Raw genomic sequence first — 57,671 nt, 5'->3', positions numbered from 1 at the left:
AGTCTTCCCTTCCATTCCCCATTCCCACTCGGTGAAATCTCCGGTTTAAAGCTAGTAGACCCGCTAACTTGACGTTTTTTATATTAAGCGATCGCCAGTAATGGCGTTAAGATAAAATGGTTTGTTGCATCTGTATAATACATGGCACAGATGCAGATTGAGGGAGGCGCGGTCAATGACAACTGTTAGCATTTCCAACCGGGATATTTCTGCTGTAACGGCAACTGAAGTGGAACATCTGGCTGTACGGCTAGAGCAAGATAATTACACCAATCCTTTTGAAGGATTGGATGATTGGCATTTGCTCAGAGCGATCGCTTTTCAACGTCCAGATTTAGTTGAACCCTACCTCTACCTACTGGATTTTCAACCCTTCGATGAAGCTTAAATGCAAAGTGGCAGACGAGTTCTCATAGGGATAGGCGGCGGTATCGCCGCCTATAAAGTTTGTGAGGTAATTTCGGCGCTTGCAAAGACTGGGGTGGAAGTTCGGGCGATTCTCACGGATTCGGCTCAAGCATTTATCACTCCGCTAACCGTAGCAACGCTGTCCCGTCATCCTGCTTATACAGACGAAAATTTCTGGCAGCCGACACGCGGACGCCCTTTGCATATTGAGTTGGGAGAATGGGCAGAGGTTTTTGTTATTGCTCCTCTCACTGCGAATACCTTAGGCAAGTTAGCTTATGGTTTCGCTGACAATCTGCTCACGAATACCGTCCTCGCTTCAACTTGTCCAGTGCTGTTAGCACCGGCAATGAATACGGATATGTGGGAACAGGTGGCAGTGCAACGCAATTGGCAACAGGTATTCGCAGATAAACGCTATCACAGTGTTGGTCCCGGTGCTGGACTGTTAGCTTGCGATCGCGTCGGTGCTGGACGTATGGCAGAACCTGCTGAAATTTTGCCGCAAATTACATCTCTATTGCACACTGGCGGTAAGCGAGATTTAGCCGGGAAACGAGTTTTAATTAGTGCTGGAGGAACGCGAGAACATCTCGATCCGGTGCGCTTCATCGGTAATCCTTCGACTGGCAAAATGGGATTCGCATTAGCACAAGCTGCACTGCATCGCGGTGCATCTGTGACCCTGGTGCATGGGCCAATGGAGACACCATTAATCGCCTCTCTACAAAAGGCGAAATCGATTGGTGTGATGAGCGCCCAGCAGATGCAGCAGGCGATGTTAGAGTGTTTTCCCGATGCGGATTTGATTGTAATGTCGGCGGCGGTGGCAGATGTGAAACCCGCCGAGTATAGTACCCAGAAATTGCCGAAGCGATCGCTTCCCGCTTCCTTACCTCTAGAATCTGTACCCGATATCGTGGCAGAATTGGCGAGTCTCAAACAGCCGCATCAAACATTAATTGGATTTGCCGCCCAGACTGGGGATATTGTTACGCCAGCCTTGGAGAAGTTGCAGAAGAAAAATTTGGATGCCATTGTTGCCAATCCCATCGATCAAGCCGATGCTGGTTTTGGCAGCGACAACAACCAAGCCGTATTTCTTGACAATCAAGGGCGCAAAGTAGAGATTGAACCCTGTAGTAAATTGCAGATGGCTCACGCTTTATTTGACTTTGTTCAAGGTGCTGGCTAAAAGGACAAGCGGTGCTTAGATCCCATCATTTTTCAGCGATTCTCATCGCTTCTCCATCTATTTTTGATTGGACAGAAGCCGATTTCTTAGATTCATTAAAAAGTGCGGCTCAAGATGCCCATCTAACTCCCGTTGGTCAGATTTCTTTTACTTTTCAACCACAGGGAGTATCAGCAGTTCTTTTACTGGAAGAATCTCACGTTGCCTTGCATTTTTGGCCTGAAGAAGGGAAAGTTACCGTTGATATCCATGTGTGTGATTATCAGCAGGATAATTACGAAAAAGCAAAAACTCTTGCTGAATTACTTACTTTGGAGATTGGCGACAATTCCAATAATGAGCAGTGGAAATATTTCTGCGTTACTGGTTAATTTAAACAGCCCAAGCGATTAAAAATGAAGCCGCAATATAAGCAAAAGCTTCAATTAGTCCAGCACCCAAGTTCGGGATTTGTTGACGTGCAATTTCGTCTGATATTTTTACTCCTGGCACTAAAATTAAATCTGCTACCCAGCGAATTACAATCAGTGAGGCTAAGCAAAATAGGAGTGTTAAACCATATTGAGTAAAACTAATTACCCAATTTTGAAACTCGGCGGCAAATGCTACGCGCACGATATTACCTGTGGCAATAAGTAAGCCCGCTAACGCCACACCAGCAGCAGGATTATTGCGCCTTTCAATCTCTCCAAATACATTGTATTTAGTGACACGAGGATAGAGAACGCTCACCAAAACGAGTACGCCTAAGCCAACGATCCAGCAGACAAACCCTACCAGCCAAGTGCCACTTTCCCCGCCGAGTGCGGCGCTGAGAATGAGTCCATTAGCGATGTGATTGCCAAATTCTACAGCAGCAGCGCCTGTGTTCCGTTCTTCAAGAATTTCGCGCTTACAATCAAAGCAACGCAAAATTAAGCGATCGCCTACCCAAGCGCCAGCCAACATGAATAAAATGACTGTTGCGCCATAGCTTACCAAATTGAGTAATTTGTCCTGCCAATTGTCTGAAGGTTGTCCTAAAACACCACCTAGTGCAATGACGATGCCGAGGTAGTATCCGACAAGAGCGATCGCTACGGCTGGATTATCTTTAACAAATAGTTCCAAGTTTAATTCCATGCGACGAAATAGTTTTTGGTAAGCGAGTTGTCCCAGCCAGAACAACCCAAAGCCTACAACTAGCTCTAGAAGAATAAATCCTAATTGACTAACTTGTTCCACTACTTAACTCCTTCTCAATATTTATTTATTATTCAATTAATTTTATATTTTTAAGTGTTTTAATAAGCCAATCATTGTATCTGCTAGTTGGTCATAAAAAAAGTAATCATGAGCACCAATAGTTTTTACTGGTACGCCACCAAACTGACTTTTAAAACGGGAAAATTTTGCATAGCTATGATTAGGATCGTGAGTAAAACCATAGAAATCATAGAAAGTGCAACCGCGTGATTTTGCCCGTTGCATTGCAGCCCAGTGTAAACTGTAAGTTGCCATGACTTCCGGATGTTCAAAACTACGTCCGCCGTAGAGATAAGTTGCGCGATCGCCCCAATAAACAACTAAGATAGCTGCTAATATTTTTCCTTGCCAGATTGCGAAACCTAGCTCTGCCATATTTGCCTTAAATAAGGTTTGGCAAAGATTAATGAAAAATTTGTAGGGTTCACCAAAAAACTGCTGGCGTTTTACCGTTTCCCAAAAAATATCGTAAAACACAGGAATTGCCTGTGAGTCTGTTCTAAATTCAGTTTCTACACCATGACGCCAACTCAAACGCAAATTATATCGTCCTTTTGGCTTCATAGTTGCTAACATTTCAGTTTCTGTTAATTGTAAATCAATTAACAGAGTTTCCGAGGGCAATAAATCAGCAGGTGCACGCATAAACCCGGAAAGGCAATCTAGTTTTTGCTGCCATAAAGGTTCAATTCGTAGGGCAACCACTCCTATTTTTTTAGCTAAAGATACCGCTTCTTTCACTAATATCTGCATTCCTTCTTTTTCCAATTTTTCAGGTAGCAGAGGGGCACCGGGAGCAACTAATAAATTGGCTTTATTAGGATGGGGATAAAAATAAAAAATGCATCCTCCCAATAATTCTTGCTTGTAAAATAAACCATAACGGAAGGTTTTGTATCCTTCCAATTCTTTGAAGTCTGCCCAAGCCCAAGACTGCATAAAGCATCCTGCGGGAGCAGTTTGCACAAGCAAGTCCCAATGATGGCGTTCTTCTGAATTTAGTAGTCTAAGGGTTAAAGATAATTCTTCTAATTGAATTTTGTGCCCATTATTTACATCTAAAATGTCAGTCATTATTCGAGCGATTTGTTAATAAGTTTATCAACCAAATACCACCAGCCGCCGTCAAAACAAATCCTATAGTTCTATTAAACCAACTCCAGTCTCCTTCGCTATAATAAGTATTTCCTCCCGAATAGCCGCTAGAGCCAGGAGAATGGCTACTTCCTGAATAGTATCCCTTGGCAAACACAGCATCTGGAGATGCTAAATTGGCCATTAATAAAGTTACTGAGAGCATCATAATAAATTCTGCTGCTCGTGGTGATAGCGTTAAAATTTGCTGTCCAGTGCGGATTTTATCAGACAATTGTTTTAGTTCAGCGGCAATCTGAGGCGGCAGTTCTTGAGCACGTTCTAAAATACTTCCCAATAAACGTGATAAATCGATTTCTGATAGTAATTTTTGAAGGTGGGCTAACCATTCTGCTGTCATCTTTGGGTTATGATAAGGATGTTGTACCGGCAATAGTTTGCTAGTATCTATCTCATTACCCTGAACTTCTTCTAACCACCTTTGGGCGGTTGATTCTAGCTGAAGGAGATCCCGCAACCCTATCAGTCCAGTTCCAGCTTCTTCAATGTCTAAAAAATTAATGGTTTTTTCATCAATTGCTTCGATAATTTGAGGCGATTGAATATGAGGATTTAGTAAGTAGTAAAATAGCTGCGGGCAATCCAGAGTGTGAATATTGACGCTGTGGCGGCTATGCGCGATCGCATTCTCAAACTCAAACACTTTTAGCAGATTTTTAAGCGCGATCGCCTGTAAATTTTCAGGTAGGGTAATTCCTTCTATTTCAGAACGCTGAATTGCAACTGGAGACGCTAAGAAGAACCCCCAATTGCCATAATCATGCCTTTGAAAGGATGGGATTGTTAATTGTAAAGGCTTTGCCATCAATCCAGCAGCTAACAAGGTTTGATATAAACACCAAAAACCTGTTGTCCGATTTTCTGGAGAAACACCATTCGTGCTAATAATCCCACCTGGATAAAGAACCCGGCTAATCGTTTTAAACCATTCTTGGCTGTATATCGCCGTATCTTCTGTACAACTAGGATAAGTAAAATCGCAAATAATGACGTGATAAGATTTTTCTTTAATTGTCGATAAAAACTCAAAAGCTTCTTGCGTGTAGATTGTCAAGCGATCGCTTTCTAAGCTGCCATCATTAAATTCCTTAAATACATTTTTACCGAGTTCTAAAACTTCTGGATTGTAATCTACTAAATCAACGTGACTCACTTCAGGAAATTGCAACACATCCCGCGCAGCTAATCCATCCCCACCGCCACAAATCAAGATTTGCAACTCTGTGTGAGGAAATCGTTTGACTGCTAGTGCTACCGATGGAATCACTAAATACTCGTGATAAATGGCTTCATCAACGGTATCAAACTGCAAATCACCATTGATATAAAAAGCCAATCCGTTATTATGTTGTTCAATAAATAAACATGTAGGCATTTTTTCACTATCCGAATATCATCAACAATATTCCGCAAGCCATCATGAAACTAGCTACTAATACTTGAAAAATCACGCTTTCCAAAAAACTCTTCTTCGCTCCTCGTTCAATGTGAGAAAAATCTTCTGGTTTTACTATTTTGGTAGAGTAAATATGTCGTTTGCCATCAGGCCAAGCTTCAATTGCTAAATTCCATTGATGATCCTTGTCCCAATAATCCCACGTAATTCGAGATGTCTCCTCTTCATCTCCTTCATAATTACCCTTGGTTGATGATTCAAAGTAATAGCGTTTACCCAAGGCTTGTAATTCTGGGTAAGGCATTTTTCCTCCTTGCATATCGTGCCAAAAACGAATAGCCAAATTATTCAGTGATTCTGGTTCAAATATCTTAGGGTCTGAAATTTCTTCGGCAAGATACCAATTGACTAAGGATTCAGGATTTTGCGGATCAATTTCTCGTAGCAAGTAGTATTCTTTTCCTGCCTGAGGTTTTAGCAACCACTCCGTTGTTTCATATCCATAGGAATCGTCATAAGTGCTGTATTCTTTAATCTGCCACTGAACGCCATAATATTTTATGCGATCGCCTGGACGTAAATTTTCAAGTTGAGTTTTCGTAGTAATGGGATACATAAAATTTTGCTCTGCTAAAATTTTGTTTGAATGTAGAAAAAATCTTGATTTTAAGTTTATTTTATTAAAATAATATCCGGCATTTTTGCTGGTTAATAGAGCGACTTAGCGTAGGCAGCATTTATTATATTCACACAGCTCTTAACTTCATAAAATAATCAATAAGACTTCATAAAAATATTAATTTTTTATAATCATCTACTCAAGGCGATAGAAGAGGTTCAATAACCCGACCCACCAACCAACTTCACAAAAAACATATCCGCTAGGGAGATGACCAGCGGGAGCGCGATCGCAATCAAAGATAAATTCTTCATAAGGAACCCAAGCGCCATCAATCCGCCATCCTACGCGATCGCCTAAAATACACAAAATCTCATAATTTGCGCTTCTCGTCCCTCCGATCCTTTCCCAGATATATTTTTGGACGCTAAAACCAAAGCGTCCTTTGCTGTGTTTTATCCAAAGTTGGTTAATGATCCGAAGGTCTGACATTGGAAAATTTTTGATATCTTCCACTCTCAGCCAACCTTCCGTTTCTCGACTAGAAATTTTCAGCATAACCGTCGTGGTTTCTTCATCCGCTTCTTGCCACTTTCCTAACGCTAAAAAAGTCTGTAGTTGCCGGTAATCTATTTTTGATGCTGAATTTTGCCGATTTGTTAAAAAATTCCGACTTGTAGCGATCGAACTGGCATTATAAGTTTTTGAAACCGGAATATTGCTAGATACTGGCTGCTTAAAACTGTAAGTAGAAATCTTATTAAGATTAAGCAATTCTAGCCACTCCTGCACCGATTGAGGGCGTTCCTCCGCTTGAAATTCCATCCCTTTAAGAATCGCCTGATTGGCTAAATTACTAATACTGGAATTGAGGCGTTGCGGTGAATTTAATCGAATCCCCGCAGCTCTCGCAGGCGCAGGTAGCGGGACTTCTCCAGTCAGCAAATAGTAGAGCGTCGCCGCGAGTGCATAAACATCCGTATACTCGCCCCGTCTTGCTTGCTGAGCATACTGTTCAATTGGAGCAAAGCCTGGAGTAAAGGTTTGCGTATGAGTCTGCGTTATATCGGGGATAAATTCCCTAGCAATGCCAAAATCAATCAGTACCGCCTGGAATTCTTCGGCACGCACCATGATATTAGATGGCTTCACATCCCGATGCAAAAAGCCCCTGTCGTGGATGAAAGTTAGTGCGTCACCAATCTGGCGGATGTAGTGTAATGCTTCGGTTTCCGACAAAACACCCAGATTAAGTACGCGCTGCTCTAAGTTTTCTCCTTCAACATACTCCATCGCCATGCAAGGTAACTGTCCTTCAGAGAAGGCATTGTCAATCTGCACAATATTAGGGTGTCGGCACACAGCGAGTCGCAGCGCTTCTTTCTGGAAATCTCGATTAAATTTGTCTCGGTACGCTGTAAATTCGCGTTTAGTCAGTACCCGTTCATTCAGCGTCTTGATGACGACAAAATTCCCTTTTTTGCCCCTAGCTAGAAAAGTGATGCCATAGCCTCCTTCTCCTAGCACCCTTTCAACGATGTATCTTCCACCATGCAACATCTGCCCAGCGGCCCAAACCATTCCTCACACTTTCCCTGACACTTAGGCTAATTTTGCCATACCCTTGGTACCAGTTTTGTTAAGTATTTGACCTATTCTAGAAGGCTCCATAATGGAAGGAAACAAAGGTGAGAGAAGAGCGATCGCTCTTATTTTTGAGTGCTATATTCGGCGTAGAAACGCCTAGATGAAGGCAATTGTTATGACTCAGGAACTCATGGATTTACGAAATAGCATCATTGAGGGACGCGACAAAGAAACTTTGACGATTTTAGGTGGGCTGGATTGGATGAAGAAAAGGTGGATAGAACTCAGATAATTCTGACAGCTCAACAATTACTTGCTTTGACGTATGCTCATTCAGCAAGTATTTTACCAGACATGATTGATGAGTATTTAACTCAGTTACCGGGTGGGCACGATTGGTTTAAAGACAAGCGCGAATAGAGAATGCGATCGCTTGCCCTTCTTTTGATTGCATTTATTCTCAGCAAGATAGGTGATCCCACCACCTTTACCCAAATGCCTCTCAATAATGTATCGTCCGCCCTGCAACTTCTGTCCAGGATGCCAAACCATTGCTAAAGCCGCCTGGACACTAGGGTTAATTTTGGCATAAGGGTAGCCGTTCGCTTACACTGACTTCTGGCACCCTCGCTACACCCCATTTCCAGCATGGGTCGCTTCTAGCGTAGGTTTGTATGCCAGTCAAAATGAGGAGAGCCAAGTCAGGGATGAAAAAAATATTGTTGTCCGGTTTGTTGTTGTTGCTACCGCTAGCAGCATGTTCGCCCAACCCCTCCGGGACTTCAGCGACGAACGGTGGAACTGAGGCAAAACCTCTGACAATCGGTGCCATTCCCGATCAAGATCCGCAAAAGTTACAGCGTCAGTATGAGAAGCTAGCTGCTTATCTGGAAAAGGAACTGGGTGTGCCAGTTGAGTATAAGCCGGTTACTGACTATACGGCGGCGGTTACTGTGTTCAAAGTAGGGGATTTGGATTTGGTTTGGTTTGGGGGATTGACGGGGGTGCAGGCACGGTTGCAGGTGCCCGGTGCAGAAGCGATCGCTCAACGCGACATAGACTCCCAATTTCACAGTCTCTTCATCGCTAACAAAAAGGCTGGACTGAAGCCATTTAAAGATATTTCTGGTTTGCAACAACTAAAAAAACATAGCTTCACTTTTGGCAGCGAATCTTCAACATCCGGGCGTTTAATGCCTCAATATTTCCTGCAACAAGCTGGACTCAAGCTTGAAGATTTGAAAGGTCAAGCCGGTTTTTCTGGCGATCACGATAAGACGATTAAATTGGTGGAAGCCGGCACCTACGATGTCGGTGCTGTCAACGAAAGCGTCTGGAAAAAGCGAGTCGAAGCCAAAGAAGTAGACTTGAACAAAGTCGAAGTCCTCTGGGAGACACCCGCCTACTACGACTATCACTGGGTCATTCATCCCGATGTCAAACAGCGCTACGGTGAAGATTTTGTTAAAAAAGTGCAAAACGCCTTTTTAAAACTAGACCCCAAAGTACCAGAGCAAAAAGAAATTCTCGACCTTTTACAAGCAACTAAATTTATTCCTACCCAAAACTCCAATTATGCTCAAATTGAGAAGATTGGTCGGGAAATTGGCAAAATAAAGTGATGTTAATGACCGAAGCTAACTTTAAACTTGCAGAAAAATCCGATAGTGAAACTCTGGTGGAGTTTATCCGGGAGTTCTACAAATTTGAACACCTAAATTTTGATGAATCCATTGTTCGCAAGGCGCTAGCAAAGATTTTGCATGATGATTCTCTAGGACGAATGTGGCTGATCCAGCATGGCGACAAAGCGATTGGCTATATCGTCCTTACCTTTGGCTACAGTTTGGAATTTCGAGGGCGGGATGCATTTATTGATGAACTCTACATCCGAGAGAGTTATCGGGGGCAAGGGGTAGGCATGAGCGTAATTCAGTTTATAGAAAGTCTTTGCCCTTCTTTGGGAATTCAAGCACTTCATTTAGAAGTCGAGCGGAAAAATACACCAGCACAAAACTTATATCGGAAGGTTGGTTTTAAGGATCGCGATCGCTATCTCATGACTAAATGGATAGCAAACTAAGCAGAGAAATGAACTCATCTGCGCCAATATTTGAACTGAAAAACGTCTCTAAGCAATTTGGACGCTTTGAATCTCTTGCTGATATTAACTTGCAGATTTGGGCAGGCGATCGCGTGGCGCTGGTTGGTTCTAGCGGCGCGGGAAAAAGTACGCTAATTAATTTACTCAATGGTACGCTGTTACCCACTCAAGGAGAAGTCTGGGTACTGGGTCGAAACCTCGCTCATCTGCGTCCAAAGTTGCTGCGTCAAGTCCAGCGCCAGATTGGTACGATTTATCAACAATTCCACTTAGTTGATAATTTGCGGGTGATTCACAATGTCAATGCTGGACATCTAGGGCGCTGGTCGTTTTTCAAAGCAGCAGTTTCGCTGATTTATCCTTTAGAAGTCGAAACTGCTCATCAAGCTTTGGCACAGGTGGGGATTCCAGAAAAACTTTATGAACGTACTGATAGCCTTTCTGGCGGTCAACAGCAACGGGTAGCGATCGCTCGCGTCCTCGTGCAAAATCCCACCGCCATCCTTGCCGACGAACCCATTTCCAGCCTCGACCCCGAACGCAGCCGCGAGATTATGGATTTATTGCGCCAGTTGAGTATAGAAACCGGGAAAACTTTAGTCACCAGTGTCCACACGATTGAATTTGCTCGGAGTCATTATCAGCGAATTATTGGTCTGCAACATGGGCGTATTTTGTTTGATATTCCCGCTGAAGACCTCTCGGATGCCATGATTGAAACTCTCTACAAAACCACGGGGTAATCCTAAATATTTCTATTTAAATTCCTCTGCATTTTTTGCATCTGTAGCGGTTTGATATCTGAAGTGTGCCACAAACAAGCGATCGCAAACTAACAAACCTTCCTCAGCGCCCCTCCCCGCTTAACTGGCGTACTGTATGGGGATTGCTGTTTGTCGCGTCCCTCATTTGGTCGTTGCACGTAGCAGGCGTATTCCAAGAAAATTTAATCAACTCAGGCGGCTGGAACCTTGTCTGGCGCTTTATCGTAGCTGCATTTTCACCCGATCTCAGCCCAGAATTTCTCCACCTCACTCTAGATTCCACCCTGAAAACCCTCGCTTACGCCGTGTGTGGCACTTTCTTCAGCGTGCTGATTGGGTTAGTGGGGGGTGTTTTTTCTTCTGAGATATGGTGGCAATCTGTCTCAAATTCAAAACTCAAAACTCAGACGCGATCGCTTGCGTCTCTACAACTCAAAATTCAGTCTCCTTGGGTAGTGGTACGAGGAGTTTTAGCAATCCCCAGAGCAATTCACGAGTTAATTTGGGGGTTATTTTTCCTCAATATTTTTGGACTCGATCCGCTAGTAGCCGTGTTAGCGATCGCAATTCCTTTTGGTGCGATTACTGCCAAAGTCTTCTCCGAGATTCTAGACGAAACCCCCCGCCAGCCACTGATGGCACTGCTCAATAGTGGCGTTCCCCCTCTGAATGCTTTTGCCTATAGCTTGATTCCCCAAGCCTTTCTAAATCTGCTGTCTTACGCTTTTTATCGGTTTGAGTGTTCGATTCGTTCCGCCGCCGTATTAGGAATTATCGGTGCAGGTGGACTGGGGTATCAAATTCTCCTCAGCCTCCAATCTCTGCGCTATGAGCAGGTGTGGACGTTTTTGATTGCCCTAATTGTATTAAATGGTGCTACGGATTTTTGGAGTGCTTTGCTACGCCACCGTTTAGGCGCGCCGAGTCGCCTGGATTTAAACGTACTGAATCTCCAAGGGCGCAAACAGCGGTTTTATCAAAAAGATCCAGTCGTGCAGGTGTCATTTCTCGGCGGTATTGTTTTAGTCATCTTCTCTTTCTGGTACGTCCAAGCTGATTTCTCGAAGCTTTGGGCACCACGAACCGCACAGCTATTGGCAGGAGTGTTTCAGGATATCTTCCCACCGGATGGGAGTCAGGTGAGTCAACTTTTTACCCTTTCGGCTCAAACCCTTGCTATGTCAATCCTGGCAATGGCTGGGGCTGGATTAGGCGGCATTTTATTATCTTTTCCAGCCGCAAATAATTTCCTGTTGCCAGGAGGGATTTTAGATACTGGCAGAAGATCCAGCAAACTCCCCTCATCAAAGGGGACAGCGACTCTAATACCCGCCTTTTTAAGGGGGGCTAGGGGGGATCTACGAGCAACTGCTGTACTGATTTTTACCCGCTTCCTACTGCTATTTGCTCGTGCCGTCCCCGAACCTATTTGGGCGTTAATCTTTCTATTTGTATTGTTTCCAGGTATCTTACCGGGAGCGCTCGCTCTCGGTTTACACAACTTAGGTATCCTAGGGCGTCTGATGGCGGAAGTAACGGAAAATCTAGATGAACGTCCTTTGCGATCGCTTAAAGCATTGGGCGCGAGTGGTTCCCAAGTCTTCCTCTACGGCGTCTTACCCCGCACTTTGCCCCGCTTTATCGCTTATATCCTCTACCGTTGGGAAGTCTGCATCCGCGCCACCGTCATCGTCGGATTAGTGGGTGCGGGTGGATTAGGTCGCTTGCTCGCGGAACAACTGAGTAGCTTTGACTACAAAGGTCTCCTGACAACTCTAATTGTGTTTCTCGCCCTCACTTTTATCGTAGATATGATTAGTGCCTCAGTACGACGGACATTAAGGTGATGCTGAGGAAAACTCAACCTTTACACCGTCAGACTGATGTAGACACCCGGTAAAAGTTCAACACTGATAATGTAACAAACAAAACATTTCCCAGTTACACCATCAATTCAGATTGATGGAAGAAATCGTTTTGTTGCGGAATTTTACATCATTTTTGAATGTATTTACAGCGCTTATCTAATTTTAACGAATCTCTAGAGCTAAAAATAGAAATAGCAGCCTGATATCCCTTCTGAAAACATTACCCGTCTGGTAAATAACCAAAGCAAATAGGCAAAAAGTTTTCATGAGAATTTCAAAATTCACAATTTACCAGACGTTGTCAAGTCCATTTCCTGAAGATTAAATGTGCTGCCGTGAAAGCTTTTTAATAAGGAGATACCATGAGCCAATCAAGCAATCTACCAAACAATAGTTCGATAACTACCGATGCATCTACAGGAGAAGAACATAAGACTCAACAAGCGGCTGCAAAAGCAACAGCCAAAGTTGCTTTTGAAATGGCACCCGAAAAAATTGTCGTTGACTCTCCACCCCCAAAACCCAATTATCCCCACTATCGGGTTCATCCTGGAGAGCAGTTTGTCTTAGCATCTGTCGATCCGAATGCTTCGGAAGACTATAAAAATAAGAAAGATATTGAGCAGGAACTGCAACATCAGCGCCAGCGCCTTCAAAATTTACAAGAACGTCTATATAACGTCTATATGCTGAACATCAGCGCAGCCTACTCATTGTCCTGCAAGCGATGGATACAGGAGGCAAAGATGGCACCATTAAACACGTATTTGGTGGTGTAAATCCGCAAGGTTGCCAGGTTTGGTCATTCAAAAAACCTAGTGAAGAAGAAGCAGGTCATGATTTTCTCTGGCGTTATCACCAGCGGACGCCGTTACGAGGGATGATTACTATCTTCAATCGCTCGCATTACGAAGACGTGTTAATCGTCCGAGTGAAACAACTGGTACCAGAGAATGTATGGCGGCAGCGCTATCACATTATTAATGAGTTTGAGCATATGCTCACGCTTAATAACATTGCGGTAATCAAGTTTTTTCTGCACATTTCTAAAGACGAGCAAAAACGACGGTTACAAAGTCGTTTAGAAGATCCAGATAAGCATTGGAAATTTTCTAGCAACGACTTGAAGGAGCGTCTGTTTTGGGATGAATACCAGAAGGCATTTGAGGATGCAATTAACAATTGCTCGACTAACTATGCACCGTGGTATGTCGTACCTGCTAATAATAAGTGGTACCGCAATTTAGTTATTGCTCGTACAATTGCTGACACCCTTGAAGCAATGAATCCACAATATCCAAAACCAGAAATGGGCTTAGAAAGTATTTTGATTTCTGATTAACTTTCTTCTATCACTCTGCTATTATTTTACCAGATTGATAGAATTGCGTGAACAATATTTTGAAACGAACGCAATAAACGAAACAAGCGAAATAGCTCTGGTTTTGGATTGGTGTAGCGGTGCTCTCTTGGCTTTAGGCTTAGCATCTGGTAGCTACGACGTTAGCGCGATCGCTTGCTGGCACGCCACCCGGCTCAATTGCATCAATCTTAGCCTTAACCAGAGCGATCGCTTCCTGTAAATCTGCTTGTCGCTTCAGGAAAATCTCGGTTTTCCCAATGACTGGATTAATGGCATAAAGATTCCAGTTGTTGTCAGAATCTTCATAGGGTTTAACGTGCCACTCTTGATAGATAAAGTCGTCGCATTCGACGCAAACTAGCTGTTGCATCATCCCGTCAAAGCGAACGCTGTCCTCGTTGTTAGGAACCCAATGGCTTTCGTGATTACTCAAAGCAATTAGGGATTCGACAAATGCTACAGCTTCCTCGTATTGCACAAAAGCCTTTAAGCTGCGATATGGATTGCCTTGCGGGTTCCAAATCTCCAGATGATGCCCGTAGCGTCCCGGTACGATTTGGTAAATCCATCCGTCAAGCATTTGTGCAGTGTAGTCTTGTTTGCTGCTCATGAATACACCTTCTATCAGAACCCAAAAATATCAGGTCTTCTCGTTGGTTAGCGATTCCTAGCCTTGTCGCTTTATCCTGATTTAGCTGTGTTGGGATACCATCTACTCTAGCGACCCTCGGAGAGAGTTTCACCCCCACTGTTGGCAGTAGCCGCGAAGAACCAGAAAACAAAATCAAGTTTTGGCGTGCATCTCCCTGATTTGCAGGCGGGAGAGGAAAGCGATAGATAGCGTGAAATCTGGTATATTTCCCGTTTGCCGGACGCGATCGCATTTGTTATACTCGCACCGTTTATTCGGAAACCCGAGTAATTAGCCGTATTAAATTAACAGGAAATTCTAGAAATTCACCGATGTCTGAAGAACCAAAATCACAGGGATGGTTTCATACCGTTCCGGGCATTATGACCGCAACTGCTGCCATTCTCACCGCTGTAACCGGCTTGGTTGTAGCGCTAAAGCCAGCGGAAGTTCCAAAGCCATCACCAGCCGCATCCACTGCGCCATCGATAGAGGAACCAAGCCAACAGGTATCGACTCCTGAAAATACTGGCACTACACAATTTGATGGCAAAGGAAAAGGAAAGAACAAAGATAAGGGTAAAAATAACTAGTCCTTGTAAACGACCAATGCCGCTACGGATTACACTCATGATTTAGTAGAGACGCAATAAATCGCGTCTCTATTTTTTTAGGTCGGGCGCAACTCAATTAAGATGACAAATTGCTAATTTTTTAAGGCATTTAGTAATTCGCAATTTGCCATTTCTGTAATTTAGCGATCGCGCAGTTCCGTCTCCAACTTGTCTAAATCCTCTCTCAAGAAAATGACCATTTGACCGTTATACGCCTTCCCTTCCTTGGTTTGGGCAATTTCCATCCAGTAGCCAAATCGATCTCCTAAGCGCAGTTCACCCTGTTGTGCCGCCAAAAGCGGAAGCCGCTGCCGACGAGCTAAGTCTACAGTTTGTGGTGTGGGATATTCGTAGACAATTCGGGAACGGTCGTAGTCTTGATAAATATCTGGGCCATAGATTACCCGCAGCGATTCTTTTAGACGTTGTGGCGTTACGCCATTAACCATGTCAAAAAAAGAAAAGCGTTCGCTGCGAATCGTGCCTCGATCTTTAAGAAAAGTGACTCTACCGGGAGGAAGGACAGTTGCGAGAAAAGTAAATCGCTGGGCGGCTGTATTGGTCTTTTGCACTAATAGACCATCGCCTGTAGAAGGTCGAAGAGTGGGATTAGAATTAATCCAGGCAATCACTTCTTCTGTTTTCTGTCCGGGTAGGGCGTCAGCACTTTTAGTGGCTCCTAATGCTAGTAAAATTCCCAGTGACAGAACTGACCAAAATTTAACGCTTTTCATTTAAACCTTAAACCTGCAAACACACTTCACTAATCAGCACCCTGTTCTCAGCTATCCCTATTCTTAAGATGCCATGCTGGGGTCGATAGCAACCTTAATTACCTTACGATTCTTCATATCTTGGAACACTTGCTCTAAATGCTTTAAAGGCTGATGTTCGCTGATGAGCAATTCTAAGGGGATGGCGCGACTCGCCAATAGAGATAAAGCATCTCGTACATATTTTGGGGTGTTGTGAAAAACGCCTTTTAGAGTGAGTTCGCTGTAGTGGAGTTGTTCGGTATTGACGGTGATGGTGGTATCGCGCGGACATCCCCCGAATAGATTGACGGTAGCACCCGGACGGGCACACGCGATCGCACTCTCCCAAACTGCGGGTACACCCGTCGCTTCTATCACCACATCTGCACCCCAGCCGTCGGTTCGCTCTTTTACGGCACTCGGTATATCTGTCAGATGATGATAATTAAACGTTTCCACAGCGCCTAGCTTTTTCCCAATTTCCAGCCGTTGGTCATTTCCCCCAAAGAGCAACACCGACGCCGATTGATGCGCCAGTACCGCCACAAACATCAGCCCAATTGCCCCATCTCCCAACACTACAACGCGATCGCCCGACTTTACATTAGAACGTGCTACCCCATGCAGCACGCAGGCTAATGGTTCAGTCATCGATGCCAAGGCATCGGGCAAGTCATCTGGGATGGGCAACAGGTTGTGTTGCACAATCGGGGCGGGAATTTTTAAATACTGTGCGAACGTGCCGTTATTCCACGTCAAGTTAGGGCAAAGAGAATATTCTTGACGTTGACAAAAGAAACAATTCATGCAAGGAGCAGAATTATTAGCAACGACGCGATCGCCCACTTGCCAACCTTGGACTCCGCTTCCTACCGCCACAATCCGCCCCGCTGCCTCATGACCAAACAAGGTAGGAGGCTTCAGCATCTTTGCATGACCACCGCGCTGCCAAACCTTTAGATCGGTGCCGCAAGTCGTTGCCGCAGCCACTTGAATCACCACCTCACCAGCAGAGGGTGTAGGGTCAGCGACCTGTTCTAGGCGTAGATCCGTTTGTCCGTAAAGTACCGCTGCCAGCATGAAACACTGCCCCTAACCGAGTCCAAGCTGATTTTATCAGGGCAGATGAATTTTGACGCCTGACATGACGGCAAATTGGTTTCCAGGTTCAGCTTGGGAACAGTAGCACCAGGCTGAAAACGGACTTTTCAGTTTTTCTTTATCTAACAGTTAGGTATTTCTTCCTTCCCAAATAAGGGAAGGGAACTGTTTTATGGTTTCACCAGTTTCAGAGAAAGCGATCGCGCTCCCTGAACCCCTTGATGAAGTGGAAGTGTTTGATCCAGGGCTACAGGCAGCATTTCTTGTCGGCATGAAGTACAAAACCAATAAACCCCATTTTGCCGCGCATGACGTAGAAGAGGACTGCCGCAACAATGGCAAGTATTCATTCGCATTTTATTAAACTCCTTATTCACAAAAAGTACACCCCTGAAGCCTTGGTCACTCAAGCGAATGTATAGGCGAACACAATCTGAAAAAATAAATTAACTTTGAGCTTCCCGAACCTTAAAAAAAGATGTGGTTAATGAAACTTTTTGGTTGCGAGATGCTAATGCCCTAAGACCGAATATTAAGCGTGTTGACCGCTCTGATAAATAAAGATAGAACTGAACATAGGTTTTGTTCATCTATCCTGGGGATCATCTCCTGGTAAGGTATCCGGACTCCGGGGGGCAAAAATTTTTAGCAGGTGTTTAACCTGGGTAAACCAGATTAAGCTCTTGGCAAGAGGTTTCTAAGACACCTGCACTCACCCCCCGACAAAGGAAGCTTTAAAGAGTGCGAATCATCGCCTAAATAAAACAAAAATAGAAGAAAATTTTGATTTTCCCCCTCGTCTTTAAACCGGCACTTGACACGCCCACGTTCCTAGAAAACCTGTCGCAACAAACTTTACCGACCTCTAATATCCACAATCCGCTGCTACCCTTGTCCAGAAAAAAGAAAATATATATAGCACTCCTAAATAATTCCTAAAGCTGAGATCCCCGACTTCGAGATAGAAGTCGGGGATCGGAAGGACTGGCTCACAACTTAAATAGGATTGCGATAGCAGTCGCTTGAGTGAAATACATTTGAAACTTCACTCCTAATCCCTCACCAAAAAGCCCAGAAGGGGCAGTATTGAACCACTAAGCAAGCAGTCTTAATTTGCATTCTTGATGAGATCGACGATCGCTGCAATTAACGCGGCTGACTCGATCGGCTTAGAAAGGTGCCGCTGGAATCCGGCAGCGATCGCTTGTTGTTGATTTAGTTCCCCCACATACGCCGTGAGAGCGATCGCCGGAATCTCACCACCTTGCTCTGTGGGCAACCGTCTCACTTGCCGCAACAGCATATACCCATCCATTTCGGGCATCCCAATGTCACTCACCAGCACCGCTGGCTGAAACTGAGCTAACGTGGCAAGAGCTTCCGCTGCTGAACCGACAGCCACAACCTCTGCCCCTTCCTGTTCTAAGACAAAGGCGACATACTCGCGCATATCTGTCGTGTCATCTACCACTAACACTTTGATACCTTGCAAGCCTGAGAGAGGTTTGGACTCGCGAACGATTTGAGGAATGGTTGAGTGCTGCGACATCAACGGGAATTTCACCGTAAAAGTGGCTCCCTGCCCTTCCCCAGGGCTGTCTGCACGAACACTGCCACCATGTAATTCAACGATTTGACGGACGATCGCTAAGCCCAATCCTAATCCACCAAATTGTCGAGTCGTGGCGCTATCAGCTTGGCGAAAGTATTCAAAGACATGGGGCAGAAATTGGGGGAGAATCCCTTTACCTGTGTCGCTGACCGTAATTTGAGCTTCAGCCTCAATCTGCTCTAAGCGAATTTCAACTCGTCCTCCTGACGGGGTAAACTTGACGGCGTTGGATAACAAGTTCCAAATGACTTGCTGCAACCGACCTGAATCGCCTAAAACTTGCCCAACCTCTGGTTCCAAAATTGTTTGAATTTGAATCGATTTGGCGGCGGCGGCTAACTGCACTGTTTCCAGTGCGGCGGTGATGGTGGTTGCTAGATTGACCGGATCGACATTGAGGCTGAGTTTGCCTTGGAGAATTCGAGAAACATCGAGCAAATCATCAATGAGCTGCACTTGCAGTTTGGCATTGCGTTCGATGATCTGTAGGGCATAAGTCGTTCGCACTTGATCCATCTTGCGGTTTTGCAGTAGCTGAGACCAGCCCAAGATCGGGTTGAGAGGCGATCGCAACTCGTGAGACAGTACGGCTAGAAACTCATCTTTAATGCGATTTGCCTGTTCGGCAGCTTCCCGTGCGGCTTGTTCTCGTTGCAGAATTTGTTCTCGTTCGATTTCACTACGCTTGCGATCGCTAATATCTTTGAACAGTACGGCAACTTTTCGGCTCTCCGGCTGCCCAACGCGGAACGCATAAACATCGAACCAACGGTTCATCACTTGGGAACCATTCTCGAAGCGAATGGATTCACCTGTTAGGGCGACTTTGCCGTAAATCTCGTACCAGTGCTTTTCAAGATTTGGAATGAGCTGACGCGCCGTTTTGCCGGCTGCCTGTTCGAGTCCCGTTTGTTTCCCAAACGCCGGATTAGTCTCCAAAAAGCGGTAATCGATCGGCTTGTTATTTGTATCAAACTGCATTTCGATGACGCAAAAGCCTTCGTCAATGGACTCAAACAGCGTTCGATAGCGTTCCTCTGATTGGCGCAAGGCCACTTCTGCTTGTTTGCGCTCGGTAATATCGACGAGTGCGCCAGGAAAAGAAACAGGTTTCCCTGCTGCATCATACTCAACTCGACCCCGTGCCGTTAGCCAACGTTCCTCACCACTGACAGTCCGAACGCGGTACTCAGCAGCATATTCCTCGCCTGTGTGGATCGCCTGCTCAATTGCAACTGAAACGCGAGGACGGTCTTCCTCGTGCATAGAGTTGATAAAGAACTCGATCGGCAACCCTTCGGATGTCGCGCTCACCGGGTCTACAGCAAACAGGCGAGCAAACGCAGCATTAACCCTGACGCGATTGCCGGGAATACTCCAGCGCCACGTGTAGACGGCTCCCGCCGCCAAAGCAGATTCTAACTGCACATGGGCTTCTCTCAGCGCTAGTTCAGCTTGTTGGCGTTCGGCTTCAATGCGCTTCGCTTCCGTAATATCCCGTGAAATAGCAACCAGTTGCACTACCTGTCCCTGGGCATCTCGCACTGGCGTAATCACGCTATCCCACCATTTCGGTGTGCCCTTGGTGGTGGGGAAATAGCCTTGAAATTGACCGATGTTGCCGATTGTGGCAGCGGCGATCGCAGCTTGGGCTTTTTCATAATCTTCGCTCTCCCACAAATCAGCCCAGACGCGATAAAGGATAGATTTCGGCTCGTCGATTTCTAAAAGACACAGCCCACCAGGATTGATGTAGAGAATTTCACCGTTCAACGCTAAGACTTTGATGCAGTCAGTACTGCTCTCTAGAATGCTTTGCTTTAGCTCCTCACTTTCTCGCAAAGCTTCTTCTGCTTGTTTGCGCTCGGTAATATCCGTGCAGGTACCAAACCAGCGAATGACTTGACCGTTTTCGTCGCGCATGGGTAGGGCGCGGGTGAGATGCCAACAATAAATTCCATCTGCCCTTCTCAAACGATGTTCGATATCGTAGTTTGTGCCCATTTCAGTGGATTGAGTCCACGCTTCAATAGTCCGGAGCCGATCGTCTGGATGGAGTGTGTTTTGCCAACCGCTCCCCTGGATTTGCTCCAACGTCAATCCGGTGTAGTCAAACCAGCCGGGGCTGTAATAATCTACCCAACCGCTGGCATCAGCCGTCCAAACCATTTGGGGAATAGATTCAGCCAAGAAGCGAAAGCGCTGCTGATTAGCTGCTTGGCGCGAGCGCCCCAGTTCTATATTGGCAGCAACGCGGGCAAGCAATTCGCGGGCGCTAAAGGGTTTTACCAGATAATCATCGGCTCCAGCTTCCAATCCTGCGACTGCCGATTCTTCTCCAGCGCGAGCAGATAGCAACAAAAATGGAATTTCGCGAGTTTTGGCATCAGTTCTTAACCGCCTGAGCAACTCAAAGCCATCCATACCTGGCATCATCACATCGCTGAGTATCAGGTCAGGCGCACAGTTATATACGGCAGCTAGAGCGGTTTCGCCATCTTTCGCCATTTCCACCTGATAAAACTGGCTGAGGAGGCGGTGCAGATAGTCGCGCATATCGGCGTTATCATCGACTAGCAGAATCCGGGCGGTAGGCGTCGAGATTGGAGCATCTGAGGTTCGTTGAGCGTTTTCTGCGGTCTGCAACCTCGGCGCTGCATTTTCTTCGGGTAGCCAACCTAAAGCTTCTTCAACATAAGGAATTGCACCAAAAGCGGTGGAGGCTTGGGCGCGGCTGGAGTGAATGTCATCACTCGGCAAATGAGCCGTTCCCATTGGCAATCGAACCGTGAAGGTACTGCCCCGACCCAGCGTACTGTCAACAGCGATCGCTCCACCTTGCAACTGCACGAGTTCCTGCACCAACGATAGCCCGATTCCTGTACCTTCAAAGGTGCGTCCCCGTGCCCCCTCAACGCGATGAAACCGCTCAAACAGTTTGGGAAGCTCGGCAGATGGGATACCCGTACCCGTGTCGCGCACCATCAGTTCCACATGGTCGCCGACCGGACGCAGAACCACCGCAATTTCTCCTTCAAACGTAAACTTAAAGGCATTCGAGAGCAGATTCAACACAATCTTCTCCCACATATCCCGATCTACATAAATCGGTTCTGGTAAGGGAGGACAATCAACCGTGAGTTGCAGTCCTGCTTGCTCAACGGTAGAACGAAATAGACTGGCTAATTCAGCCGTATAGGTTGCCAAATCGGTTGGCTGGTAGTTTGCCTGAGTGCGTCCGGCTTCAATGCGCGAAAAATCGAGCAGCGTATTGACGAGCTTCAGCAAGCGCTTCCCGTTGCGCTGCACCATTTCCAGTTGCGATCGCGCTTTGGTCGGAATGTTTCCCTCTAATTCGGCTAGCGTCTGCTCTAGCGGTGATAGCATCAGCGTCAGGGGAGTACGGAATTCGTGGCTGATATTGTTGAAGAAGGACGTTTTGGCGCGATCCAGTTCTGCCAGTGCTTCCACTCGCTGGCGTTCTTCTTCAAACGCACGGGCATTCGCGATCGCATTCGTGACATTGCCTGCCACTAAATCAAAAAATTCTCGGTACTCATTCTCAAAGGCTCGATGGGGATTGATTCCCAACACCAAAAACCCAACAATCTGAGGTTGTCCCGATTGGGTCACTGGCACAACCCAGGCAGCAGCAGGCGACCTATCCCAGGTTCCCTTCGGTAACTCCCCGAAGCGAGTTGCTACATCAACAATAACGGCTTGCCCAGTCTGATGAATTCGTCTCAATCCCCATCCGTCATTGTCTTGAGTCAGGTCTACGATTGCTGGCGTTGCTGAGGTTTCCGCCTCGAATCCAGCCGTTTCAACCAGAGTCGCTTGCTTGCCATCTGCCGCCACTCGATAAAGCAGGGCAAACGGAATATCGTGAGCATTGGTGGCTAAAGCCTGAATTGCCGTTCTACAGGCAGCTTCAACCGTCTTGGCTTGAGCTGTTTTGCTCGCCAGTAAGCTTAATGTTTGTAAGCGGCGATCGCCCAGAACTCGCCCGGTTGTCTCGCTAACGATGCAAAAAATGCCGCCGACTTCCCCGCTCTCATCCCGCACGGGGTCATACGAGACATCAAAGTAAGTTTCCTCGCTGTACCCGTAGCGATTGAGAAAGAACAAATAATCTCGCGCCCAGAAGGCTTCTCCAGTCGTGACAACTCCCTCAAGCAAGGGTTTGAGCGCGTCCCAAACTTCGCTCCACAGCTCACGGGCGGGGCGACCCAGCGCCCAAGGATGCTTCGATGCCAAAGCAGGGCGATAAGCATCGTTGTAGAGCGCGATCAATTCAGTTCCCCAGAACAGGCAAATCTGAGCTTTTGAAGGCAGCAAAATGCTGACAGCGCTCCGCAAACTTTGGGGCCAGTAGGTTACATCTCCTAAGGGAGTCTGCGACCAATCGAGCGATCGCATCAAATTCCCCATTTCGCCGCCTGTAACAAAAATGCTGTCAGCAGCCCTTCCTTTGTCTGCAAATGTCACTGGCGCAACTCCTGCTCCTCGAAATACCTGGCTAGTCGTCTTCGACCTGTTCCCCCATTATGATTGCAGCAGTGTTTCAATCTGCTTCCAACCGAGTGGTAAGGGGCACGTTCGTTTGTTTTCCCATCGATTCACACTATGGAACGATACCCCAAGTAGCGTTGCGAACTTTTCCTGTGAAAGTTCAAGCCGCGGGCGAGTCTCGCGGACTAACCCCGCCACCTCTAGCTGTTCAAGTGTGGTTCTTGGGCACAAATCCCTCTATCTTAATGCGTAAAATTGAACGATAGCCGGTGCGATATCCTTCCATCTATTAGCCAGAATGGGGCTAGTTTCTCTTCATTCTCTTCCCCTCCTAGTCATTGACAGAAAGGATTTTTATCACTAAGTAACTGTCTTTGAACAGGTCAATTTTCACAGGCGATCTCTCCCCGTACCATCTAATGCAGGCGACCCTGGATCGGAAGAATGCTGCTTGCATAACCAGCCGCTATCTGCACGCTGATTTAACCCCCATTCCACAACCTAAACTGCCATACTCCGAATTTTCGACATTTAAAAATTTGGGCTTGCGATCGCAAAACATATTTACATTTTTTTGTATAAGAAATCACCTTTGTTAGAAAAAAAAACCGAAATAACCGATTGTGACAGTAGGGGGTGCAGAATGTGCGATATATCTGTAAAGCTGGAAAATATAGGTATCCTTTCCCAATGCCCTGCCCGAAAAGGGAAAAGATGCGAGCTTAACTTGCGAATCCATTGTTAACCCTAAGCCGCACTGAGCTTGAGTTCCCTCGACACGCTCATTGCTCGCGACTTGAGGAAGAATCGAATTTATTCAATTGACCTTTAAACTTGAGACTTTTAACAGGATGAAGATTCAGCAATTGTGCCAATGCTGGTTCAATTATCCGATGGTAGTATCTAAATTTACAGGTAAAAGAGTTGCGAGAGCAGAACATCTCCATATGATTCTTAGAGAAAACTAGCTGATTGTGGAGCATAACATTGAACTCTTTCAACTTTTTCAATCTTAAATTCCTTGGAAATCTCCTATTTCTCAAGTCGATAGCAGGTAGCAGTAAGAGTGTCCATCCTAAACAACCAGGCTAACTCAGCTAGCCAAAAAAGTAGCCGGGAAGCATTTCCCAAATTGGGGAAATTCAATTTTTCTAAAGCGTTTTGGTCAAGGCTGCCAAAAAAGCAGCATCGCTACAAGCAAAGATGGCAACCTCGTGACCTAATTGTTTTATCGATACTGGCAGGGTCAACTTTGGGGGTGAGTGCGATCGCTGTAGTTAGCTATCAGGTTGTGCGGGGACTGATTCTGGAGAACCTCCAGCAACAAGCCTTACTGAAAGTCCAGCAGGGACGAGATGAGATTGACCAGTGGCTATCTAATCGGAAGACTGAAGTAGAGATGCTGGCGAACAGTCCCCTCGTGCGCTCTATAGATTGGTCAGTCGCCCAGCCTTATTTAAAGTCGGAATTGCAACGGTTTAAAGAAATTCACCAGCTGTCAATTGTCAACTCCGAGGGTTGGGGTGCGAATACCAGCGTCGGTCCTCATCGCAAAAATATTAAAGACCGGGAATGGTTTATCAAGGCAATGTCAGGGCAAGTCAGTGCCGCGAATCCCGTAGTCAGTCGCACCACAGGCCTTCTACAAATCAATATCAGCGCTCCAATTATGGGGGATTCAGGAACTCAAGTGCTGGGAGCAATGGGTGGAGCGATTAAAGTTGACCGAGTGATTCAGGTAGTCAGCAGGCTCCAAGAGGGAGCTGGCAGCTATGCCTTTGCACTCAACTCCACAGGGGTGGCGATTGCCCATCCTGACCCCAAGATGATTGGCTCCGCAGAGCATGAGGCACCCAGCTTCTTACAATCTTCCAATCCGGCACTGGCAGCGATCGCTCAGCACATGGTTGCCAAACAAGCGGGGATTGAACTAATACGAGTCAATGACAGATGGAACTACGTTGCCTACGTGCCCCTAAAGGAAGCGGATTGGTCAATTGCGCTGGTTATTCCTCACCAGAATATCGAATCTAACTTAGGCGCACTCAACCTCTTGGCGACCGTTTTAGGCGGATTGTTGCTGATTGCCCTAATGGGTGCATGGCGACAGGTGCAGCTGTTTGAGCAAACTCGCACTCGTGCCGAACAGGAAGCTCTACTCAACCGTTTGGTGCGTCGTATCCGAGAATCTTTAGAGCTACAAACCATTGTTCAGACGACGGTTACAGAACTGGCAACCTTAACACAGCTTGATAGAGTGCTGTTTGGCTGGTACGATCCCCAATCCCAAACCCTTGAGCTGGTTGGCGACTCTCACGCCCAAACATTGACGATTCAGCCAAGAAAGTTTCAGTCCAATTCGTGTATAGACATAGCAGCTTGTCTACAGCAGACAGAAGCACTTCATCTGTTGTTTGTTGATGCTGAGTTAGAGCAAACACCTCTACAGTTAAAAGCTCACGCCTACCTTGCACTCCCTATCCCGCTTTTAGATGGCTGCTGCGGCTATCTCATTGGGTTGCACGCTCATTCCCTAAGTCCACTAGATCGGGAATTACTCAAAGCAGTTGTCGATCAGTTAGCAGTTGCCATTACTCAGGCTCAGCTTTACAACCAAACCCAACAACAGATTACACTGCTCAACCAAACGCTGAGCAAACTTAACCAGACCCAACTCCATCTGGTGCAGAGCGAGAAAATGTCTAGTTTGGGTCAGATGGTGGCAGGCATTGCCCACGAAATCAATAATCCAGTTAACTTCATCTACGGCAACCTTACTCATGCCAGCTCTTACATCCAAGATTTACTAGAGTTGATTGAGCTGTACCAAGAGCAGTATCCTCAGCCCACGCCCCAGATTCAAGACAAAGCAGAGGACATGGAACTGGAATTTCTCAAAGAAGATTTATCCAAACTCCTTGCCTCGATGCAAGTTGGCGCTCAGCGTATTCGTGATATTGTTTACTCGCTGCGTGTGTTTTCCCGTTTGGATGAATCAGAAGTCAAGGATGTGGATATTCACCAGGGCATTGATAGCACGCTGATGCTTTTGCAAAACCGTCTTAAGGCAAAGCCAGATCATCCAGCCATTGAAGTTGTCAAGGAGTATGGTCAGTTACCTAAAATTGAGTGCCATGCCGGACAACTTAACCAAGTATTTATGAACCTCCTCAGCAATGCGATTGATGCCATAGAGGAGTTCAACGCCAAGCGTAGCTATCAAGATAGGCAAGCTTCGCCCAGCCGAATTACAATTCGCACGCAAGTTTTGGCATCAAAACAAATTGCGATTCGGATTGCAGATAATGGCGCAGGTATTGCTGAAGAGATTCAACAACGATTATTTGACCCGTTTTTCACTACCAAGCCGGTTGGTAAGGGAACCGGAATGGGATTAGCGATTAGCTATCAGATAGTGACAGAGACACATCGGGGACAGCTACGATGCATTTCGTCACCCGGACAAGGAGCAGAATTTGCGATTGAGATTCCGATCCAGCAATCACAGCAACCATCGTCGGAATTGCTTAAGCAATCAGTTTAGGGGGCAACTTAGGGCACAAATTCCCACTACTGATGAACAAAAAAAGTAAGGACAAAATAGATTTGAGAAAGTTACACTAAAACTTTCTCAAATCTATTTTCAGCTAGCTTGGTGAGAATTGGGAGTTTAGTATTCTAGGAAATTTAGGACAAGACAGGTGAATCGTTTGGTCGGTTATAAACAGCCCAATCCTGAATTCCCTGATTGCGAAAAACTCCTTCAACTTTGGCGATTTCCTCGTCTGTACCATCCACAATTACCAAATAGTAATTGTAAAACAGGCGATCGCTATAAACTTTAGCGTCATCTTCATGAATGCCGAGATCGGTTAATGCCTCAATCAGGCGATTCGTTGCCGCTGTTCCAATCCCAACACCAGCAATCGTACCGGCTAGTGTCAAGCCCAGACCACCCGCTGCCATTACAGCCCCCACACCAGGAACTGCTAAAGTGCTAAGACTGGTGAATATGCCACCAAACAGCCCAACGTTAGTATTTGCGTTGGCTTTTGTGGCAGCAGTGACGCTAGCTTCATCACCAATGCGATCGCTCATATTCGCACCGGCAAGTTGATCGTCAGGTTTTGCTTGTGTGGTAATTACCGAAACCCTATCTATTGGGAAGCCAGCTTTGTTAACTTCATCGAGTGCAGTTTCTGCATCTTGACGATTAGAAAATACCCCCACAGCACGCTTATTTTCAGCTACAGTCATTTTTCCCTCCGATTGCCATATCTGCATCGCGAATCCACAAATGCAGAATTGATTTTTTAATCCTTGATGTTGAAATTTTGGTATTTTCTGCTACTAGATCCATCAATCCCTAGATGTAACTCGGAGGTAGAGTCTCTCCGGGCGTTTTGTTACGGCTGAGTTGAATGATTGAAGACTCATCTCAAATCCGTCTACTTGCCCATCATATAAAGAACCCCTCCCCGCAAGCGGGAAAGGGTTGGGGTTCTGGGAAATTAGGGGAATCAACCAGACTTTAAGATTACTGAGTCGCCAGCCGGATTACTCGTTAGGCTTTTGATTCGCCTGCAAGAAAGCTTCGATTACCTCAGTTGCCAATTGAGTCATGGGCTTACCCTGACGGGCTGCTTCTGCTTTCAAGCGGCTGTAAACATCATCCCGGACATTGATTCGACGACGGATTTTAGCTGCAACTGCAATTTCTGATTCTTCTGGCAGCACCACCTCATTTATCAACCCAGTATCTGACTGAGGAGAGACTGCTTCTGACTCATAGTCAACTGTAAATTGACGAATCGCATCAAAACCAACGCGATCGCAGAAATCCCCAAAACCTTCTTGGGGTTGCCGCGACTGCTTGAAGTAAACGAAAATCGGCTCTAATTCGGTTTCTAGCTCGTTAATGTGCAGCCGATCCATATAGGCTCTAGAGAGTCGCGTTTGGTCGCGTGAAGCCCCTAGCCAAATCTGATAAGATTCAGCCGCACTCCCGACAAATCCTAATTCTGCCAGATAGGGACGAGCGCAACCATTCGGGCAACCCGTCATCCGCACGATAAAGTGTTCGTTTTCCAATCCCACTTTTTTCAGCAGCGCCCGAACCCGATTCAAGAGATCCGGCATGATCCGTTCCGATTCGGTAATCGCCAAGCCGCAAGTCGGCATGGCGGGGCAAGCCATTGAATAGCGCACCAACGGGTCAAGTTGATTGGGGTCTGCCTGAACGCCACAGCGGTCAAGAATTTGCTGAATTTCGGTTTTTTGCGCCGGGTCAATTTCGTAAAACAGCAAGTTTTGGTTGGGTGTCAGGCGAATCGGTAGCGAGAACTTCTGCACGATTTCCCGCAGTGCAGTTCTTAGCTTAAAGTTACCTTCGTCCTTCACCCGACCATTTTCAATCGGAATTCCTAGAAACAGCTTACCGTCGCCTTGTTCGTTCCATCCCAAGAAATCTTTGTATTTAAACGGCGGTAACTCTTTAAAAGCTGCCAGCGGTTTGCCAAAGTATTCTTCGACTTTGGCGCGGAACTTCTCGACGCCCCAATCTTCGATTAGGTATTTCATCCGCGCATGACGGCGGTTTGCGCGATCGCCATAATCTCTTTGAGTGGCGACAATTGCTTTGATCAGATCGTAGATATCTTGTTTCTCTACATACCCGATGGGATCTGCCATCCGGGGAAATGTCTCTTCTTTGTTGTGGGTGCGTCCCAAACCACCACCTGCAAAGACATTAAATCCCTCTAGTTCTCCCTCGGTGTTGGTAATCACCACCAAGCTGACATCTTGGGAATAGAGGTCAACCGAATTATCCCCCGGTACCGTTACGGCACACTTAAATTTCCGGGGCATATAGCGATCGCCATATAGCGGTTCTTCTTTCCCGTGAACGACGGTGCCGTTGCCGTTGCGTTGCCGCGCCGCCTTTACCTCTGGGTTTTCTTCCGCGCTAATGGACTTTTCGCCATCTAGCCAAATTTCATAATATGCACCTGTTTGCGGTGCCAGTAGGTCAGCAATATTGTTGGCATACTCCCAGGTATATTCGTAGTCCCGGCGATTTTTATAAGGCGCTGGGGGCGTCATCACATTGCGGTTGAGGTCGCCGCAGGCTCCCAGCGTTGACCCCATGTTTTTAATGATGGCAGCGATGGATGCTTTGAGATTTTTCTTTAAAATTCCATGCAGCTGAAAACCCTGGCGAGTCGTAGCGCGTAGCGTTCCATTGCCATATTCCTCAGCCAGTCGGTCTAAGGTCAGATACAGTTGTGGTGGAATGAAGCCCCCCGGATTACGGGTACGCAGCATGAACTGGTAATCTTTTTCCTGACCCTTCACCCGGTTGTCCCGGTTATCCTGCTGGTACGATCCGTGAAATTTGAGAATCTGGGTGGCATCTTCTGTGAAGCTGTTGGTGTCTTCCAGTAGCTCAGTTGCCACAGGTTCGCGTAAAAAGTTGCTGCGTTCTTTGAGTCCTTCTACTTTAGAAAGCTTTTGGACTGGGGAAATCGGAGATTTAACCATCGGAAACTAAGGGGCTGAACGGTTGAACTGGATCACCGGAAAATCTATCGGGATTACGGCGTATACATTCATGGTACTATCACCATTCTTAATCTTTAGCGATAGGTGAGAAAATCCCTAGATTTTAACAATTCTTGCAGAAAGGGATATCCCCAGAGGACGCCCTTCGGTTCGCCACACCGTGATGCAGGGATGCAGTGATGCAAGTAAGAGCGTCGAGTCTTCGCGCCTAACCCGATTTTTGAGCCTAGCAATCTTAAGCGGTCCATTGAATCAGCTCCATCGGTAGGTTAGCATAGCTACCCTACTGTGCGGTGTATCAAACCCAAGTGAGAACCGTTATAAAAACTAAAGTGGAACAGGCTTTATCAACCTGTCCCACTTTGCTAGAAGTCACTTAAGTCAAAATATCTCGAACCAAACACCGCCAAGAACGATAGAGAGAGAGTTAATCTTAGAATCCGTAGCCGACTCCTAGCTGGACGCTAACAGAAGAAGCAGGACTGTTTTCGTAAGGCTTGATTCCCAGTTTGGCATCGCTGAAGACTACAACGTTCTTGGCAACTTCTGCTTCGACGCCAGCCGTGACTACAGGCGCATTGCGGTTTCCGAAGGTAGATGGTTTGCCTTCCGATTCATGCAAACCGTAGCCACCACCAACGTAGAAGTTGGCTTTATTGGTAACAGGCACATCATAAGTAACCATCGGAATGATAGTGCTGGTTTCGTTGGTGAACTGCACGGAACCTCTAATAGAAACTGGCGTCTTGGGAACCGCATAGCGGCCTTGAATTACACCGCCGACTGCGGCAGCATCGCCATCTTGTCCGCCATTTGTAACGCTAGCAGAACCACCAACTCCGACATAATTTGCTCGTGTTCCAGTGGGTTTTGCAGAAGCATCCAAACTAGACATTAAAACAGGAGCGATCGCTAGTGCAGATAGTACGGAAATCTTAGCTACGGATTTGAGAGCGCGATTCATAATTACTTCCTTCAATTCTCTGGTTTTCAGTTGCTTTGTTACATTCAAAGTCGTTAGCCAAAGCAAAAGGTTCCAGAAATCCATAAAAAATTTTTTCGCCCGCTCAAATCAAGGATTGCTAAATCTTTTAAGTCTCAGCATTCCTCTACAGGTAATGACTTTAAGCTCTTTAAATCCCAAAATAACAGTAAATATTTTAGTGCCTGAATAATGTTTTTACCTCTGGCAATGGGTTGAAGTAGCATTTCCTCAAATAGAGGCTTCCTGCCAGTGGACTGTTTGGAAAGTGTCACAAATCTATGAAAGATTCAAGGAACTATTTTGTTGTCTTAGCAGTCTAAAATTTAAGGGCAATTTTCATCAAAAAAAAGTAATCGTAAAGTCTCATAACCCTATAAAATTGCTCTATAAAGCTAAGAAGTTGGGAGCTGGCTGGATTAGGGAAAACAGCTTTAAAAAGTTATAATTGTAACGATATTTTTAAAAATAGACTAAACTTCACTCATCACAGGTCATCGGGAAAGTGCCGGATGGTTATAGCTGTTAAGAACCGCAGACACTAACCCGAAGAGTGGCTAAGAGCAGCATCGGCTAACGCGATCGCGTCCCAGAGCTTTTGCCTGATAAAGCGCCTCATCCGCTGTCTTTAACAATATTTCTGGTGAAGTATCGCAGTCGGGAACCGTAGTCGCAACGCCCAAACTCAGCGTCACATACTGACTAACTAAAGAATGGGTATGGACAATCTTTAAGTCTTGCACTGCCACTCGAATCTCTTCTGCCACTTGCAATGCCCCATTTTGTGTAGTGTTGGGCAAAATTACGGCAAATTCTTCGCCCCCGTATCGAGCGACTAAATCTGCTGGTCGCTTGACAGCTTGAGCGATCGCACTGGCGACGGTAATTAAACAAGTATCCCCGGCTTGATGACCATAGGTGTCATTGTAGAGTTTGAAAAAGTCAATATCGCACAAGATCAGAGACAGGGGGACTTTTTCTCGTCTCAGACGCCGCCACTCCTGATCCAGGTACTCATCAAACCGGCGTCGGTTCGGCAGACCCGTCAGACCGTCCAAAGTCGCAAGGCGCTGCAACTTTTGGTTAGCTGCCTCCAATTGTTCATAGAGTTGCCCTTGTTGAATCGCAATACCCACCTGCATCGCCAAAGAAGAGAGCAGATCGATTTCCCACGGTTGCCAATGTCGGGGTTGCGAACAATGATGAGCAATCAGCAACCCCCACAACTGTTGCCCTTGCAGAATCGGAACGACTAAGTTCGCTTTAACCTGAAACTGCTCCAGCACATCGATATGACACTGACCCAGTCCTGAGTTGTAAATATCTGCGATTGCTTGAACCCGACTCTGCTGATACAGCTGGGCGTACTTTTCCTTAAAACAGGGATCGTAGACGGGAGTTCCCAGCATCGAAGTCCAATTGGGGTCTACAGACTCCACCGCCACAACCCCGCGCCAGCCTGCCTCGAAACGATAAATAATCACCCGGTCGCAGGCTAGAAATTGCCGCACTTCTGCCACCGTCGTGTTCAGAATCTCGCTGAGATTGAGAGACTGACGGATGCGCTCTAGCATCGCCCCTATCAGTTGCTCCCTGAGAACTTGCAGTCGCAGTGCCTCCTCCGCCTGCTTGCGTTCGGTGATATCGGTGAGCGTGCCAATAAAACCAACCGTCGCACCGGCTACTCCTTGTTCCGCCACCGCCTGACCAAACACCCAGGTGACGACTCCATCCGCACGCCCAAACCGATACTCTGAGGCAAATCGCCGGTTTTCTATTATCGCCTGCTTCCATTCGCTGATGACGCGATCGCGATCGTCGGGATGCAGCGCTCTCGTCCAACCTTCTCCGAGTGCTTCCGCCAGGGTTAATCCTGCCAGTTCGCGCCAGCGCTCGTTGACATACAAACAGTTCCCTTCTACATCTGTGTGGAAAATCCCTACCGGCGACATTTTAGCTAAGGTGTAATACCGATACTCACTTTCCTGAAGGGCTTCCTCGGTTCGCTTGCGCTCGGTGATATCAGTGATTGACCCTGCCATACGATAAGGTATGCCTTGCTCATCTCGAAATGCAATCCCCCGACAGAGAAACCACCGGATATTGCCATTCTTGTGGATCATCCGATGTTCGATTTCATACTGGGGTGTCAACCCTTCGAGATAAATACTTGCAGCCGTCATCACCCATTCCCGCTGATCCGGATGTACCAGATGGAGCCAAGCCTCTATACGGTTGTCAATTTCGTCTTCGCGATAGCCCAGCATCGCTTTCCAGCTAGCGGTGAGATACATTTCACCAGTTTGGAGATCCCAGTCCCAAAGTCCTACTTGACCGGCATTAACGGCTAGGACATAGCGTTCCTCTGCCTGGTGAGCAGGAGTCATGTCCGTCATAAAGCGATCGCGCCCGTAAATAAATCGGCAAAAACTTTTAAAAAGTTGTCCCAATATAGCCTGCACGCTTTGTTGGCATCTGTGAAGAATGCTTTATTTTTCCTGCCTTCGGCTGCGAGTGTGCCTGCATTCCAAACTTGCGGTTGATTTGTACCCACCTGCACTCGGATGAAGTACATCGAGGCAGGTTGGGAGAGGGTGCTAGAAGATCGCTTCAATTTCCCTACCTTTTGACGCAGCGCTTTCTCTAGTTGGCGACGTTCTAGATGCGATTGGGGTTGCTGGAACGTAAGCACGGAGGCTTCATCCTGGAAATCATGCCAGGAAGCTGGGCAATCAAAGCGCATTTGAGTTTGTTGTTTAAGAGGGGTGTTTTAAAGAGTCTCAATCTACCGGGGGTTTAAATAAAAACGACACTCCCCGGTCATCCAAAAAAGTAAGTTGAGATGCCCCAAGGTTCTAAATTCTATTATTGTCGAAAGGTTTAAGCGATCGCGTAATTCGCTTTTGCGAACATAAAATGCGTTGGCAAAAGCGAGGCGATTTTAGGGAGAAGGGTTGCAGATAAAATGCACTGAGCAAGTCTAACGACCAACCTCACGGAACCAGCAGTTCATACGCCTGCCGTTGTCCCAAAGGAGTTACCACAACCGCTTGAATTTTCCGTTGCTTAGGCAGTGGGACTGTAATATCAAATTCACCCGTGCGCTCCACATTCTGTAAAGTAGACGCCACGATCAACAGATTGAACGGATCGATTAGACCGCGAATGCGTACGCGATCGCCCTCTATCGCCGCCAGAACTCGGATCTCTAATTCACCCTCTTCTTTTAAAGGAATTGGCTGGGAAGGGGGTTCGCCAGGAATGACTAAAGTCCGAAACCCAGCATTGACTTCTACCGCTTGCCCCTGAGCTTCCTCGACCACGCTCCCTTCTAGGGTGGCAACGCTCGTCTTGCCATTGGGTTTGACGCTCACACCAAATTGCGTCCCGCGAACGCCACTCAAACCGGCAGGTGTTTCAATTTCAAAGCGCGAATTAGGATTCGTAAACGGTCGTACCTCCAGGCGAGCTTGTCCCCCCGTGACTTGAAGCCGCGTAATTCTTCCCCCATCAGGCATTGTCTGCAATTGTTGTACTTGCAGAGTGGTATTTTCTGAGACATTCACGAAGCCAACGCCGGTATCGACGGCTAGGACGGCTTTAGACTCGTCGCCCGTCGTGATAGTATCGCCCACCTCCTCAAGGCGCAAGCCGACCCTAACCGACCCAGCAGCGTCTCTAAGTTTATAAGTGACTTTACCTGCATAGGAAATGACTTCTAACCGTCGGTTGAGTCGAACCTGCAAAGGTTTTGCCACTGAGTCTGTACCGATGCTTAAGAGAGCCACCAACAGCAGGAGAGACACGAATGCTCTACGACTTTTCACCGCTCACCTCTTGTAGAAATTAAAAATTAAAAATTACTAATTTGATTTTGCAGTTTTAATTTTTTCAGATGATTTGTGCATATTAACTTGACTCGTGCGATCGCACTTTATATCGCTCTTTATATCTGCGTGGCTGATTGTATCTACCGATGCATCATCGCCAGAAGCTGCGTCTAGGAGCATACGCGATCGCGTCCCCCTGCTTTTGCCCGATACAACGCCTCATCAGCTTCCTTAAGTAACGCTTCTGGCGAGGCGTCATGCAAAGGAATCGCGCCAGCAACACCCAAACTCAGCGTTACATACTGGCTAACAGCAGACTTGGCATGAACAATTTCTAAAGATTTCACAGCCTGTCGAATTTCCGTTGCGACTTGCAACCCACCCGCAGCAGAGGTATTAGGCAAAATTACTGCAAACTCTTCGCCGCCATAGCGTGCGACTAAATCTGTCGAGCGCTTGACAACCCGAAACAAGGCACCGGCGACAGTTTGTAAACAAATATCTCCAGCTTGATGCCCGTAAGTATCGTTGTAGGTTTTGAAAAAATCGATATCGCAGAAGATGAGAGACAGGGGCAGTTGTTCGCGTAACATTCGCCGCCACTCTTGACCAAGATACTCATCAAATCGACGGCGGTTTGCCAGTCCCGTCAGACTGTCGAAGGTCGCAAGTCGCTGCAAGTCTCGGTTTGCCACCTCCAGTTGTTGATAAAGTTGAAATTGTTGGATTAAACGCCGCACCCGCTGACGCAGTACGGGCCAGTGAATAGGTTTGGTAACGAAATCAATGGCTCCGACCTCAAAAGCTCGGTCAACGGATTCTTTGTCGTCAAGACCTGTAATCATCAATACGGGAGTGCGATCGCATGAAGGGATCTCTTGTAGCCTGGAGCAGCAAGTGAAGCCATCCATTACCGGCATCATGGCATCGAGCAAGACAATATGCGGCTGAAAGCGAACATAAGCACTCAAGCACTCCTCTCCATTGCTCGCTTCAACAACCTGGTATCCTTCCTGTTGCATTGCTTGACACAGTAGCTGACGCATGATTCTGTCGTCGTCTACCACGAGGACGATAGAGGGTTCTTGGGGAAGGGAAAGCATTTTTATTAGACCTATCCGTAAATTGGTATAGGATGTACTCCGGACGGAGGTTTCAATCTCGATCAAAGATGGAAATCTTGCAACGCACAGCGCACGCGCTCATACTCCGCCTCCATCTGCGATGCGATTTCCGGTGCCCCTGCTAGAGTATCGTCTTTCGCGATCGCTTCGAGTTGCTTACACAAATTGGATAGGGTCATAGCACCCAGCGTCGCACTGGTTGACTTAAGCGTGTGGGTCGCTTGTCGCAGCGCCACGGCATCTCCAGCATCTACTGCATTCCGAATGACTTGCAATATTTGGGGTGTATCTTCCAAAAAGCTATCAATGACTTCCACCAGAACAGATGAAGCATTCTCTCCAAACATATCGCAAAGCCCTTGGATTGCCTGGAAATCAACGGCAGAGGTGGACATGGGGAGGCGGGGAAGCGGCTGCAAAGCAGCGAGTGCCTTCAGCAGCGCCTCCATCTGAATCGGCTTGCTGACATAATTATCCATCCCCGCACTCAAACACTCCTCGCGATCGCTCTGCATCGCATTCGCCGTCATGGCAATAATCCAGGGACGTTGCTCGTAGGGCCATTCCTCACAGATCCGTCGCGTAGCGCTCAATCCGTCCATTTCTGGCATTTGCACATCCATCAGAACAACATCATAGGGCTGGCGTTGCAGCGCTTGCAGCACTTCCAAACCGTTGCTGGCGATATCCGCTCGATATCCCAGACGCCCCAATAGATGCAGCGCCACCTTTTGGTTGACGACATTGTCTTCGGCTAACAGAATTCGTAGTGGTAGCCGTTGCGCTAGATTTGGGTCAATCGGTTCGGGATGGGGACGCGGACTTGGCAGCGCAGCGGGTTCGCCAAGCAGACCGCTCAAGACATTGTAGAGCTGAGATTGTTTAATCGGTTTATTCAGGAAGGCGGCAAAATTTGCTTGCTGTGCTTGTAGCTCTATCTCCGACTTGCCTAGAGAAGTTAACATCACTATTGGCAACGTCCGAGTATTGGGTAGTTTGCGAATTTCTGCGGCTAAATTCAAGCCATCCATCTGCGGCATTTGCATATCCAGAATCGCAATATCAAAGGTCTCCTGATTGCTCAGCCAGTTCAGGGCTTCTTCCCCAGAGGTGGCGGCGCGGGAGATCATTCCCCACGCGATCGCCTGCAAAGTCAAAATTTGCCGATTGGTCGCGTTATCATCCACAATCAGCAACCGTTTTCCAGCTAATAGTTGTTGGGAGTCGCGGCTGTCAGCAAGCGTTGAAGTGGGAACGGAGGTGGCGACAACGGCGAAATAAAATGTGGAACCCTGACCCCCTTCACTTTCCACCCAAATTCTCCCGCCCATCATTTCTGTTAATTGTCGGCTAATCGCTAATCCCAACCCCGTACCGCCATAGTTGCGAGTTGTAGAGGAGTCAACCTGGCTGAAGGGTTTAAATAGACGGTCTATACGGTCAGAAGGAATCCCAATTCCGGTATCTTTAACGGCAAAACGAATCGCATATTTGTGATTTTTTATTTTGGGTTTTCGATGTTGGATTGCAGCTTTTTCTTCTAGTTCTTCAACAGAAATCGGTTTGTTCGTCTCATCGGTAAGATGAGCAATTTCTTGTTCTAAATTCGCTCCCCAGCTCGCCAGCCCCCCTGTCCCTCTGCCTCGTTCTCCCAGTTGACGAGCTTTTACCGAAATCACAACTTCCCCTTGGTGTGTAAATTTAACTGCATTCGCAATTAGATTTACCAGAATTTGGCGGAGTCGCGTCACATCCCCCACAATCATTTTCGGTACAGAAGGATCTATCAAATACGCTAATTCCAAGTTTTTTTCTGCCGCCTTGTGAGCCAGCAAATCAAGCGATTCTTCGATACAATCTCGCAGATTGAAAGGTTGTTGTTCCAGCTCCAGCTTACCGGACTCAATTTTAGAGAAGTCAAGGATGTCATTAATAATTGTGAGTAAGCCATCGCCGCTGTTGCGAATAGTTTCTACAAAGTCTCGCTGTTGTGGCTTGAGTTCGGTATCTAGTAGTAACCCAGTCATGCCAATTACCGCATTCATGGGAGTGCGGATTTCGTGGCTCATGGTAGCTAAAAATTCACTCTTAGCACGGTTAGCTGCTTCTGCCTCTTGTTTTGCTTTTTCTAAGGCAACATTTTGCTGAGCTAATTGTTCGCGTTGGCGGGTTTCTTGCTCTAATAGGCAAGCTTGAGCCAGAGCAATACCGACTTGATCTGCCACTGCTTCGAGTAATTCAATTTCCTCTTTAGTCCACTCACGGAAGGTGTTACATTGATGCAAGCCAATCACACCGTTAGTTTCTCCTTGATAGGAAGTGCGAATCGCCAGCATCGATTTGAGTTGAATTTGCTGACACAGAGAAACAGTTTCTTTGAGCAGCGGATCGGCATAGACATTTGAGGAAGCGATCGCGCGATCTTGAGCAATTGTTTGTTCGGCATGGGGATTGCCAACAACGGGGATTTGTACATCCATTATCGAATCATACCCAGGCTCCAAATACTCCGCCACTAGGGGAATTTGTGGTTTAGGGGTGGCGATGTATGAGTAAATCAAACAGCGATTCACGGCGAATGTTTCGCCCAATAACTTACAAGTCGTTTGAAAAATTTCTTGTGTTTCTAGCTTGGCGCGAATCTCTTGGGTAATCCGTTTAAGCAGCAAAGTCCTGGTAACTTGCTGTTGTAGGGCTTCTTGGGCTTTTGCCCGCTCAACTTCACCTCCTACCCACTGTGCCATGAGCTTCACTAGCTCTTTGTCTACCACCGTGAATGGTTGCGATCGCACTTTTAAACTGGAGAAACTGAGGGTACCGTAAACAATCCCGCCTACCACTACCCTGGTACCAATATAGGCCTCTATTTTGAAAGGGGTATTTGCCGGATACTGGTACCATTGCGATCGCTCAACGGACTCAAAGCAAATCGGTTCGTCGCAGCGCAGTGCTTCACCGCAATAAGTCTGCTTAACATCGAAAAGATTTCCTTTGGCAAGATGAATGGGTGAGTTTTCGGGCACCTGGGCAGCAATCAGGTAATATTTATCCCCTTCAATCTTCGCTAGCGTCCCGATTTCTAAGCCAAATCGCCAGCATCCCATTTTCAGCATCCGCTGGATGCGTTGGTCGAAGTGTAGCGGCGTTCCTTTTCCGCCTTGAGCTGCCGTCACTTCATACAGCGCTCGTAACCCTGCCTCGCTCTCTCGCAGTTCGTGTTCCGCTTGCTGGCGCTGTGTGATGTCGCTGCCAATTCCGAGAAACCCAGTAATGTTGCCCTCCGTATCCCGTAACGCCGTCATCGACACCAGCACGGGAAAACGACTACCATCTTTGCGGATAAACGTCCATTCGCGCTCGTCCACTTCTCCACGACGCGCCTTGGCAACAAAAACCTCAAACCTTGGATCGATGGGGATTCCCAACTCCTGTGACAATTCTTGGGCACGCCGGAATACTTCGCGTGAATCGTGAAATCGCAAGGGTGTTGTTTTGCCCACGACTTCAGCAGCAGCGTATCCTAAATATCTCTCGGCGGCGGCATTAAAGGTGCAAATTGTGCCATCTGGTGTTGTAGAAACGATCGTGTAGTTGGCACTATCCAAAATTGCCCGCTGCAAGCTGGTTGTCTTTTGGAGTGCCTCTTCAGTTTGCTTGCGATCCGTAATGTCATTTAAGGTGCCGGAAATACCCACGATACTTCCGCTAGCGTCCAGTGTCGCGCAGGCATAAACGTCAAGCCAGCAAAAGCTGCCATCAGCGGTTAGGATGCGGATCTCCTGTCGGTAAAATTTTGTTTGGCATTGAATCAGAGCTTGAAACAGTTTTATATTGCGTTGGCGATCTTCAGGATGAACGTAGTTTAGAACATGAGTGCCAAGACTTTGGGCAATCGAGAATTTGGTGATTTCTGTCCAAGCCGGATTCAGGAATGTCCACAAACCTGTGACGTCTGTTTGAAAAATTACTTCTTTGACGTTATCAACGACAGAGCGATATTTTTTATCGCTTTCTCCTAACGCTTCCACTACCTGTTGATGCTGAGAAACGGTGCGTTCTAATTGATTGAGATGAATTCGGAGTTCCATCTGAGCGATCGCTTGCCGCGCCAACGCTTTGAGCGCTTCAATTTGTTGGCTCATTAGCTTTCGAGGAATCTGGTCAATTACGCATAAGGTGCCCAAAACAAAGCCATCGGGCGTTACCAAGGGAACTCCGGCATAAAACCGGATATAAGGGTCAGATGTCACCAGAGGATTTCTGGCAAAGCGTTCATCAACTAACGTATTGCGTACAATTAACAATTCGTCTGGTTGTAAAATCGTGTGAGCGCAGAACGCTAAATACTTTGCTGTTTCTGTTGCTTTCAGACCAATTTTTGACTTAAACCACTGGCGATTGCCATCAACCAGGCTGATGAGGGCAATGGGAGTGTTACAAATGTGGGAAGCCAGTGCAGTCAGATCGTCAAATGCCTGTTCTGCCGGAGTATCGAGAATTTCATAGCGATAAAGTGCCTTGAGCCGATTTGCTTCAGCCTCAAGGCTGGCTGCGTCGCTGTTTAGCGGAAAGAATGGTTGCCGCTCAAAAGAAGAATATTCGCTCTCCCCTTGAGGCAGAAGGCTTGGGTTTTTTTTGGGTTGCTGAAACAGCAAATACCGTAGAGGCGGCTTGCTAAGGTGTCTGGATAGCGATCGCAGGATAGGACGGAGGATTTTCATCATCAATATGAACTAGAGCCGACACAGCACCAGAAATTCCTTTGATGTTTGTGGGCTTTCATCCCCTGAAGGTCTGTCTGGCTTTTGCGAGCGGTTGTTCGGCTTCCAGGTTAACTTTCCGGGCAGATAACTCCCACTTCAACCTGTGTCCAATATAAGCTGCCCTTAGATTTAAGAAAGCATATTCGTTGGCGCTAGGCGATCGCTTACTTGTGAGTCGTTTTTAGCGCTTAGTTACGAGTCCTTGGTTGGTTACAACTGCCCTAACAGACAAAGTTAATGATTTGGAGGATAGGTAGAGCGCGTTTCGTTAACATCAAACCCTTGTTAATGATGAGTTTCGTCCCTCAAACCCATGCTCCTCAACGTCTTAAGAGTTTAACCCCACCCCAAACCCTTCACTGCTTTTCGATGAGGGCTTTGGGGTGAGGTTACGAGGATATATTGCAACAAACCGAGAACCACTATCGTGACGAATGACTGACTAATCAACCTCTTCAGGGGGAATTAAGTCCTGCTTGGATTCAATGATTACACTGGGTAAACCTTCAAGTTTTTCTGTAACTGGCAATTCTTCGAGAAGGGGGACTAAGAGCGTTAAGCCGCCAGGAATGCACTCGACATCAATCGGAGTGGTGCCGATAATTTCCCCATCTACGACAACTTTTTGCGGTGGATTGGTTCGTACCTGAATCCGTCTGGCTCGCAGATAGCCGATGTCATCTCGTTCTGTGGCACTGCCGCTTAAGGCAGTTTGAAGTAAATGATAGGAGGCAGCGATCGCTCCGGCAACATTACTCGGTGCCACGACGGTTAAATCGAGCAACCCATCATCAAAAAGAATGCCCGCTGGACCTTGAGCCAAAATGGATGTGGGGGGTGCAGCATTGGCAATCGTTACAGCAGCAGCGGTTAGCTTCACGATTTTGTCTTCCGTCTCAATCTCAACCTCAAACGTGTTGAACTGCCGCAACTGTTGAATTCCTGCCAGGATGTATGCCATCATCCCCAAGCGGTTCTTCGTCTCTCTGTCCGCCCGTTCGACGGCTTCTGCCTCAAAACCAATCCCCGCGAGTAATATCATCGGTTTGCCGTTGCAGTAGGCGGCATCCACGACCCGCGTTATACCCCCCAAAATTGTCTCGCAGGCGGCCTCTATCGTATCCGGTAGCCCTAAAGCAGACGCCAGGGCATTTGCGGTTCCTCTTGAAATCACGCCCATGGGAATGTTCGTCCCCACCAAGGCATCGGCGGCGGCTGAGAGGGTTCCGTCACCACCAGAGGCAATGATGGTACTGGCACCGCGTTCCACTGCTTCTCTTGCCAGTTGAGCGGCGTCAATTTCTGGCGTTGTCAGATAAATATCTAGGTCAATTTCCGGCTCTAAAAGTGCCCGGATTTTTGCCAAATCTTGATCGGGGTCGCTTTGACCGGCAACTGGATTAAAGATGAGACAGGCAGAGCGTTTTATGTCATTAGTCATTAGTCATTAGTCCGTTGTGATCAGCGGAGAGTCGTTGTCAATCGCCCACTGTATGAGTCTATTACCAGTGGCGAATGACGAATCACCGCAGTATCTCTATTCACATCCTTGACCGAAGCGACGTAAATTGAGAACGTCGCTGATTTGGCGAATTTGGGTAAAACACCGCTCCAGTTGTTGGAGATCGCGGATATCAATGCATAGGTCGATGATTGCCGGTCGCCCGTCGGATGTTTTCACGCCTGCACCCCGCACATTAATATTGTCATCGCTTAAACGGGACAGGATATCGTTAAAGACTCCGACGCGGTCAAGCACTTCAATTTGAATGCTAACTTGATAGGTTTGAGGACGTCCGCTTGAGTCGGTGGGGTTCCAGCTAACGGGGACTAAGCGATCGCCTAGGACATTCGCCACATTATTGCACCCTTGGCGGTGAATGGAAATTCCGCGATCGCGTGTGACTGCACCAATAATCGCTTCACCGGGGAGCGGCCCGCAACATCCAGCACGATGATACAGTAACCCTTCCACACCAGCGATAGGCGTTTTGGTGCTGGGAGCTGGGATGGGACTTTTCGAGGTTGGAAGTGCAACAGCCGCTGCAAAATCTTTTATTGGGTCGGGGGCAGTCGCAATCGTTTGAGTTGCTTTCACGGCTTCTCGAATGCGATTGACTACCAGGTTGAGAGTGACTTCCCCGTAACCCAGAGCAGCCAATAAATCATCGACGCTGTGGTAATTACATCGTTCGGCGACCGACTGCATGGGGGTTGACTTCAGCAGAGATTCAAAGCCACTTTTGCCCAATTCTTTTTCTAGGAGTTCTCGACCGCGAGTAATATTTTCATCCCGATGCGATCGCTTGTACCATTGACGAATCCGGTTTTTCGCCCCAGTTGTCACCACAAAATTCAGCCAATCTAAACTGGGACGGCTATTTTTCTGAGTGATAATTTCAACAATGTCTCCATTCCTCAGCAGCGTGTCCAGCGTCACCATCCGTCCGTTGACCCGCGCCCCCGCACAGTGATTCCCCACTTCTGTATGAATCCGGTAAGCGAAATCGACGGGAGTGCTACCCCCAGTTAGAGGCACCACATCCCCTTGGGGCGTAAACACATAAACATCATCGTCAAATAAGTTGTCTTTGACGTTTTCCAGATATTCCTGAGCATCCTTGAGATCGCTTTGCCATTCCAAGAGCTGCCGCAGCCAGGTAAACTTCTCATCGGTTGCGGTCATTTGGGTACGGTTGGAATTCCCCGTTTCCTTATATTTCCAATGAGCCGCAATCCCGTACTCGGCAATGTGATGCATTTCCAAAGTCCGAATTTGCACCTCTAAGGGACGACCCGTAATTCCGAGGACTACCGTATGCAGAGACTGATAGCGGTTGGGCTTAGGTAAACCAATGTAGTCTTTAAACCGACCGGGGATCGGTCGGAAGGCATCGTGAACGACAGCTAAGGCGCGGTAGCATTCTTCATTCGTCTGGACAATCATCCGAATTGCTGCCAAATCGTAGATTTCGTGAAATTCCTTCTGTTGCCGCTGCATCTTCTGGTAAATCCCATACAAATGCTTGGGACGCCCGCTGATGTCAAGGCAGGTAATACTAGATGAGGCGAGTCCCTGCCGCAGAATTTCTTTGACGTTCGCCAATCGAATCTCTCTGTCTGCCCGTTTTTCTGCCACCAACTCTTGTATTTGCCGGTAGGCTTCGGGTTCGAGATACTTAAACGTCAAATCTTCCAGTTCCCACTTAAATCGTCCGATCCCCAAGCGATTTGCCAGCGGTGCGAAGATTTCTCGCGTTTCCTGAGCAATTCGCCGCCGTTTAGCATCAGGCAGGTGTTCTAGCGTTCGCATATTATGCAGCCGGTCGGCTAGCTTCACCACAATTACCCGAATATCTTGAGCCATTGCCAGAAACATTCGGCGGAAGTTCTCAGCTTGGCGTTCGGTCTTGCTGGAAAAGGTTTCTGAAAATTTAGAAAGTTTGGTGACACCGTCTACCAGCAGCCGCACTTCTGAGCCAAAGCGCTGTTCGATTTCGTCGAGGGTGACGGGCGTATCTTCTACCACATCGTGCAGAAAGCCAGCCGCAATCATGGCAGCGCCACCGCCTAGGTCTCGCAAAAGACCAGCAACGGCGACCGGGTGACAGATGTAAGCTTCCCCTGATTTACGAGTCTGACCTTCGTGTAACTGATAAGCAAATTCAAAGGCGCGACAGATTAAATCAGCGTCCGCAGGCGTTGGGAAAACTTTGACACTTCCCCCTTCGGACGTTGTGGGCTGTTTGGTGGTTTGATTGTCCTCATGGCGTGCAATCAAACATTCCTGTAGCCAGTCAGGAATGACACAACTAATTGTAGAAGTTGGAGCTTGTGAGTTCATAGTGTTGAGCAGGTCGAGCATAAAGAGTAAAAATAGCGAGGAGTTGTGCTGACGTGGAAAATGATTTTGTCTAGAGGCTAAAAGGGGATCTCCTAGGGTCTGCATTGAAGAGTCCCTAGGTTCGCTGAATTTTGGATTTTCAATTGTCAAGGGTCGAGGGTAAGAATATTGTCAGAAATAGAGCGATCCACCAAGATACCGCTTGGCTAATGCCTACGCTTACTGCGCGTCGCGCTTCCGGTGCGACGTATCGCTCTTGCCCTTACCTAAAGCTTGCTTGAAGATTGCAAGCCTACACCAGTTAGCTGGTGCTTAGCAATTGCCTTGTTGAATAGACAAAATTCTTTACATTGATTCTAGCGGAACAACGTGCCAATGTTGCCTCAGTCTTACCAACAACGTTATCAGGAACTTTTGACAGCTCTAGAACAGCTGCTGCATACAATGACAGCCGCTAATCAAGAACAAGAAGGGATCGGTGAAAAATTTCAACACGTCAAACAAGTTTTTGCACAGCAAATTACCAGTTTGACGGGTGATGAATTAGACCCAGAGATTGAGCCTCGGTGGAGGTCTTTCCAGACGGAAATCTATCGAGCGCTGCGACTTTTAGAGATGGATATGACATTTTTGCAGGCGTCTCGCCGTTCGGCAACCGCTAATCCTCGACAAGCGGCGATAAGCGATCGCTTATCAACCCTGATTGGCTACTGTCAAGCCCTCCTGCAAGCAGACGGAGATCGGGAAAGCCAGGGAGAAATATAAGGGCGGATTTCACCGGCTTTCTCTGGTATCTCGCAGATTGCCTTGATAAACCCACCCGCTTTGACAGCAAGGGATCGCAGGAGTCGCTGTCCTGGTGCAAGTGCAAGATGTCCGAAAAAACAGAGTAAATTAATAAAAAATTAAACTAGGAGAGGAAGAAAAACTGGTGAACTGTCCAAAATGTAAGAGTGTATCGCTACTCGATGGCACCCTAGCGGGAAATTTAGCTGTAAAACACTGCACCGATTGCAAGGGAACCTGGATTCCCTCTGCGGAATACGAAGCATGGCAAGCACAGCAACCGGAACTGACTCCCGCAGATCCGGAATCTATCGCTCAAATCCTAAATGTGGATTTTGTGCAGTCTCCCTTTGATACCAAAGCAGCACTGTGTCCGGAGTGCGGTCGTTATTTATCTCGCGCCAAGGTAAGGCTGAAAACGCCGTTTTATGTAGAGCGTTGCCTGAATTGTAATGGGATTTGGTGCGATCGCGGGGAGTGGGAGGTACTATCTCAATTAGGGTTGCACACCACGATTGAGCAGCTGTTTTCCAGTGAATGGCAGATCAAGGTGGAAAAACAGCAACAATCCGAGAAAGAACGTGAAGCCACAATGGAAAAACTCGGTCCCGAATTGGCAGCGCGTGTGTTTGAGCTGGCGGAACAGTTAGCAAAACATCCGAATGGAGATTTTGGTGTCGCTTATCTGATGCGGCAAGTAGGCGTCACAAAATAGCGGAAATTGCGACCTTGTTGGATTACTAATTGTTCATCACCCATTACTTATTCCCCGTTACCGAATGACTGAGAGCCTGTTTTGTGTAGAAAATCTGCGGGTTGCTTATCCCAGCCGTCGATCTACTGTCATGCCTTCTTGGGCAGTGGATGATGTCTCTTTCACTTTAGAACCTGGAGAGAAACTGGGATTAGTGGGAGAATCGGGCTGCGGTAAATCAACTCTGGGAAGGGCGGCGATGCGCTTGTTACCAGCTTCGTCTCGCATTGAGGGGCGGGTGACGTTTGCTGGGAATTCCGTGTTCGATCTGACTCCGGCACAGTTACGGCGGTTTCGGGGGGAAGCGGTGGCGCTGGTGTTTCAAGATCCGATGACGCGCCTCGATCCCCTGATGACGATTGGGAAGCACTGTCTGGAAACGCTCCGGAGTCATCAACCTCATCTGTCACGGCAACAGATGAAAGAAAAGGTACTCGAAACCTTGGATGCGGTGAAGATCCCGGCAAGTCGATGGTCGCAGTATCCTCATGAGTTTAGTGGAGGAATGCGGCAACGAGTCGCGATCGCGCTGGCTTTGCTTCTCAACCCAAAGTTAATTGTGGCAGATGAACCTACGACCAGTTTGGACGTAACCGTAGCCGCACAGATTTTACAAGAATTGACGCGACTGTGCCGGGAAAGGGAGATGGCACTGTTGCTGATTTCTCATGATTTGGCAATGGTGGGAGAGTATTGCGATCGCATTGCGGTGATGTATGCCGGGAAGATGGTAGAAACTGGCTCACCCCAGTCTATCTTTCGGCAACCGCAACACGAATATACGCGATCGCTTTTGGACGCGGCTTTTCACATCAGGAAATATGACACGGAAGTTGAGGAGCCGAAGAGCAATCATTCATTACCAACCCCCCTCCTGCGAATCAAAAATTTGCAGCAGTACTATACCTTAGAGAGCAATTTTATCGGACAGTTTCTTTCCAAAAATGTCCCCGTTATTAAAGCGGTAGATGATATCAACTTGGAACTTTATCCGGGGGAAATTTTAGGCTTAGTGGGAGAATCTGGATGCGGCAAAAGTACCTTGTCCCGGACGATCTTGCAGTTAATTCGCCCAACGAGAGGAAGTGTTGAGTTTCTGGGACAGGATTTAGCTCAGATGTCTACTAAAGCCGTGAGGGCATCGCGACGGCAAATGCAAATGGTGTTTCAAGATCCCCATGCTTGTCTCAATCCGCTGATGACAGTCGGTGAAAGTATTGCCGATCCCCTGTTTATCCACAAACTGGCTAGCCCCGATGAGGCGAAAGTGCAGGTAATGCAGATGCTAGAGCGAGTAGGTTTAACACCTACAAGCGAGTATTATCAGCGGTATCCCTCGGATTTGTCGGGGGGACAGCAGCAACGGGTTGCGATCGCTCGTGCTTTGATTACTCGACCCAAACTGCTAATCTGCGATGAGCCGGTGAGTATGCTAGATGCTAGCGTCCAGACACAAGTACTGGAGTTAATGTTAGAGTTAAAGCGGGAATTCGATTTAACGTATTTGTTTATTACTCACGACCTCTCGGTGGCAAGATTTTTGTGCGATCGCATTGCAGTTATGAATGCCGGTCGTATTGTCGAACTCGGCTCAACCCACGAGATTTTTACGAATCCCCAGCACCCCTACACCCAGACGTTGCTACAAGCCGCCCCTTTACTGGTATCGCAGCAGCCAAAATAGAATTGTTTTGACTGGTCAGCACAACATGGCATCTACGATCGGCTTCAGAGTCAGGGACTAAATGGTGTGTTAAAATCCTTAAACATAGACTTATATTCGGCTGTAGTGTTTGTTATTTCTACTGACAGGCAGTTTCTCCGGATCTAACTCTCTACACCACTTTTTTGATTCTGGAGACATTCCATGTCAATCTATGTAGGCAACCTATCCTACGAAGTTACGCAAGACGACCTCAGCAATGTTTTTGCTGAGTATGGAACCGTTAAGCGGGTTCAGTTGCCAACCGATCGCGAGACAGGTCGGATGCGTGGTTTTGCTTTTGTGGAAATGGATACAGAAACTGAAGAAACTGCCGCCATTGAAGCTCTCAACGGCGCTGAGTGGATGGGACGAGAGCTAAAAGTGAACAAAGCTAAGCCTCGTGAGGATAAAGGAGGCGGAGGTCGTCCTGGTGGTGGCTGGGGCGGCAACAATAGAGGCGGTGGCGGTGGCGGCGGCGGCGGTGGTGGTGGCGGCTATCGACGCTACTAATGCAATTAATCAAATAGTTTAGGAGGACACCGGATGACCCAAGTAGTTGTAGGCGAAAATGAAGGCATTGAGTCAGCCCTGCGCCGATTTAAGCGTCAAGTCTCTAAAGCAGGGATTTTTCCAGATATAAGACGGCAACGTCACTTTGAGACTCCTTTGGAAAAACGCAAGCGCAAAGCGATCGCGAGAAGGCGTAAGAAGCGTTTCCGCTATTAAGTCTTACCGTCCGAAAATCGAGTTTAAGACAGATTAATAACTTCATCTGTAACATTCTTCAGCACAACGCAGCCTCAAGAGCGTTTAACAGCTTGCTATCAAGCGATCTTTGCTTAGGCTCTATTTCAAAAGCTGGTGAGGCTTTAAAGCAAAATTTAAAGGCATCACCATCACAAGTTTTGAAATAGAGCCATTTCTTGTATTTTTCTCTACAAATTTTAGCAAGCATGACCCCAGAAGCAATACGTATTATCGCTGACCTAAGGCGTGAGTTCTATTCTCTCTTTGCTACTGCTATGAATGTGCCAGTAAGAGTTACTGGAAGTTCCTATAGTAGTAATTTTCCGATTGCATCTTGGATAGACAATCGGAGCCAAGTGAACTATATAAGTATTTACGCATACACTGCACCAGACAAGTTAATTCCTCAACGCCCATTTCTTTTAAGAGTGGCGATTAATAAGAGCGCTGGTAGAGTCACAACGGCACAATGGGGAAGGGAATGTCGAGGACTTAATCAGGGTTGGTACTTCGAGTTAACTGTACTACCAGAGGAAATCTTAGACTTTCTACCTTGGGTCGTCAGCTTAGTGAAAGCGCACGATCGGGGTTCCCTGTCGCTTGTTCAAGACCCCCCTCATCCATTTGAATTTAAAGTATCCGAAGGGCCTTTGTCCAATGATGCTTGGACTCATTCTGCTTTGAAGATAGCAGACTCTTCAAAGTCTCAATCTTTCGTTCCCGCGATACTTCCGGAACCGAAGAACCGAGGTGCAGAGGTGTCTAGGAGTAGAAGAGCCGGAATATAAGGCCGGATTTCACCTGAAAATCTTTCGATATCATAGATAACATTGATAAACTGTCCTGGGGAGCGAGGGACTAGAATTATAAAAGATTCCTTAGTTTGATTTTGGGATAAAGCCGCACAAGCGTATTCCACTTTACGTCCCAAGACTCCGGTTATACTAAACTTACTTGTCGCCTTGAATATTCATCCTGGAAGGGAAGAATCGTTTAAAGGCGGCGTTTCAAGCAGGCAGCAAGGTGACAACCGTGGGTCACACCTTTTTAATGGAGGCAGGACGATGGACGCTCCAAGGAAATTGGCTGGAGCGTCACGAGATGCCAATCACCGTGAGTGGCAGAACATTAGTGGCCTGGGGTCGAGAAAACTGGTTCACAATGGTGACAAAGCTGAGCTTTCCAGGCAGCGCCCGCGAGGAAATTTCTTTACAATATCGTGGGCGATTTGATGCTGGGGAACGCCAATATACCTATGTACTACAGCACAATCTTTTAGGTCGTGTTGAGGGCGAGGGCTGGGTTACGCCAGATTCGATCGTTCAGCGTTACTGGGTATTAGGCGATCGCCAGCGGCGCACTGGTTTCGATACCTTGCACCGTCTCAATGAGAATACCTACTACCTTTCTAGTGGCATCATGGCGGGTCATTATTTGACTAGCACGATGGAAGCAACGATGGAGCGTCAGCCACAATCATATTCTTGATCGCTCTAGAAATTCAGCTTCAGGCTCTAGATGGTCAGTAAGAAGTATAAAGTGTGAAATATGAAGCGGAATTTGGGAAATATAAAGTAAGAGGTATGAAGTAGGAAAGAACGTTTACTGGTCTTTCCGGTTTCTTGCGTGGAACTCAATATCTGTTTTCGCTTGAAGGCTTAAAACTCCATCCTGAAGACATAAGACTTCATCCTTTGAGATAAAGTTAATAGTTCCCTATAGTTAAATATTACAAATGCTCCCGATTTTAGGAGCCAAATTATGATGACAGACCCCAACACCGATCGCTTACTCGCCAATCGCTATCAACTCTTAGGGTTGGTAGGCAAAGGCGCAATGGGTCGAGTGTATCAAGCCAGGGATATGTTACTGGGAGGTGTCACCGTCGCGGTTAAGTTCCTCTCTCAGACGCTACTAAACCAAAAAATGCGCGATCGCTTTGAGCGAGAAGCAACCATCTGCGCTGTTTTGGGAGAAAAAAGTATTCACATTGTCCGAGTCAGGGATTATGGCGTGGACGAGAACGAAATCCCGTTCTACGTCATGGAATTTCTCCAAGGGGAGAGTCTGAGCGAGGTTCTCAAAGACCGGCCCCTGTCCTTGCCCCGATTTTTGAATATCACTCGCCAAATTTGTTTAGGGCTACAATGCGCTCACCAGGGCATCCTCATAGATGGTGAAGTCTGTCCGATTATTCATCGGGATATAAAGCCTAGTAATATTACAGTCGTTCAAGATACGACTTTAGGTGAGTTAGTCAAGATTCTGGATTTTGGCATCGCCAAGCTGCTCCAGTCCGACATCGCTCAGACTAACTCGTTTATGGGCACTTTAGCTTATTGTTCTCCAGAACAAATGGAGGGCAGAGAACTGGATAAACGCTCTGACATTTATAGTCTGGGCGTAATGATGTTTGAGATGTTGACGGCTGAGATGCCCTTAATGGCAGAGACTCACTCGTTTGGCGGCTGGTATAAAGCTCATCACTTTATCCCCCCAAGAACTTTTGATTCGGTTAATCCCGATCTAAAATTGCCAAAATCTCTAGAAAGCTTAGTGATGAGCTGTTTGGCAAAAGTCCCTAGCGATCGCCCCCAAAATGCGGCTCAAGTGTTGCAAGCATTAGAGCCATTGGAGCAACGTTTTGGTCAAGGTCGGCAATTAGGTCAGCGGATTGGAGAAGTTTTATCTAAACTGCCCGTCGTAGCCGATCCCAAACCTAAGAACGCCCCGACAGCCGATGAAGTCTGCCGCTTAACTTCCTGGCCTAAAAACAAACCAATTGCAGAGATTGTATTTCCCCATCTACTTCGCACTAGCCGCGAAGTTTTGCCTACCCTGTGGGTCATGCTTCACAAACCGGAAATTCAGAATCGCCTGATCAGCACTCGCTACAATCAGTTTCTGTTTTTGATGTCTCCTCATCCTATGCTGCTGTGGATTACCGCCTTGCACAACCGCGAACAAGGCCCTCGCTGGCTCAGTTGCTACCTGGATCTAAAAACTTCTATGGGTCAGGATATTGTGCGACAACTGGGAGAAAACGGGATTTACCGGATTTTGTTCTTTGCTTTAGAAGAACCGCATCGGTGCGCGAATGTAATGATTTCCACAATTGCCCCGGTCCAACGCCAAATGTTGCAAGAGTGGGCAAATACAAGCCAAACCTTACCCTCAGTGGCTCAGCCCCAAATGAGTAAAAGTCTGCTCAAGCAAGAGTTTGAGAAGCTAAAGCCCAAGATTTTGATGAAGCTGGAATCTGTTCAGACCGGAGATTATTCTTCGGATATCTCAGGCTAGTCTGGGTGCTGAGTTAGGGCAAGAGAGTCAGGAGTTCATGGAGAGTCCAATAGACTCGCGCTTGATTATTTTTAATTTTACACTTGATGCGATCGCGTCGCCTATGCCCGCAGGCGTGCCTGCAAAGCGTCTATTCGCCAGTGGTTCTTGCTTTCGCTCATGTCTGCACAGCGATCAAGCTGTCGCATTTATTTTTGTAGTATGAAAATTTTTGTAGTACGAAAACCTAAACTCAAAAAACCAGTTTCGCTTATGCCAGTACTGCCAAACTTGTCATAAACTATTCAACTTCATGTCAAAACTCTGAAAAATCGGTACCAATTCAGCAAGCTTGACACGCCAACCGAGAAATCTTGGTCTACGTTCATCTACTTAAACACGCTTCCTTACTACAAGATATTATCTTTGTCCTTCGGATATTTAAATAGACAACGCTTCCAACCGTAAGCAATTTCCTAAAACTCAACTTTCTTGAAACTGAAGTTGACGCCCCAGCACCCCCAGCTTCTTTCCCCTGAGGAACAAAGCAAGAGACGGAGGTCGCCCACTGCGACACGGATACTCTATTCCTGAGGATTTGGCTCTAAGCCCCATTGGTGCTTCAGAAGATGCTTGTATGTAGCTTCGCGCATCACCATTTGTTCATAGAGTTTGACCAAGAAGTGCTGAGCTTGTTCGCGGCTCATATTCTCCACTTGGCTTTCAAAGGAACGGATGCTGAATTGTTGTTCGAGAGACAGTTCGATAGGTTGGTTCATGGTAAGCTCCGACTTTAGAGAGAGTGTATGTTTATCAATCGCTGAAGCACTCACAGGGTAAGGGCTGAACATCGCTGAACCGTCTAACCATTTCCCTGTTATTACGAAAGATAACAATAATTTGACAAAATGCCCATCTTTCTTTGTGTATACTTCAGTTGATCCCAAAGATGGAATATGCACCCAGAAAGTTTCATCTAGGGTTGAGGTAGTTTTAGCAAGTTGTTGGAGGGAAAATTGCTCATCACGAACAAACGGCTAAGTAAATATACTTACTAAGCCATAGCAGTGCCGCTCTTCAACCAGTGGAGACGCAATGCAGTTCCCTAAACACATTGCATTCAACACATTTGCTCTCTCAAGGGACTCTACCCAACCAGAGGATGTCTGAGAAGTCGGTTATGGCACCATCCATCTGTACCCCTTTTCTGCATTTGGGTAACTCATGCGGTAGCCGCCTCTACGATAGGCTCATTGAGCAATCCTCAAGGGTTGTCAGAATTAATCGCGTTGGCGATCTCGTAGTGGGCCTGTATGGCGCTCAGCTCGCGCCTTCGCACTGCATAGCGCTAAGGAAGAGGAAGAAAAGAGATGGAAGATTTCATGAATGATTTAAGATGAATGGCGCTGACTTAAGCCCTGAACTAAAACCCTAAACTAAAGTTTGGGCTAAGAGCTAAGGTCAGTTAAAACTGACTAAAATACTGCCAGAACAAAAGCTTTCAACCTGTGAAAACACGTTGAAAGCTTTAAGGTGAGGGATTTATCTCAAGGCTCTTATGTCAGTGCCATTCTATTTAAAATGGCTATACTACTTTTCAAATATCCTCTTAAACTGATATCTGAGAGATTAAAGGTTGACTTGCTGAATCGTTTGGCGCAGGATTTGACTAGATCGTTGCAATTGTTCTGACTCTGTAGGGGTCAAAGAGAAATTCAGAACCCTGGTAACACCCTGACGATTTACGACCGCAGGCAAACTCAGACAAACATCATTAATTCCGTGAAGACCATTTATCAAACTACTAACAGTCAAAACTCTGTTTTGATTGCGTAAAATTGCTTGCACAATCTGAGTAACCCCTAAACCAATCGCGTAGCAAGTTGCTCCTTTGCGTTGGATAATCTCATAGGCAGCGTTCTTGACCTGTTGAAAAATCTCGTCAATTTGTGCAGTTTTCGTTAAATCATTATTGTCATGAACATCTAATAAATTCATTCCCGCAATATTGGCTTTGCTCCAAACGGGAACTTCACTGTCTCCATGTTCCCCAATAATGTATGCGTGCAAACTACGCGGGTCAACTTGTAACTTTTGGGCTAACAGATAGCGAAAACGAGCTGTATCTAACACCGTGCCCGAACCAATCACACTAGAACTCGGCAACCCAGAAAGCTTCCAGGAAACATAGGTCATGATATCTACTGGATTCGAGACGATTAAGAGAATCGCTCCTGGAGAACATCTCACGATTTCTGGAATCAAATTTTTAAAGATTTCGATGTTGCGCTGCACCAAACTTAACCGATTTTCTCCAGGCTTTTGTTTTGCTCCTGCTGTAACAATTACAATATCCGCATTTTCCCCCTCTTCTAGGGTTCCTGCTCGTACTAAGCTGGGTTCGACAAAGGGTAGCCCGTGGACTAAATCCATGACTTCCCCTTCTAGCTTTTCTCGATTAACATCAACAATCACCATTTCATCCAAGGTGTTTTGAATCAGGATTGAGTAAGCGCAAGCCATTCCTACCTGACCTGCACCAATAATGACTCCCTTCCGGGGACGACGAGCGATCGCTAAGTCAAGATTAGTCTCGGTAGGGGTTGTAAATAATTCTTCAAACATATCTATCTGATGGAAAATGTCGTTGATGTAATGATATCGAAAACCAATCCTTTTCAGATAAAGCTAACCTTCTTTTCCTTTAATTATTTTTATCATTGTGTCTCAACAACAGGCTTTTAGCGTCTCCAGAATGTTTTGGAAACGCTAAACCACGGCGTTAATTTAAACAAGTCGCTACTTCTATGAAACCTTGTTTAACTCGATTCTTTCTCTATCAAAAGTTTTATTATCGTAGTCAATACTAAACAAATCAAAAATAATAGATAACTCTCCATCGGCAAGTTGTTTTACATGAAGCAAGCTAAAATTATTTTTAGTACATACATATATTTTTTCTATTTTGTAGGGAATTTTAGTTTCATTACTTTCAATAAAATTTTCATCAATGACTATCTTTTGTAATATGTTCATAGCAAATTTACTTAAAGATGCATAGGCGATACCGCTAGAAGTAAGCTGAAACACTTTAGCCGATGGAGATTCCTCGTGGGATAACTTGAAAGCGGCTCCCATGTGTACATCTCCGCTCAAAAATACTATAGGTTTCTTGGTTTTTTGTGAAATCTCAAAAACCTTCTTCAATAGTTGGTCTCGTTCTGCCCAATTAGATTTATGATCCCAATGATCTCGTAAATCATCAGTGTACTTCCAATAGGGGATGTCTAAATTATTAACAGCAAAGCTCTTAAAGTGAACGACTGGAACTGGCGACACAATAAATAAAACGCGGGATTCAGAATCATATTGGGAATTTAGCCAACCGTCAAAACGTTTCCACTGCTCGGCACCTAAAAGACGCAGCTCTTGCCGATTATAATCATGATGTCCCCTCATATCTAATACATAAAAACTACAGAATCCACAATTGAACTGATAGTCAAATTGATCAATACTGGTATCTGTAGGAGGATTATGAGAATGTTCGTATTCTTGATAAACTTGCTTAGCAGCCTCAAACATTTCATTTGCTAGCCGCAAATGTTCTTGAGTATTTCGCAACTGCCATGAAGTATCTAGCTGTGCGGCTAATTCATTGGGTGTATAAGAACCCCAGCCATCCATAATTTCATGGTCATCCCATATCATATAGGTGGGAAAAGTTTGAAAAAGTTGTTGCACCTGGGGGATGCCCCAATAACCCCGATAGATATCTCGATACCAGGAAATCATATCGGTTTTAGAAGGGTTTTGTTTTTTGTTCTTCTTCAACCAGCTCCAGATATTTAATTGTTTATTTCCTTCTCCATCCACATATACTTGGTCGCCAGTACCTATCAAAAAATTTGCATTTGTATCCAATAATTCTTGCTTAAATTTATCCCACATTTCCAAATTGAGGAGCTGATGCTCGTCGTAAGGCATATGGCAACTGAACATCCCAAAATTCACCTCTGTGGGATGTTCTGGAAAGGTTTGAAATGACAGGTTTTGTTCGTTGCCCAGTTCCCAGGGTTTTTCTCTATCCAAGTGAAATAAAGCGTAATAATAGCGAGTATCGGGTTGGAGATTTTTTAGGTCTACTACACCTGTTAAGTCATGCTCTTGATTAAGTTGGAGTGGGACAAGAGTAACGCTATAAATTTCTTGGGAAGTACTTGGAGAGGTTAATCGCAACCAATGCCCTTTTTCGTCGTTGATTATCTCCGGAGTGCCATTGGTAGGAATTCGATGGCGAGAAAATACTAGCCAGTAATCTCCAGGAGAAGACGCCCGGAACCACAGGCGGGTGCTAGTGGGAGTAGTATGCCCAATGATACTGGCACAATCGAGACGGGAATTGGGCCAGGGGCGCTGTTCGGGGTCATAAAAATTGAGGTGGGACAAGGTCAAATTGAAACTCGGCTTTGATAGAATGTCTGCGAATTTCAATATTAACTAGAAACGGTTGATATTGATGGTTTAGCGGACATTTAGGCGACAAACACAAGGAACCGAATCATCGGCGTGATATACTTTGCGATCGCGCGTTATTCCTCTGGCTGCTTATTTTGGATTCTAAACTGCTGCCCAGAACCTCTATAAATCAAACGCTGTCAGTCACGCTGCTAAAATTAAACGCCCCCACTCGCACCCCAGGCACAACACTGCTGCCATAGCGTTGGACTGTACTCAGAGCATCCACATCCCGCAGCATTTCAGGCAAACTCTGGTTAAAGCGCAAGTTTTTAATTGGGTAAGCAATTTGACCATCCTCGATCCAGAAGGTGCCATCACGACTCATTCCCGTTACGACTAATGATCGAGGATTCACATAGCGCACGTACCAGGCCCGACTCACCAAAATTCCTCGCTCTGTCTGGGCGATTAGGTCAGCTAGACTTCGATCTGAGCCAGTCATCACAATTGGATACATCGCGCCTGTCGGCTTTTTGCCCTGCTGTGCCGCCCAGTAGCGGCTGTAGGAAAGCGTTTGAGGGATACCGTCCTGAATGACTTCTTTGTAGTCATTGCTTAATCCATCGCCAAAGAAAGTGCCTAACTGCAACAGAGGATGAGCGGCATTTCGCTGTACTTGTACGATGGGGCTAAACATTGCTTCGCCCAAACGGTTACCAGCGGGTTTGCCTGACTCATCAGTGCGAGACATAAACGACCGCCCTTCATCTGCTGCGCGTGCATCCAAATTCCAGGCGAGCCAAGGGAGCAAAGCGGCGAAAGCGGCTCCATCAAAGACAACTGGATATGCGCCAGGATGGACTTCGCGGGGTTGGCGCGACTTGATTGCCCGCTCAATTAGCTGCTGGGTTAATTCCTCAATTGGCAACTGTTCAAGCGCCCACGCGGAGCGATTAGACCACGAGGAACCATCCCCAATGCGAGAGGTAAAGCTGAAATCTGCCTCTGTAGTTTGATTGCAAGCGCGTAGTCCCCGCGAATTCGCGATCGCATATAAGTTCATCTCTGTACTCAACGTTCCCGAACCATCCACTCCTGCCTTCGCACTCATGGCACACACACGCTGGATAATTTCGCCTCGTGCTAGCGGTGAAAGGGTTGCCGTTACCTCATCGAAGGCTGGGATGCGATCTTCGTAAACTTGAGGTTCTAGCAGTGGCACCCACTCCGGATCTTCTGGGGCAAAACGGGCGAGTTCTTCCGAGCGTTTGATGGCGGATGCGATCGCATCTGAATCGAAATCTGTCGTAGAACTAGAGGCACTCTTGCGTCCGAAGTAACTGGTGATAGTAAGCTTAAACTGAGTGCTACTAATATTCTGGCTAATCTGATTTTCCGAGAAACGGCTGAGGGATTCTTCACCAGTGCTGAGGCTGACAAATACCTCTTCTGCTTCCGATTGTTTAATAACTTCTTCTAATAGAGATATCGCCCGATCTTTACTGATTAAACTGGGTGCTGTTGTTATCACGATAATCCTTAGATGCGTCTATGTTTGAGTGTGGGATGAAGCGATGCGATCGCGTTTAGATTTCGGGTGCGAGGCTTTTCAAATGCCAATTAACAAAATAATTAAAAGCTCTATTCCAGAGTGCCAGATTATTCGTAAATTCAGCAACGCTGCAACAGTCAGTAGTTCTGATGTACGTGAGTTTTCTAGGTTTACATCTCAATAGGTTATCCCAGCTTGCTCTACTCCGGTTACAAAATATTACATTTATGCTAAAACAGGGAACTAAAGATAATATTGACAAGAAACAATATTATTTTGCAACCCTGGCATAGAGGCGAAATATGACCTACGAGAGAATGCGAAAAATTTCCTCCTGGAATCCCGCTTCTAGCC

General features: G+C 46.7%; 45 protein-coding genes and 1 pseudogene. 19 read left to right on the top strand and 27 right to left on the bottom strand.

Annotated features, from left to right (window positions below; all coding sequences use genetic code 11):
- The first annotated feature begins 175 nt into the window (after positions 1-175).
- Genes NDI34_RS11750 through NDI34_RS11740 form a run of 3 tightly spaced genes read left to right on the top strand, consistent with a single transcriptional unit; the run spans position 176 to position 1,974 of the window.
- The gene (locus NDI34_RS11750) at positions 176-388 is read left to right on the top strand and encodes a DUF2555 domain-containing protein (protein WP_190412635.1); all 213 of its coding nucleotides are present in this window, start codon (positions 176-178) and stop codon (positions 386-388) included.
- Complete coding sequence (gene coaBC, locus NDI34_RS11745) at positions 389-1,603, top strand: bifunctional phosphopantothenoylcysteine decarboxylase/phosphopantothenate--cysteine ligase CoaBC (protein WP_348232732.1); 1,215 nt, start codon at positions 389-391, stop codon at positions 1,601-1,603.
- Positions 1,604-1,614: 11 nt separating this feature from the next.
- On the top strand, positions 1,615-1,974 hold the full coding sequence (locus NDI34_RS11740; protein ID WP_348232731.1) for an S-adenosylmethionine decarboxylase: 360 nt from the start codon (positions 1,615-1,617) through the stop codon (positions 1,972-1,974).
- A 1-nt stretch (position 1,975) separates the two neighbouring features.
- Here NDI34_RS11740 and NDI34_RS11735 read toward each other — a convergent pair whose 3' ends face one another.
- From NDI34_RS11735 to NDI34_RS11715, 5 genes are all read right to left on the bottom strand, one after another.
- Entirely contained in the window at positions 1,976-2,827 is an 852-nt protein-coding gene (locus NDI34_RS11735; protein ID WP_348232730.1) for a DUF350 domain-containing protein, read from the bottom strand.
- A gap of 42 nt (positions 2,828-2,869) precedes the next feature.
- On the bottom strand, positions 2,870-3,922 hold the full coding sequence (locus NDI34_RS11730) for a peptidoglycan bridge formation glycyltransferase FemA/FemB family protein (RefSeq protein WP_348232729.1): 1,053 nt from the start codon (positions 3,920-3,922) through the stop codon (positions 2,870-2,872).
- Positions 3,915-5,378, bottom strand: coding sequence for a spermine synthase (locus NDI34_RS11725; RefSeq protein ID WP_348232728.1), 1,464 nt, complete (start codon positions 5,376-5,378; stop codon positions 3,915-3,917). Before NDI34_RS11725 ends, NDI34_RS11730 begins: the two co-directional genes overlap by 8 nt.
- A 7-nt stretch (positions 5,379-5,385) precedes the next feature.
- Positions 5,386-6,015: a DUF4178 domain-containing protein gene (locus tag NDI34_RS11720; protein WP_348232727.1), complete on the bottom strand. Its 630-nt coding sequence runs from the start codon at positions 6,013-6,015 to the stop codon at positions 5,386-5,388.
- A gap of 198 nt (positions 6,016-6,213) precedes the next feature.
- Positions 6,214-7,599, bottom strand: a complete 1,386-nt coding sequence (locus NDI34_RS11715) for a serine/threonine-protein kinase (protein ID WP_348232726.1) — start codon at positions 7,597-7,599, stop codon at positions 6,214-6,216.
- 166 nt (positions 7,600-7,765) lie between these two features.
- Here NDI34_RS11715 and NDI34_RS11710 point away from each other — a divergent pair, with 166 nt between their 5' ends.
- Positions 7,766-7,897, top strand: coding sequence for a hypothetical protein (locus tag NDI34_RS11710; protein ID WP_277877560.1), 132 nt, complete (start codon positions 7,766-7,768; stop codon positions 7,895-7,897).
- 86 nt (positions 7,898-7,983) lie between these two features.
- Here the strand turns inward: NDI34_RS11710 and NDI34_RS11705 are convergent, their stop codons facing one another.
- On the bottom strand, positions 7,984-8,157 hold the full coding sequence (locus NDI34_RS11705) for a hypothetical protein (RefSeq protein WP_348232747.1): 174 nt from the start codon (positions 8,155-8,157) through the stop codon (positions 7,984-7,986).
- 155 nt (positions 8,158-8,312) lie between these two features.
- On the opposite strand from NDI34_RS11705, the gene NDI34_RS11700 reads away from it, so the two are divergent.
- The 5 genes and pseudogenes from NDI34_RS11700 to NDI34_RS11680 all read left to right on the top strand — a co-directional run bounded on the left by NDI34_RS11700 (position 8,313) and on the right by NDI34_RS11680 (position 13,683).
- Positions 8,313-9,227, top strand: a complete 915-nt coding sequence (locus tag NDI34_RS11700; RefSeq protein ID WP_348232725.1) for a putative selenate ABC transporter substrate-binding protein — start codon at positions 8,313-8,315, stop codon at positions 9,225-9,227.
- 5 nt (positions 9,228-9,232) lie between these two features.
- Positions 9,233-9,688, top strand: coding sequence for a GNAT family N-acetyltransferase (locus NDI34_RS11695; RefSeq protein WP_348232724.1), 456 nt, complete (start codon positions 9,233-9,235; stop codon positions 9,686-9,688).
- Positions 9,689-9,696: 8 nt separating this feature from the next.
- Positions 9,697-10,452 (top strand): phosphonate ABC transporter ATP-binding protein, encoded by a 756-nt coding sequence (locus NDI34_RS11690; protein ID WP_348232723.1) that lies wholly within the window; start codon positions 9,697-9,699, stop codon positions 10,450-10,452.
- A gap of 143 nt (positions 10,453-10,595) precedes the next feature.
- Entirely contained in the window at positions 10,596-12,320 is a 1,725-nt protein-coding gene (locus NDI34_RS11685) for an ABC transporter permease subunit (protein ID WP_348232745.1), read from the top strand.
- Between the two features lie 383 nt (positions 12,321-12,703).
- Positions 12,704-13,683 (top strand): annotated as a pseudogene (locus tag NDI34_RS11680) (polyphosphate kinase 2 family protein).
- 139 nt (positions 13,684-13,822) lie between these two features.
- Here NDI34_RS11680 and NDI34_RS11675 read toward each other — a convergent pair.
- On the bottom strand, positions 13,823-14,314 hold the full coding sequence (locus NDI34_RS11675; protein WP_348232722.1) for a hypothetical protein: 492 nt from the start codon (positions 14,312-14,314) through the stop codon (positions 13,823-13,825).
- 353 nt (positions 14,315-14,667) lie between these two features.
- On the opposite strand from NDI34_RS11675, the gene NDI34_RS11670 reads away from it, so the two are divergent.
- A complete protein-coding gene (locus NDI34_RS11670) occupies positions 14,668-14,928 on the top strand; it encodes a hypothetical protein (RefSeq protein WP_190687887.1) in 261 nt (86 codons plus the stop codon).
- 161 nt (positions 14,929-15,089) lie between these two features.
- On the opposite strand, the gene NDI34_RS11665 is transcribed toward NDI34_RS11670, so the two are convergent.
- The 5 genes from NDI34_RS11665 to NDI34_RS11645 form a co-directional block, all read right to left on the bottom strand.
- Entirely contained in the window at positions 15,090-15,683 is a 594-nt protein-coding gene (locus tag NDI34_RS11665) for a hypothetical protein (protein WP_190412648.1), read from the bottom strand.
- A gap of 63 nt (positions 15,684-15,746) precedes the next feature.
- On the bottom strand, positions 15,747-16,784 hold the full coding sequence (locus tag NDI34_RS11660) for an alcohol dehydrogenase catalytic domain-containing protein (protein WP_348232721.1): 1,038 nt from the start codon (positions 16,782-16,784) through the stop codon (positions 15,747-15,749).
- 191 nt (positions 16,785-16,975) lie between these two features.
- Positions 16,976-17,155, bottom strand: a complete 180-nt coding sequence (locus tag NDI34_RS11655) for a hypothetical protein (RefSeq protein ID WP_348232744.1) — start codon at positions 17,153-17,155, stop codon at positions 16,976-16,978.
- A gap of 758 nt (positions 17,156-17,913) precedes the next feature.
- Entirely contained in the window at positions 17,914-22,905 is a 4,992-nt protein-coding gene (locus NDI34_RS11650; protein ID WP_348232720.1) for an ATP-binding protein, read from the bottom strand.
- A 57-nt stretch (positions 22,906-22,962) separates the two neighbouring features.
- Positions 22,963-23,127 carry a helix-turn-helix domain-containing protein gene (locus tag NDI34_RS11645; protein ID WP_339380422.1) on the bottom strand — a complete coding sequence of 55 codons (165 nt, stop codon included), beginning with the start codon at positions 23,125-23,127 and terminating at the stop codon, positions 22,963-22,965.
- Between the two features lie 868 nt (positions 23,128-23,995).
- Between NDI34_RS11645 and NDI34_RS11640 the strand changes: the two genes are divergently transcribed.
- The gene (locus tag NDI34_RS11640; protein WP_348232719.1) at positions 23,996-26,473 is read left to right on the top strand and encodes an ATP-binding protein; all 2,478 of its coding nucleotides are present in this window, start codon (positions 23,996-23,998) and stop codon (positions 26,471-26,473) included.
- Between the two features lie 143 nt (positions 26,474-26,616).
- Here NDI34_RS11640 and NDI34_RS11635 read toward each other — a convergent pair whose 3' ends face one another.
- The 11 genes from NDI34_RS11635 to NDI34_RS11585 form a co-directional block, all read right to left on the bottom strand.
- Entirely contained in the window at positions 26,617-27,186 is a 570-nt protein-coding gene (locus NDI34_RS11635; protein ID WP_348232718.1) for a hypothetical protein, read from the bottom strand.
- 300 nt (positions 27,187-27,486) lie between these two features.
- Positions 27,487-29,469: a sulfite reductase, ferredoxin dependent gene (sir, locus tag NDI34_RS11630; RefSeq protein WP_190429238.1), complete on the bottom strand. Its 1,983-nt coding sequence runs from the start codon at positions 29,467-29,469 to the stop codon at positions 27,487-27,489.
- A 95-nt stretch (positions 29,470-29,564) separates the two neighbouring features.
- Positions 29,565-29,738, bottom strand: a complete 174-nt coding sequence (locus NDI34_RS11625) for a hypothetical protein (RefSeq protein WP_348232717.1) — start codon at positions 29,736-29,738, stop codon at positions 29,565-29,567.
- Positions 29,739-29,923: 185 nt separating this feature from the next.
- Positions 29,924-30,538, bottom strand: coding sequence for an outer membrane beta-barrel protein (locus NDI34_RS11620; RefSeq protein ID WP_242030581.1), 615 nt, complete (start codon positions 30,536-30,538; stop codon positions 29,924-29,926).
- Positions 30,539-31,029: 491 nt separating this feature from the next.
- Positions 31,030-32,868, bottom strand: a complete 1,839-nt coding sequence (locus tag NDI34_RS11615; RefSeq protein WP_348232716.1) for a diguanylate cyclase — start codon at positions 32,866-32,868, stop codon at positions 31,030-31,032.
- The gene (locus NDI34_RS11610) at positions 32,865-33,215 is read right to left on the bottom strand and encodes a hypothetical protein (protein ID WP_348232715.1); all 351 of its coding nucleotides are present in this window, start codon (positions 33,213-33,215) and stop codon (positions 32,865-32,867) included. Before NDI34_RS11610 ends, NDI34_RS11615 begins: the two co-directional genes overlap by 4 nt.
- Positions 33,216-33,465: 250 nt before the next feature.
- Positions 33,466-34,299, bottom strand: a complete 834-nt coding sequence (locus NDI34_RS11605) for a FecR family protein (RefSeq protein ID WP_348232714.1) — start codon at positions 34,297-34,299, stop codon at positions 33,466-33,468.
- Between the two features lie 173 nt (positions 34,300-34,472).
- Positions 34,473-35,405: a PleD family two-component system response regulator gene (locus NDI34_RS11600; RefSeq protein ID WP_190986007.1), complete on the bottom strand. Its 933-nt coding sequence runs from the start codon at positions 35,403-35,405 to the stop codon at positions 34,473-34,475.
- A 62-nt stretch (positions 35,406-35,467) separates the two neighbouring features.
- Positions 35,468-40,150 carry a response regulator gene (locus NDI34_RS11595; RefSeq protein ID WP_348232713.1) on the bottom strand — a complete coding sequence of 1,561 codons (4,683 nt, stop codon included), beginning with the start codon at positions 40,148-40,150 and terminating at the stop codon, positions 35,468-35,470.
- A gap of 481 nt (positions 40,151-40,631) precedes the next feature.
- On the bottom strand, positions 40,632-41,618 hold the full coding sequence (locus NDI34_RS11590; RefSeq protein WP_348232743.1) for a YegS/Rv2252/BmrU family lipid kinase: 987 nt from the start codon (positions 41,616-41,618) through the stop codon (positions 40,632-40,634).
- A gap of 108 nt (positions 41,619-41,726) precedes the next feature.
- Positions 41,727-44,033 carry a bifunctional (p)ppGpp synthetase/guanosine-3',5'-bis(diphosphate) 3'-pyrophosphohydrolase gene (locus NDI34_RS11585; RefSeq protein WP_190412659.1) on the bottom strand — a complete coding sequence of 769 codons (2,307 nt, stop codon included), beginning with the start codon at positions 44,031-44,033 and terminating at the stop codon, positions 41,727-41,729.
- Positions 44,034-44,408: 375 nt separating this feature from the next.
- Here NDI34_RS11585 and patD point away from each other — a divergent pair, with 375 nt between their 5' ends.
- The 8 genes from patD to NDI34_RS11545 all read left to right on the top strand — a co-directional run bounded on the left by patD (position 44,409) and on the right by NDI34_RS11545 (position 51,325).
- Positions 44,409-44,798, top strand: coding sequence for a heterocyst frequency control protein PatD (patD, locus tag NDI34_RS11580; protein WP_190412660.1), 390 nt, complete (start codon positions 44,409-44,411; stop codon positions 44,796-44,798).
- 166 nt (positions 44,799-44,964) lie between these two features.
- Positions 44,965-45,534 (top strand): zf-TFIIB domain-containing protein, encoded by a 570-nt coding sequence (locus NDI34_RS11575; protein ID WP_190412661.1) that lies wholly within the window; start codon positions 44,965-44,967, stop codon positions 45,532-45,534.
- Positions 45,535-45,598: 64 nt separating this feature from the next.
- Entirely contained in the window at positions 45,599-47,257 is a 1,659-nt protein-coding gene (locus NDI34_RS11570; RefSeq protein WP_348232712.1) for an ABC transporter ATP-binding protein, read from the top strand.
- A gap of 183 nt (positions 47,258-47,440) precedes the next feature.
- The gene (locus NDI34_RS11565) at positions 47,441-47,788 is read left to right on the top strand and encodes an RNA-binding protein (protein ID WP_190412663.1); all 348 of its coding nucleotides are present in this window, start codon (positions 47,441-47,443) and stop codon (positions 47,786-47,788) included.
- A 33-nt stretch (positions 47,789-47,821) separates the two neighbouring features.
- On the top strand, positions 47,822-48,004 hold the full coding sequence (rpsU, locus tag NDI34_RS11560) for a 30S ribosomal protein S21 (protein ID WP_190412664.1): 183 nt from the start codon (positions 47,822-47,824) through the stop codon (positions 48,002-48,004).
- 377 nt (positions 48,005-48,381) lie between these two features.
- Positions 48,382-48,813 (top strand): hypothetical protein, encoded by a 432-nt coding sequence (locus tag NDI34_RS11555; RefSeq protein ID WP_348232711.1) that lies wholly within the window; start codon positions 48,382-48,384, stop codon positions 48,811-48,813.
- Between the two features lie 244 nt (positions 48,814-49,057).
- Positions 49,058-49,513 (top strand): hypothetical protein, encoded by a 456-nt coding sequence (locus NDI34_RS11550; RefSeq protein ID WP_190412887.1) that lies wholly within the window; start codon positions 49,058-49,060, stop codon positions 49,511-49,513.
- Between the two features lie 273 nt (positions 49,514-49,786).
- Entirely contained in the window at positions 49,787-51,325 is a 1,539-nt protein-coding gene (locus tag NDI34_RS11545; RefSeq protein ID WP_190412665.1) for a serine/threonine-protein kinase, read from the top strand.
- Positions 51,326-51,888: 563 nt separating this feature from the next.
- Here NDI34_RS11545 and NDI34_RS11540 read toward each other — a convergent pair.
- From NDI34_RS11540 to NDI34_RS11525, 4 genes are all read right to left on the bottom strand, one after another.
- The gene (locus tag NDI34_RS11540; protein WP_190412666.1) at positions 51,889-52,083 is read right to left on the bottom strand and encodes an NblA/ycf18 family protein; all 195 of its coding nucleotides are present in this window, start codon (positions 52,081-52,083) and stop codon (positions 51,889-51,891) included.
- Between the two features lie 850 nt (positions 52,084-52,933).
- A complete protein-coding gene (locus NDI34_RS11535; protein WP_190528502.1) occupies positions 52,934-53,929 on the bottom strand; it encodes an L-lactate dehydrogenase in 996 nt (331 codons plus the stop codon).
- 180 nt (positions 53,930-54,109) lie between these two features.
- Positions 54,110-55,543 carry an alkaline phosphatase D family protein gene (locus NDI34_RS11530; protein WP_348232710.1) on the bottom strand — a complete coding sequence of 478 codons (1,434 nt, stop codon included), beginning with the start codon at positions 55,541-55,543 and terminating at the stop codon, positions 54,110-54,112.
- 409 nt (positions 55,544-55,952) lie between these two features.
- Positions 55,953-57,299 (bottom strand): TldD/PmbA family protein, encoded by a 1,347-nt coding sequence (locus NDI34_RS11525; protein WP_348232742.1) that lies wholly within the window; start codon positions 57,297-57,299, stop codon positions 55,953-55,955.
- Positions 57,300-57,671: the final 372 nt, after the last annotated feature.

It is taken from the genome of Trichocoleus sp. DQ-U1, from assembly GCF_039961925.1.
In the GTDB taxonomy this organism is placed as follows: Bacteria; Cyanobacteriota; Cyanobacteriia; order Cyanobacteriales; family FACHB-T130; genus FACHB-T130.
This window is presented reverse-complemented; position numbering and strand designations above follow the sequence as displayed.

Bases quoted from the DNA above. Each gene is read 5' to 3' on its own strand.
- NDI34_RS11695 (WP_348232724.1), top strand. From the start codon at position 9,233: ATGACCGAAGCTAACTTTAAACTTGCAGAAAAATCCGATAGTGAAACT.
- NDI34_RS11570 (WP_348232712.1), top strand. From the start codon at position 45,599: ATGACTGAGAGCCTGTTTTGTGTAGAAAATCTGCGGGTTGCTTATCCC.
- NDI34_RS11675 (WP_348232722.1), bottom strand. From the start codon at position 14,314: ATGAGCAGCAAACAAGACTACACTGCACAAATGCTTGACGGATGGATT.
- NDI34_RS11730 (WP_348232729.1), bottom strand. From the start codon at position 3,922: ATGACTGACATTTTAGATGTAAATAATGGGCACAAAATTCAATTAGAA.
- NDI34_RS11670 (WP_190687887.1), top strand. From the start codon at position 14,668: ATGTCTGAAGAACCAAAATCACAGGGATGGTTTCATACCGTTCCGGGC.
- NDI34_RS11665 (WP_190412648.1), bottom strand. From the start codon at position 15,683: ATGAAAAGCGTTAAATTTTGGTCAGTTCTGTCACTGGGAATTTTACTA.
- NDI34_RS11655 (WP_348232744.1), bottom strand. From the start codon at position 17,155: ATGAATACTTGCCATTGTTGCGGCAGTCCTCTTCTACGTCATGCGCGG.
- NDI34_RS11690 (WP_348232723.1), top strand. From the start codon at position 9,697: ATGAACTCATCTGCGCCAATATTTGAACTGAAAAACGTCTCTAAGCAA.
- sir (WP_190429238.1), bottom strand. From the start codon at position 29,469: ATGGTTAAATCTCCGATTTCCCCAGTCCAAAAGCTTTCTAAAGTAGAA.
- NDI34_RS11620 (WP_242030581.1), bottom strand. From the start codon at position 30,538: ATGGATTTCTGGAACCTTTTGCTTTGGCTAACGACTTTGAATGTAACA.
- NDI34_RS11705 (WP_348232747.1), bottom strand. From the start codon at position 8,157: ATGGTTTGGCATCCTGGACAGAAGTTGCAGGGCGGACGATACATTATT.
- NDI34_RS11720 (WP_348232727.1), bottom strand. From the start codon at position 6,015: ATGTATCCCATTACTACGAAAACTCAACTTGAAAATTTACGTCCAGGC.
- NDI34_RS11725 (WP_348232728.1), bottom strand. From the start codon at position 5,378: ATGCCTACATGTTTATTTATTGAACAACATAATAACGGATTGGCTTTT.
- NDI34_RS11545 (WP_190412665.1), top strand. From the start codon at position 49,787: ATGATGACAGACCCCAACACCGATCGCTTACTCGCCAATCGCTATCAA.
- NDI34_RS11660 (WP_348232721.1), bottom strand. From the start codon at position 16,784: ATGCTGGCAGCGGTACTTTACGGACAAACGGATCTACGCCTAGAACAG.
- NDI34_RS11635 (WP_348232718.1), bottom strand. From the start codon at position 27,186: ATGACTGTAGCTGAAAATAAGCGTGCTGTGGGGGTATTTTCTAATCGT.
- coaBC (WP_348232732.1), top strand. From the start codon at position 389: ATGCAAAGTGGCAGACGAGTTCTCATAGGGATAGGCGGCGGTATCGCC.
- NDI34_RS11700 (WP_348232725.1), top strand. From the start codon at position 8,313: ATGAAAAAAATATTGTTGTCCGGTTTGTTGTTGTTGCTACCGCTAGCA.
- NDI34_RS11715 (WP_348232726.1), bottom strand. From the start codon at position 7,599: ATGGTTTGGGCCGCTGGGCAGATGTTGCATGGTGGAAGATACATCGTT.
- NDI34_RS11610 (WP_348232715.1), bottom strand. From the start codon at position 33,215: ATGCGCTTTGATTGCCCAGCTTCCTGGCATGATTTCCAGGATGAAGCC.
- NDI34_RS11540 (WP_190412666.1), bottom strand. From the start codon at position 52,083: ATGAACCAACCTATCGAACTGTCTCTCGAACAACAATTCAGCATCCGT.
- NDI34_RS11750 (WP_190412635.1), top strand. From the start codon at position 176: ATGACAACTGTTAGCATTTCCAACCGGGATATTTCTGCTGTAACGGCA.
- rpsU (WP_190412664.1), top strand. From the start codon at position 47,822: ATGACCCAAGTAGTTGTAGGCGAAAATGAAGGCATTGAGTCAGCCCTG.
- NDI34_RS11600 (WP_190986007.1), bottom strand. From the start codon at position 35,405: ATGCTTTCCCTTCCCCAAGAACCCTCTATCGTCCTCGTGGTAGACGAC.
- NDI34_RS11710 (WP_277877560.1), top strand. From the start codon at position 7,766: ATGAAGGCAATTGTTATGACTCAGGAACTCATGGATTTACGAAATAGC.
- NDI34_RS11615 (WP_348232716.1), bottom strand. From the start codon at position 32,868: ATGACGGACATGACTCCTGCTCACCAGGCAGAGGAACGCTATGTCCTA.
- NDI34_RS11565 (WP_190412663.1), top strand. From the start codon at position 47,441: ATGTCAATCTATGTAGGCAACCTATCCTACGAAGTTACGCAAGACGAC.
- NDI34_RS11595 (WP_348232713.1), bottom strand. From the start codon at position 40,150: ATGATGAAAATCCTCCGTCCTATCCTGCGATCGCTATCCAGACACCTT.
- NDI34_RS11535 (WP_190528502.1), bottom strand. From the start codon at position 53,929: ATGTTTGAAGAATTATTTACAACCCCTACCGAGACTAATCTTGACTTA.
- patD (WP_190412660.1), top strand. From the start codon at position 44,409: ATGTTGCCTCAGTCTTACCAACAACGTTATCAGGAACTTTTGACAGCT.
- NDI34_RS11625 (WP_348232717.1), bottom strand. From the start codon at position 29,738: ATGGACCGCTTAAGATTGCTAGGCTCAAAAATCGGGTTAGGCGCGAAG.
- NDI34_RS11585 (WP_190412659.1), bottom strand. From the start codon at position 44,033: ATGAACTCACAAGCTCCAACTTCTACAATTAGTTGTGTCATTCCTGAC.